Genomic DNA, 56,158 nt, shown 5'->3' with positions numbered 1-56,158 from the left:
GCGGTCGGGGCGGTGCTGTTCCTGCCGCTGGGCATCGCCGAGTCGGGCGCCGAGCTGATCGACCCGGTGACGCTGGCGCTGGGCGCCGGAGTGGCGCTGCTCTCGTCCGTACTGCCCTACACGCTCGAACTCCTCGCCCTGCGCCGCCTGCCCGCGCCGACCTTCGCCATCCTCATGAGCCTGGAGCCCGCCATCGCCGCGGCGGCCGGTTTCCTCATCCTCGACCAGGCCCTGACCGCCACCCAGTCCGCCGCCATCGCCCTCGTCATCGCGGCCAGCATGGGCGCGGTGCGCACGCAGATGGGGCGGCGGCGGGTGAAGGCGGTCCCGGACCTGCCGTAGGGCCTGTCTGACAATTCGCGTCGTCGCCCGGAGGGCGGCCTCGCGGCGTCAGGTGCGTGCTCTCGGCGTGCCGGGCGTAGAGCCTCGTACTGGATGTACTCGGCTCTGCGCCCGGTGCGGCGAGAGTGCGTGCATGGCGTCGCGAGGCAGGCGGGAATTGTCAGACAGGCCCTAGGGCCCCGGCCCGGCCGTCACCCGCGGCGCATAGGCTGCGACCTTGGTCATCTCATCGGGATCATGGGGAGGGAACCGGTGAACCACACGGCCGAGGTCTTCCAGCCTCTGCAGGACGACGACCCGCGCGCGGTGGGCGGTTACCGTCTCGCCGCCCGGCTCGGGGCCGGCGGCATGGGGCGGGTCTACCTGTCGCACACCCAAGGCGGCCGGCCGGTCGCCCTCAAGGTCGTACGTCCGGAACTGGCCGACGACCCCGTCTTCCGGCGGCGGCTCGGGCGGGAGGTCGAGGCGGCCCGGCGGGTGAAGGGCGCCTACACCGCCGAACTGATCGACGCCGGACCGGACGGCGTACCGCCCTGGCTGGCCACGCTCTACGTGCCCGGCCCCTCCCTGTCCGACGCCGTCGCCCGCGGTGGCCCGCTGCCCGTGCCGGCCGTGCTGTGGCTGATGGCGGGGGTCGCCGAGGCGCTCCAGGCCATCCACGGCGCGGGGATCGTGCACCGGGACCTCAAGCCGTCCAACGTGCTGCTGGCCTCCGACGGGCCCCGCGTCATCGACTTCGGCATCGCGGTCGCCGCCGACAGCACCGCGCACACCGCCACGGGCACCGCCATCGGCACGCCCCAGTACATGGCGCCCGAGCAGGCGTCCGCCGGGGACGTCACGGCGGCGACCGACGTCTTCTCGCTGGGGCAGACGGCCGCGTTCGCGGCGCTGGGCAGGCCGCTCTACGGGGACGGCCCGGCGGTCGGCGTGCTGTACCGGATCGTCCACTCCGAGCCCGACCTCTCCGGGCTGCCCGAGCGGCTGCGCGAGCTGATCGCCCGGTGCCTGGCCGCCGAGCCGGGGGACCGGATCACCCCGGCGGAGGTCGTCGAGTGGTGCCGGCGGGAGCTGGGACGGGACGCGGAGGCGGGCGCGGGCCCGGCCGTCTGGCGGGAGATCGCGGGGCCGGAGGTGACGGTGCCGCCACCGGTTCCGGTGCCGTCGCAGGGCTCTGCCGCGGTGCACACCCGCCAGTGGACCGCCCCGCGGCCGGTGGCCCACCCCGGGCGGCCCGCCACCGCCCAGTGGCCGGGACCGGCGCAGTGGCCGGGCACCGCTCCGTGGCCCGCCGGTCCGTACGGCACGACGGCGCCGCAGCGGCCGGACGGCCCCGAGGAGCGCAAGCGCCGCCGAAGACGCGCCGCCCTGATCACGGTGGCCGCCGTGGCAGCGGGCGGGCTGGTCCTCACGGCGGCGTGGACGGTCCTGGACGCTGCGTGGGACGGCGTCCGGGACCGCACCCGGGACACGGCGGCGTCCGCGTCCGGGACGCCCGGTACGGGGACGGGGTCCGGCACGGAGGCGGGGCGGTCGTCGGCGGCCGGGGAGACGGGGTCCGGATCGGCGGGTGCGGGGGCGACCGCTCCGGAAACCGCCGCGTCCGCCGGGCGGGGGGCGGCGGACGACGGTCCCGCCACCGGCCCCACGGCGCCGGTGGCCCATGCCTACGGCCCTCAGATGCTGGACGGCAAGAACTCGCTCAGCATCAGCACCGGGACGACGAGGGGGGATCGCAAGGGCGACATCCGCTTCGCCTGCGCGCAGGCCAGTTGCGCGCTGGAGAGCGACACCAGCGTCTTCAGCGTCCTGCTGGGCGAGCCGGGCGCCACGTACGAGGACTGCCGTCTGCGGTTCGCCGACGCGTCCGGCACCGACGGCCACCGCCTCCCGCTGGCCATCGCGTCGGCCGGAACCGAGATCTGCGTCAAGCGTCGCGACGGGGACATCGTGCTCCTCGTCCTCCAGGTCAAGTCGACCGCCATGCCGGACATCGGCTTCGTCACCGCGGACATGACGGTCTGGCGCGCGGACTGAGGTCGGCGAGCTGCCGGAAGGCTCCGAGATCCGCACCCTCCGGCCGCACGGCGGAAAATCATGCAAGCACGCTTGATTGTTATCCCCGCCCCTGCCATGCTCCTCCCCACCGCGCCGCACGCCGCCGTGCCCGAGGGGAGCGCCCGTGTCCGACCCGACGCCCGTGATCGACGACCTGCGTGAGGAGAGCGAGGAACTCGACGCGCTGGTCGCCCCGCTGAGCCCCGAGCGGTGGCGCCTCGCCACCCCGGCGCCCGGCTGGACGGTCGCCCACCAGATCGCGCACCTGGCCTGGACCGACCGGGCCGCCCTGGTCGCCGTCACCGACGAGGACGGCTTCGGCACCCTGATCGAGCAGGCCCTGGCCGCACCCGACCGGTACGTCGACGACGGCGCCGAGGAGGGCGCCCGGCAGGAGCCCGCCGGGCTGCTGGCGGCCTGGCGGGACGGACGCACCGCCCTGGACAAGGCCCTGCGGGCGTCGGCTCCCGGCGCACGCTTCCCCTGGTACGGCCCTCCCATGGCCGCCGCCTCCATGGCCACCGCCCGCCTGATGGAGACCTGGGCCCACGGCCTCGACATCGCCGACACCCTCGGCGTCACCCGCCCGCCCACCGACCGCCTGCGGCACATCGCCCGCATCGGCGTCCGCGCCCGGGACTTCGCCTACGCCACCCACGGACTCACCCCGCCCACCGACCCGTTCCGCGTCGAACTCACCGGGCCCGGCGGCGACATGTGGACATACGGCCCCGAGGAGGCGCGGCAGCGCGTCACCGGACCCGCCCTCGACTTCTGCCTCCTCGCCACCCAGCGCGCCCACCGCGCCGACCTCGCCCTCACCGCCGAGGGCCCGGACGCCGACCGCTGGCTGGACATCGCCCAGGCCTTCGCCGGACCGCCGGGAGCCGGACGCCCGCCCGGAACCGGACGCCCGCCTGGAGCCGGGCGCCCGCCGAAGGGGGCCGGGCGGTGACCGGGCCGCTGCGCGTAGGCAACGCCTCCGGCTTCTACGGCGACCGCTTCGACGCCATGCGCGAAATGCTCACCGGCGGCCCCCTGGACGTCCTCACCGGCGACTACCTCGCCGAGCTGACCATGCTGATCCTCGCCCGCGACCGGCTGAAGGACCCGGCCGCCGGGTACGCCCGCACCTTCCTGCGCCAGTTGGAGGAGTGCCTCGGCCTCGCCCACGAGCGGGGCGTCAAGGTCGTCGCGAACGCCGGCGGGCTCAACCCGGCCGGACTCGCCGACGCCGTACGGGCGTTGGCCGGGCGGCTCGGCATCCCGGTCCGGGTCGCCCACGTCGAGGGCGACGACCTCACCGCCGCCCACCCCGGGGCGCTGGCCGCCCACGCCTACCTCGGCGGTTTCGGCATCGCCGCGTGCCTGCGCGCGGGCGCCGACGTGGTGGTCACCGGGCGGGTCACCGACGCCGCCCTGGTCACCGGTCCCGCCGCCGCGCACTTCGGCTGGGCACCGACGGACCACGACCGGCTGGCGGGCGCGGTCGTCGCCGGGCACGTGCTGGAGTGCGGGGCGCAGGCGACCGGCGGCAACTACGCGTTCTTCGGCGAGGGCGACGTGCGGCACCCCGGCTTCCCGGTCGCCGAACTGCACGCCGACGGCAGCGCGGTGATCACCAAGCACGACGGGACCGGCGGTTTCGTCGACGTCGGCACGGTGACCGCCCAGCTGCTGTACGAGACGGCCGGCGCCCGGTACGCCGGACCCGACGTCACCGCCCGGCTGGACACCGTACGGCTCACCCCGGACGGGCCGGACCGCGTACGGATCGACGGCGTGCGCGGCGAGGCCCCGCCGCCCGGCCTCAAGGTCGGCGTGAACCGCCTCGGCGGCTTCCGCGGCGAGGTCGCCTTCGTGCTCACCGGCCTGGACGTCGAGGCCAAGGCCGCGCTGGTGCGGGCGCAGATGGAACCCGCCCTCGCCGAGGTCACCGACGTCCGCTGGGACCTCGTGCGCACCGACCGGCCCGACGCCGCCACCGAGGAGACGGCGAGCGCCCTGCTGCGGCTCGTCGTCCGGGACGCCGACCAGCAGGCCGTCGGACGGGCGCTGAGCGGGGCCGCCGTCGAACTGGCCCTCGCCAGTTACCCCGGCTTCCACCTGTCGGCGCCACCCGGGAAGGGCGCCCCCTACGGAGTCTTCGAGGACGCGTACGTCCCCCAGGGCGCCGTCGGTCATGTGGCCGTGCTCCACGACGGGCGCCGCGTCCCGGTGGCACCCGCCCAGGACACCGCCGTACTCGAAGGCGTACCGGAACCGCCCCCGCCAAAGCCGCTCCCGCCGGGCCCCGCCCGCCGCGCCCCCCTCGGGCTCGTCGCCGGCGCCCGCAGCGGCGACAAGGGCGGCGACGCCAACGTCGGCGTGTGGGCGCGCGGCGACGACGCCTGGCGGTGGCTCGCGCACGAGCTGACCGTCGACCGGTTCCGGGACCTGATCCCCGAGGCCCGCGACCTGACCGTCACCCGGCACGTGCTGCCGAACCTGCGCGCCCTCGACTTCGTCGTCGAGGGCGTCCTCGGCGAGGGCGTCGCCGCGCAGGCCCGTTTCGACCCGCAGGCCAAGGCGCTCGGCGAGTGGCTGCGCGCCCGCCACCTGGACATCCCGGAGGTACTCCTGTGACGGTCCTGCCCTCGGTCCTGGACCCGGCCGCCCCGGACCACCGGGCCAACCGCGAGGTCATGCTCGCCAAGCTCGCCGACCTGGAGGCCGAGCACGCCAAGGCGCTGGCGGGCGGCGGCGAGAAGTACGTCGCCCGGCACCGGAAACGCGGCAAGCTCCTGGCCCGCGAGCGGATCGAGCTGCTCCTCGACCCCGACACGCCGTTCCTGGAGCTGTCGCCGCTCGCCGCCTGGGGGAGCGAGTACGCGGTCGGCGCCTCCCTCGTCACCGGCATCGGCGTCGTCGAGGGCGTCGAGTGCCTGATCACCGCCAACGACCCGACCGTGCGCGGCGGCGCCAGCAACCCCTGGTCGCTGAAGAAGGCCCTGCGCGCCAACGACATCGCCCTCGCCAACCGGCTGCCCTGCATCAGCCTGGTCGAGTCCGGCGGCGCCGACCTGCCGTCCCAGAAGGAGATCTTCATCCCGGGCGGCGCGATCTTCCGGGACCTGACCCGGCTGTCGGCGGCCGGCATCCCGACCATCGCCGTCGTCTTCGGCAACTCGACCGCCGGGGGCGCCTACATCCCCGGCATGTCCGACCACGTGATCATGGTCAAGGAACGCGCCAAGGTGTTCCTCGGCGGGCCGCCGCTGGTCAGGATGGCCACCGGCGAGGAGAGCGACGACGAGTCGCTGGGCGGCGCGGAGATGCACGCCCGCACCTCGGGCCTCGCCGACCACTTCGCCGTGGACGAGCCGGACGCCCTCCGCCAGGCCCGGCGTGTCGTCGCCCGCCTCAACCACCGCAAGGCGTACCCGGATCCGCCGCTCGCCGAGCCGCCGAAGTACGACCCGGAGGACCTGCTCGGCATCGTCCCCGGCGACCTCAAGGCGCCCTTCGACCCGCGCGAGGTGATCGCCCGGATCGTCGACGCCTCCGACTTCGACGAGTTCAAGCCGCTGTACGGGACGAGCCTGACCACCGGCTGGGCGGCCCTGCACGGCTACCCGGTCGGCATCCTCGCCAACGCCCAAGGGGTGCTGTTCAGCGAGGAGTCGCAGAAGGCGGCCCAGTTCATCCAGCTCGCCAACCAGCGTGACGTCCCGCTCCTCTTCCTGCACAACACCACCGGCTACATGGTCGGCAAGGAGTACGAGCAGGGCGGCATCATCAAGCACGGCGCGATGATGATCAACGCGGTCTCCAACTCCCGCGTCCCCCACCTCTCCGTCCTCCTGGGCGCCTCCTACGGCGCCGGCCACTACGGCATGTGCGGCCGCGCCTACGACCCCCGCTTCCTCTTCGCCTGGCCCAGCGCCAAGTCCGCCGTCATGGGCCCGCAGCAGCTCGCCGGCGTGCTCTCCATCGTGGCCCGCCAGTCCGCCGCCGCGAAGGGACAGCCGTACGACGACGAGGGCGACGCGGCGCTGCGCGCCATGGTGGAGCAGCAGATCGAGGCCGAGTCGCTGCCGATGTTCCTGTCCGGGCGGCTCTACGACGACGGCGTCATCGACCCGCGCGACACCCGCACCGTCCTCGGCCTGTGCCTGTCCGCCGTCCACACCGCGCCCTACGAGGGCGCGCGCGGTGGCTTCGGCGTCTTCCGGATGTGAGGGGGACCACCGTGACCAGCGAGGGGAACACCGTGATCAGCACCGTCCTCGTCGCCAACCGGGGCGAGATCGCCTGCCGGATCTTCCGCACCTGCCGTGAGTTGGGAATCCGGACCGTCGCCGTGCACTCGGATGCCGACGAGAACGCCCTCCACGCGCGCGTGGCCGACGCGGCGGTCCGGCTGCCGGGCGCCGCCCCCGCCGACACCTACCTGCGCGGCGACCTGATCGTGAAGGCCGCGATCGCCGCCGGCGCCGACGCCGTGCACCCCGGCTACGGCTTCCTCTCCGAGAACGCCGGCTTCGCACGGGCCGTCACCGACGCGGGCCTGATCTGGATCGGGCCGCCGCCCGAGGCCATCGAGGCGATGGCGTCCAAGACCCGCGCCAAGGAACTCATGGGCATCGCGCCCCTCACCGAGGTCACCGAGGCCGACCTGCCGGTCCTGGTGAAGGCGGCGGCCGGCGGCGGCGGACGCGGCATGCGCGTCGTACGGGACCTCGCCGGCCTCGACGCCGCCCTGACCGCCGCCCGCGCGGAGGCGGCGAGCGCCTTCGGTGACGGTGAGGTCTTCGTCGAGCCCTACGTGGAGGGCGGCCGCCACATCGAGGTGCAGGTCCTCGCCGACACCCACGGCACGGTGTGGGCGCTCGGCACCCGCGACTGCTCCCTCCAGCGCCGCCACCAGAAGGTGATCGAGGAGGCCCCGGCCCCCGGCCTGAGCCCCCGCCTCGACGCCGAACTGCGTGCGACGGCCGTCCGCGCCGCCCGCGCCGTCTCCTACGTCGGCGCGGGCACCGTCGAGTTCCTCGTCGCCGCCGACGGACGGGCCCACTTCCTGGAGATGAACACCCGCCTCCAGGTCGAACACCCCGTCACGGAAGCCGTGTTCGGCGTCGACCTGGTGGCCCTCCAGATCAGCGTCGCCGAGGGCCACGCCCTGGGCACCGACCCGCCCCACCCGAGCGGTCACGCCGTCGAGGCCCGCCTGTACGCCGAGGACCCGGCGCACGGCTGGGCCCCGCAGACCGGCCGCCTGCACCGCCTCGCCGTCCCCGGCGACGTCCGCCTGGACACCGGCTGCGCCGACGGCGACGACATCGGCGTCCACTACGACCCGATGCTCGCCAAGGCCGTCGCCCACGCCCCCACCCGCGCCCAGGCCGTCCGCAAGCTCGCCGGCGCCCTGGAACGGGCGGCGGTGCACGGCCCGGTCACCAACCGCGACCTGCTCGTCCGCTCCCTGCGGCACGAGGAGTTCACCTCCGCCCGCATGGACACCGGCTTCTACGACCGCCACCTGACCGACCTGACGTCACCGGCCCCGGACCCCCTCGCACCCCTGGCCGCCGCCCTCGCCGACGCTCACGGCCGCTCCCGCTTCGGCGGCGGCTGGCGGAACGTCCCCTCGCAGCCGCAGGTCAAGCGGTACGCCGTGGCGGGTGAGGAGCACGAGGTCCGCTACCGGCACACCCGTACCGGCCTGACCGCCGACGGCGTCCACGTCGTCCACGCCGACGCCCGGCTCGTCGTCCTCGAATCCGACGGCGTACGGCGCCGCTACGAGGTCGCCCGCTACGGCGACCAGATCCACGTCGGCACCACCCGCCTCACCGCCCTGCCCCGCTTCCCCGACCCCACCGCCCAGCACGTCCCGGGATCCCTCCTCGCCCCCATGCCGGGCACGGTCGTCCGCGTAGCGGAGGGCCTCACGGAGGGGGCGGCCGTGGCGGCGGGCCAGCCCCTCCTGTGGCTGGAGGCCATGAAGATGGAACACCGGATTACCGCCCCGGCCACCGGAACACTCGTCGCGCTGAACGCCGTACCGGGTCGGCAAGTGACGGTCGGCTCCGTCCTGGCGGTGGTGCGAGCACCCTAGGGGCGCGGGGAACTGCGCGACCGGCCACAACGCACCCGCAGACGAAGGAGCCGCATGACCCCCGTGATCGAATCCGACGAGCACAAGGCCCTGCGCGAGGCGGTAGCCGCCTTCGCCAGGAACCACCCCCGCACCCCGGACACCGACAACCGTCACTTCTGGCAGGCCGCCGCCAAGCTCGGCTACATAGGCGTCAACCTCCCCGAGGCATACGGAGGAGGCGGCGGCGGCATCACCGAACTCTCCCTCGTCCTCGAAGAGATGGGCGCCGCCGGCAACCCCCTGCTCATGATGATCGTCTCCCCGGCGATCTGCGGCACCGTCATCGCCCGCTTCGGCACCGAGGAGCAGAAACGGGACTGGCTCCCGTCCCTCGCCGACGGCACCCGCCTGATGGCCTTCGGCATCACCGAACCCGACGCCGGCTCCAACAGCCACCGCATCACCACCACCGCCCGCCGCGACGGCGCCACCGGGGACTGGCTCCTGACCGGCCGCAAGGTCTTCGTCAGCGGCGTCGACATCGCCGACGCCACCCTCATCGTCGGCCGGACGGAGGACGCCCGCACCGGCAAGCTCAAACCCTGCCTGTTCATCGTCCCCCGCGACACCCCCGGCTTCCGGCGCCGGCGGATCGACATGGAACTGAACGCCGCCGAGAAGCAGTTCGAGCTGACCCTCGACGACGTGCGGCTGCCCGCCGACGCCCTCGTCGGCGACGAGGACGCCGGGCTCCTCCAGCTCTTCGCCGGCCTCAACCCCGAGCGCGTCATGACGGCCGCGTTCGGCATCGGCATGGGCCGCTACGCGCTCTCCCGCGCCCTGGAGTACGCCCGTGAACGCACCGTCTGGAAGACCCCCATCGGCGCCCACCAGGCCATCGCCCACCCCCTCGCCCAGGCCCACATCGACCTCGAACTGGCCCGCCTGATGACGCAGAAGGCCGCCCACCTCTACGACGCCGGCGACGACACCGGCGCGGGCGAGGCCGCCAACATGGCCAAGTACGCCGCCGGAGAGGCCTGCGTCAGGGCCGTCGACCAGGCCGTGCACACCCTCGGCGGCAACGGGCTCACCCGCGAGTTCGGACTCGCCCAGCTGATCACGGCCTCGCGCGTGGCCCGCATCGCCCCCGTGAGCCGGGAGATGATCCTCAACTACGTCTCCCACCAGACCCTCGGCCTGCCCAAGTCGTACTAGCCTCTCCCGGCCGCCTTGGAGGAACCGTGTTCCGCAGCGCGTACGCAGACGTCCCGCCCGTCGACCTGCCCATCCACGACGCGGTCCTCGGCGGGGCCGCCGCCTTCGGCGACGCCCCGGCGCTGATCGACGGCACCGACGGCACCACCCTCACCTACGAGCAGGTGGACCGGTTCCACCGGCGCGTCGCCGCCGCCCTCGCCGAGGCCGGCGTCCGCAAGGGCGACGTCCTCGCCCTGCACAGCCCCAACACGGTCGCCTTCCCGCTCGTCTTCTACGCCGCCACCCGCGCGGGCGCCTCGGTCACCACCGTGCACCCGCTCGCCACGGCGGAGGAGTTCGCCAGGCAGCTGAAGGACTGCGCGGCCCGCTGGATCGTCACCGTCTCCCCCCTGCTGGACACCGCCCGCCGGGCCGCCGGACTGGCGGGCGGCGTCCAGGAGATCCTGGTCTGCGACAGCGCGCCCGGCCACCGCTCCCTCGTCGACATGCTGGCGTCGACCGCACCCGAACCGGCCGTCGCCGTCGACCCCGCCGAGGACGTCGCCGCCCTGCCGTACTCCTCGGGCACCACCGGCACCCCCAAGGGCGTCATGCTCACCCACCGGCAGATCGCCACCAACCTCGCCCAGCTCGCACCGCTGATGCCCGCCGCCCCCGGCGACCGCGTCCTCGCCGTGCTCCCGTTCTTCCACATCTACGGCCTCACCGCCCTCATGAACGCCCCCCTGCGGCAGGGCGCGACCGTCGTCGTGCTGCCCCGCTTCGACCTGGAGCAGTTCCTCGCGGCCATCCAGAACCACCGCATCACCGCCCTGTACGTCGCCCCGCCGATCGTCCTCGCCCTCGCCAAGCACCCCCTGGTCGGCGACTACGACCTCTCGTCCCTGAAGTACCTCGTCAGCGCCGCCGCCCCCCTCGACGCCCGGCTCGCCGCCGCCTGCTCCCGGCGGCTCGGCCTGCCGCCCGTCGGCCAGGCGTACGGCATGACCGAGCTGTCCCCGGGCACCCACGTCGTCCCCCTGGACGCCATGACCGACGCGCCGCCCGGCACCGTCGGCAAGCTCGTCGCCGGCACCGAGATGCGCATCGTCTCCCTCGACGACCCCGCCCGGGACCTCGGACCCGGCGCGTCCGGCGAGATCCTCATCCGCGGCCCCCAGGTCATGAAGGGCTACCTCGGCCGCCCCGACGCCACCGCCGCCCTCATCGACCGGGACGGCTGGCTGCACACCGGCGACGTCGGACACGTCGACGAGGACGGCTGGCTGTTCGTCGTCGACCGCGTCAAGGAACTGATCAAGTACAAGGGCTTCCAGGTCGCCCCCGCCGAACTGGAGGCCCTCCTGCTCACCCACCCCGGCATCGCCGACGCCGCCGTCATCGGTGCCCACGACGACGACGGCAACGAGATACCCCACGCGTACGTGGTGCGCCGGCCGGCCGCGACCGGACCCACCGAGGGCGAGATCATGATGTACGTCGCCGAACGCGTCGCCCCCTACAAACGCGTCCGCCGGGTCACCTTCATCGACGGCGTGCCGAGGGCCGCGTCCGGCAAGATCCTGCGCCGGGAACTGCGGGAGCGCCCGTGAGCACCGTCGCCCGCGCCCGCGAACGCGGCGTCGAGACCCTCACCCTCGACTCCCCGCACAACCGCAACGCCCTCTCCGCCGGCCTCGTCACCGCCCTCGCCGACGCCCTCGCCGACGCGGGCGCCGACCCCGGCGTCCGCGCCGTCGTCCTCACCCACACCGGCACCACCTTCAGCGCCGGCGCCGACCTGCGCGACCCGCCCGACCCGGACGCCCTCGTCGCCCTGCTCCGGCAGATCGTCGAGCTGCCCCGACCGGTCGTCGCCCGCGTCACCGGCCACGTCCGCGCGGGCGGCCTCGGCCTGCTCGCCGCCTGCGACATCGCCGCCGCGTCCACCACGTCGACGTACGCCTTCACCGAGGTCCGCGTCGGCGTGGCCCCCGCCGTCATCTCCCTGCCCCTGCTGACCCGCACCGACCCCCGCGCCCTCGCCCGTTACTACCTCACCGGGGAACGCCTCGACGCCGCCGAGGCCGCCCGGATCGGCCTGATCACGGCGGCCGGCGACGACGTGGACGCCGTACTGGAACCCGTCCTGGACGGGGTGCGCCGTGCCTCGCCGCACGCCCTGGCCGCGACCAAACGGCTGCTCACGGCTAGGGTGCTGGAGGCCTTCGACCGGGACGCGGCCGACCTGACCGCGCTCTCGGCCCGGCTGTTCGCCTCCCCGCAGGCCCGCGAGGGGATGACGGCCTTCCTCGAACGACGGGATCCGGAATGGGTGGTGTGAGCGGCACCGTGAACACGGCGGAACGCGTCCCCAAGCAGGACCGCAGCCGGGCCACCCGGCAGCGGCTCCTCGAAGCCGCCGTCTCCTGCCTCGCCGAACACGGCTGGGCGGGCTCCACGGTCTCCGTCGTCGCCGAACGCGCCGGCGTCTCCCGCGGCGCCGCCCAGCACCACTTCCCGACCCGCGAGGACCTCTTCACGGCGGCCGTGGAGTACGTCGCCGAAGAGAGGTCCCTCGCCCTGCGCGCCCTCTTCCCCGAGGGCGCGGCGGCCGCCGGACGCCGGGCCGTGGTCCTGGCCCTGGTCGACCTCTACACCGGCCCGCTCTTCCGCGCCGCCCTCCACCTGTGGGTGGCCGCCTGTGACGAGGAGCAGCTGCGCGGCCGGGTGACCGAGCTGGAGGCCCGCGTCGGCCGCGAGACCCACCGCATCGCCGTCGAGCTGCTCGGCGCCGACGAGAGCCGCCCCGGCGCCCGCGAAACCGTCCAGGGCCTCCTCGACATGGCCCGCGGCCTGGGCCTCGCCAACCTCCTCACCGACGACGCGGCCCGCCGCGAACGGGTCGTCGAGCAGTGGGCGCGGCTCCTGGACGGGGCCCTGGACCCGACGTCCGGCTGAACGGGCCCGAGCCGCCCGTCACGGAGCGAGCCGCCCGTCACGGAGCGAGCCGCTCCACCCGCCACCCGCCCCCGCCCGTACCCGCCTCCGCCACGTACCGCAGCCGGTCGTGCAGCCGGTTCTCCCGCCCCTGCCAGAACTCCACCGTCCGCGGCACCACCCGGAACCCGCCCCAGTGCGGCGGCACCGGCACCTGCTCGCCCTCCGGATAACGCGCCGCCAGCCCGGCGTACGCGGCGTCCAGGGCGTCCCGGCCCCCCACCACCGACGACTGCGCGCTGGCCCACGCGCCCAGCTGGGAGCCGTGCGGCCGGGTCCGGAAGTACGCGGCGGTCTCGTCCCGCCCGGTCCGCCGCGCCTCGCCCGTCACGATGACCTGCCGGGCCATCGGATGCCACGGGAACAGCAGCGACACGTGCGGGTTCTCGCCCAGCTCACGGCCCTTGCGGGAGTCGTAGTTGGTGTAGAAGACGAAGCCCCGCTCGTCGAAGTGCTTCAGCAGCACCGTGCGGGAACTGGGCCGGCCCTCCGCGTCCGCCGTGGAGACGACCATGGCGTTCGGCTCGAACAGCCCGCCGTCCGTCGCGGCCTGCTTGAACCAGCGTGCGAACTGCTCCACGGGCGTCGCGGCCAGCTCGGACTCGGCGAGCCCCTCGGCCCGGTACTGCTTGCGCATCGAGGCGAGATCGAAGGGGACGGCGGCGTCGGCATCGCGGTCGGTCACACCGTCATCCTGCCGCATCCGGACCGCTGCCTCCGTGTCCTTCGTCACGCGGTGGCACTGAGTGCCGCGACCCCTCCCCAAAGGTGGCACTCGGAGATATCGTGCTGGTCCCGTCCCGGTTGGATGAGCGCCGGCCGGACGGGGCATCACAGGGGGGACCGCCAGGACCGCGAGTCGCCGAGGCGACCGTGGATCCGACGGGCCCGGCGGGGGTGCACGGGGACGACCGCACCGCCGCCGCACCGGTCGCCACACACCACGATCACGAGGAGCCGCCTGATGTCCGACTTCGTACCCGGGCTCGAGGGAGTCGTCGCGTTCGAAACGGAGATCGCCGAACCCGACAAGGAGGGCGGCGCCCTGCGCTACCGCGGCGTCGACATCGAGGACCTCGTCGGCCACGTCTCCTTCGGCAACGTATGGGGCCTGCTCGTCGACGGCGCCTTCAACCCCGGCCTGCCCGCCGCCGAGCCCTTCCCGATCCCCGTCCACTCCGGCGACATCCGCGTCGACGTCCAGTCCGCGCTCGCCATGCTCGCCCCCGTCTGGGGCCTCAAACCGCTCCTCGACATCGACGCCGAGCAGGCCCGCGCCGACCTCGCCCGCGCCGCCGTCATGGCCCTGTCCTACGTCGCCCAGTCCGCCCGCGGCCAGGGCCTGCCCATGGTCCCGCAGCGCGAGATCGACAAGGCGCAGTCGGTGGTCGAACGCTTCATGATCCGCTGGCGCGGCGAACCCGACCCCAAGCACGTCGCCGCCGTCGACGCCTACTGGACCTCGGCCGCCGAGCACGGCATGAACGCCTCCACGTTCACCGCCCGCGTCATCGCCTCCACCGGCGCCGACGTGGCCGCCGCCCTCTCCGGAGCCGTCGGCGCCATGTCCGGCCCTCTGCACGGCGGCGCCCCCTCCCGCGTCCTGCACATGATCGAGGAGATCGAGCGCACCGGCGACGCCGAGGCGTACGTCAAGAAGACCCTCGACGCGGGCGAACGCCTCATGGGCTTCGGCCACCGCGTCTACCGCGCCGAGGACCCCCGCGCCCGCGTCCTGCGCCGCACCGCCCGCGAACTGGGCGCGCCGCGCTTCGAGGTCGCCGAGGCCCTGGAGAAGGCCGCCCTGGCCGAGCTGCACGCCCGCCGCCCCGACCGGGTCCTGGCCACCAACGTCGAGTTCTGGGCCGCCATCATGCTGGACTTCGCCGAGGTCCCGGCCCACATGTTCACCTCGATGTTCACCTGCGCTCGCACGGCCGGCTGGTCCGCCCACATCCTCGAGCAGAAGCGCACCGGACGCCTGGTCCGCCCCTCCGCCCGCTACGTCGGCCCGGGCCCCCGCGACCCCCGCGCGATCGAGGGCTACGCCGGCATCAACGACTGACCCGGAACGCAGACGACCCGCGAGTCGGGTTCCTCCAGAGGAGGAGCCGGCCGGACGTACCGGCGACTCGCGGGTCGGGTGACTGCTGGGATTGGGCCGGCTGCGCGCTTCTCTCACGCGCTGGTCCGGCACCGCACAGAGTGTGGCGGCGGGCCGCTAGCCCGCAGTCACCTCACGCGTCCGGTATGCATACATCTGCCGAACCACCTCCCTTCTCGTGTACGGCACAGCCTAGGAACCGGCCGGCGCTCGATCAATCGCTTTTTCGCGACTCGATTCCCCGCCGCCTCCCGTGGACGTGTCCGCGCTGGTCACCTACCGTTCCGCCCAGGGCGAAGAACGATTTCCGGCAATCTTGCGGGAACTCGGTGTGTGCTGCATCACGTTCGAGTTGAATGAAGGCCAGTGAGTGAACCGACGTACCGTACGGCGGACGCAGCCTGCAGGGGGTCCAGGTGAGTGCTTCGCGGCGTAGTGGGGCCACCGACGAGCTGGGCCCGGAGGAGCCGGGGCAGCCCGAGCGGGACGGCGCGGACCTGTTGGCCGCGCTCCTCGACGGCATGGACGCGGCCCTGTGCGCCTTCGACGTCGACGGGGTCGTGACCCACTGGAACCGTGAGGCGGAGCGGATCCTCGGCTGGAGCGCGGCCGAGGCGGTGGGCCGGCAGGGCTTCGCCGGGTGGGCGGTGCGCAGCGCCGACGCGGGCGAGGTCGAGGAGCGGCTGCTGTCCGCGATGCGGGCGCCCGGACGGCAGGTGCACGAGTTCGCGCTGCTGACCAAGGACGGCGGGCGCGTCCTGGTGCGGACCCAGTCCGCGGCCGTACGCGGGCCCGACGGCCGGCCGGCGGGGGTGTACTGCGCGTTCAGCGAGGTGCACGCGCAGATCGACCTGGAGCGGTCCATCGCGCTCAGCGAGGCCCTGCTGGAGGACGCGAGCTGGGGTGTCGTCCTGGTGGACGTGGATCTGCGGCCCGCCGTGGTGAACGCCCACGCGGCGCGCGCGCTCGGCGCCGGGCGTACGTCCGTACTGGGCAGGCCGCTCGGTGACCTGCTCGCCCAGGGCGTCGAGGAGCTGGAGAACGCGCTGACGCACGTGCTGGCGGAGGGCGCGCCGCCCGGGCCCGCCGAGGTGTGGGTGAGCGTGCGCACGCCGGAGGGCGAGCGGCGCCGGTGCTGGCGCAGCGGGTTCGTGCGGCTGGCCTCGCCGCTGGCGGAGGAACCGGTGCCGTTGGGCGTCGGCTGGCTGTTCCAGGACATCACGGAGGGCAAGCAGGCCGAGCAGGAGGCGGCCCTGCTGCGCTTCCGCTCCAACCAGCTGCACCGCGCGGCGCGGGCCGCGGCCGAGTGCGAGGACCCGGCGGAGGCGGCGGTCGTCCACCTGGACTTCGCGCTCGCCGGGTTCGCCGACCACGCCCTGATCGACCGGGTCGTGGGCGGGGCGGCGGTGGACACCGAGGCGTCGGGGCCGGTCCGGCTGGTCCGGGTCGCCGCCACGCCGTCCGGCGCGCCGGGGCCGAGCCTGCCGGCCGGGACGTCGGGGATGCCGGTGCGCTACGGCGAGGGGCATCCGGCGGTGCAGTGCGTGGAGCGGGCGGGTTCGGTGCGGGCCAGTGCCGGTGTCCGGGCGGTGCCGGCCGAGCGGGTGCGGGCGTGGGCCGAGGCCCGGCAGTGGCCGGCGGACACGGTGCACGGCCTGTGCGCGGTCCTGCGCAGCCGGGGCCGGACGCTGGGCGTGGTGACGTTCCTGCGGGGCTCGGGGCGGAGCGCCTTCGAGCGGTCCGACGCGGTGTACGCCGAGGACGTGGCGGTCCGTATCGCGGCGACGCTGGACCTGGCCGACGCGTCGGCCCCCGGCCCTCGGTAGGCGCACGCGCGCCCACCGCGGCCGGGTCAGCGGCGGTAGAAGATCCGGTCCCGGTACCGGTCCAGCACGCGCCCGTTCCAGTCGTGGCCGCCGTCGACGTTGCCCGAGCGCAGCAGGGGCGGTTCGACGCCGCGGTCGGCGAGGGCGGCGGCGGCCGTGGCCATGACGGCCTGCATGAGGGCGCTGGTGACGACCGTGGAGGCGGGCGCGAACGGCGCGGGGACGGTGTCGAGCGTCAGCTCCGCGTCCCCGACGGCGATCTTGGAGTCCAGCACGATGTCGCAGTGGTCCTTGAGGAAGGTGCCGGAGGCGTGCCGCGACGTGGTCTCGGAGGCGTACGCCACCGAGGTCACGCCGATCACCCGGACCCCGAGCGCGCGGGCGTTGACGGCCATCTCCACGGGGAGGGCGTTGCGCCCGGAGAGGGAGACGATCACCAGGGCGTCGCCCTCACGCAGCGGCGAGGAGTCGAGTACGGCGCTCGCGAGGCCGTCGACGCGTTCCAGCGCGGAGCCGAGCGTCGCCGGCATGACGTCCACGCCGACGACGCCGGGCACGGCGAGCAGGTTCATCAGGGCGAGTCCGCCGGCGCGGTAGACGACGTCCTGGGCGGCGAGGGAGGAGTGGCCGGCGCCGAAGGCGAAGAGCCGGCCGCCGTTCTCCACGGTGTCCGCGAGCAGCGTGCCGGCCGCCTCGATCGCGTCGGCCTCCTCGTCGCGGACGCGCCGCAGGAGGTCGATGGCGGCGTCGATGAACTGGCCGGCCGGCCTGCGGTCGCTCATGCGGGGCCCCTTCGTGTGGCTGTGTCGCGGATCACCGTGCGGTCTGGACCAGTGCGGTGTCAATACGGCGTCGGCGGGGCGGGGAGGGCCGCGCGCGGCCCGGCTTCGGACGGCGCGGCACGCTTGTCGGTGGTATGCGTCAGAATTGGGTTCAGGGCCAGCGCACGCGCCGGTGGGCCGTAGCCTCCGGCAATCTCATCGAGGGGCACGTATGTCCGGACTGATCGACACCACGGAGATGTATCTCCGCACCATCCTCGAGCTGGAGGAGGAAGGTGTGGTCCCGATGCGCGCCCGGATCGCCGAGCGGCTCGACCAGAGCGGCCCGACGGTCAGCCAGACGGTGGCGCGCATGGAGCGCGACGGTCTGGTGTCCGTGGCGGCCGACCGGCATCTGGAGCTGACCGACGAGGGCCGTCGGCTGGCCACGCGGGTGATGCGCAAGCACCGGCTCGCGGAGTGCCTGCTCGTCGACGTGATCGGCCTGGAGTGGGAGCAGGTGCACGCCGAGGCGTGCCGCTGGGAGCACGTGATGAGCGAGGCGGTGGAGCGCCGCGTGCTGGAGCTGCTGCGCCACCCGACCGAGTCGCCGTACGGGAACCCGATCCCGGGCCTGGAGGAGCTGGGCGAGACGGACGGCGCCGACCCGTTCCTGGACGAGGGGATGGTGTCGCTCGCCGACCTCGACCCGGGCCTGGAGGGCAAGACGGTCGTCGTGCGCCGGATCGGCGAGCCGATCCAGACGGACGCGCAGCTGATGTACACGCTGCGCCGGGCGGGCGTGCAGCCCGGCTCGGTGGTGAGCGTGACCGAGGCCGCGGGCGGCGTGCTGGTGGGCAGCGGCGGCGAGGCGGCCGAGCTGGCGGCGGACGTCGCCTCCCACGTGTTCGTCGCCAAGCGCTGAGCGGTGCCGGGCGCCGGCCGGCCGTGGGCGCGGGGTCTCGGGTCGCGGCGTCGATCGCGTAGATCACGCCGTTTCCGGGAACCGGTGCGCGGAATCGCAGCGCGAGCAGGCCGCGCGTGCGAGGCTGTGGGCGTGAGGCATATGACGTAGGGGGCTCTTGGCCGTGGCGTGACAGCGATGTCGCCCGGCCGGAGAGGGGGTGGGGCGTGCCGGAGGGACGGATGCCGTGGGCACGGCTGCCGTACGGACGGAGAGGGCCCCGGCGCCGTGTGGCGCCGGGGCCTGTCCTCCCCTGTGCTGACCCGGAGCCCCGAGCTCTCAGGGTCAATCCCCTCGGACCGTTTTCCCCGAGCGGTCCGCCTCCCGTTGAAGATCTCCCCTCGGCGGCGGCGATCAATCACTGAGAGGTGTCACTCGAATGAGGGGTGTTGTGGGCCGGAACGGCGCTTTCGAATAAGCATTCGATACGCTGCGAGCGTCGGACAGCCGCGGACACGACGGCGGGGACGGCACGGCAAGGCACGGCAGGCAGGACACGGTTCACAGGGCCGGCCGACCCGGACGGACGGGCGGGCGGTTCGAGCGGAGCTTGGGGGTGCCAGGACCTATGGCGCGGCGCATCGACGTGACCGGCGCGGGCGGCGTACGCCTCGCGGCCTGGGAGTTCGGCGACCCTCCCAAGACCGGGAGCGCGCCCCCGGCGTCCGGGCCCGGCGGCGACCTGCCGGGCGTGCTGTTACTGCACGGCCTGATGGGCCGCGCCTCCCACTGGGCCCCCACCGCCCGCTGGCTCTCCGCCCGCCACCGGGCCGTCGCCCTCGACCAGCGCGGCCACGGCCGCAGCGACAAGCCCCCGGAGGGCTCCTACACGCGGGACGCCTACGTCGACGACGTCGAGGCCGCCCTGGAACAGCTCGGTCTCGGACCCGCCGTCCTGATCGGCCACGCCATGGGCGCGCTGACCGCCTGGCAGCTCGCCGCGAAGCGCCCCGACCTGGTCCGTGGCCTGATCATCTGCGACATGCGGGCCTCCGCCCTCGGCAGTGCCTCGCAGCACACCTGGACCGAGTGGTTCCGCGCCTGGCCGGTCCCGTTCGCCACCCTCGCGGACGTGCGCAAGTGGTTCGGCGAGGACGACCCGTGGGTGGAGCGCCCGAACCCGGCCCGGGGCGAGTTCTACGCCGAGGTGATGGCCGAGTCCCCGGACGGCTGGCGGCCGGTCTTCGAACCGGAGCAGATGCTCAGGTCCCGCGAGACCTGGGTCTACGACGCCCACTGGGAGGAGCTGGCCCAGGTCCGCTGCCCGACCCTGGTCGTCCGCGGCCTGGACGGGGAGCTGGGCCGCGCGGAGGCGCAGGAAATGGTCCGCGTGCTGCCGCGCGGGCAGTACGCGGAGGTCGCCGACGCCGGCCACCTCGTCCACTACGACCAGCCGGAGGCGTGGCGGGCGGCCATCGAACCGTTCCTGGACTCCCTCCGGGACGCCTGAGGCGACGCCCCGGCGGACTTCCCGGCGGGCGGTCCCTAACGGTCCCTGCCGCACGCGTACGCCAGGGGTGAGATCAGTTCCTCCACGTCCGGCAGCCACCGGTTCGCCGGCGTCGGCCGGCACGCCCACTGCACGGCCCCCCGCGTCCCGTACCGCGTGGGCGGCGCCGCCACGTACGTCCCTTCCCCGAGCGCCGTCAGGTCGAGGGACGACGGCGACCACCCCAGCCGCCGTACCAGGTCCGGTACCTTCACCGCGGCGCCCGGGAGGACGAAGAACCGCATCCGCCGGTCCGGTGCCAGCGTCACCGGACCGAGTGTCAGCTCCATCCGCTCCATCCGGGCCAGGGCCAGGAACCCCGCGGTCTCCGGCACGTCGATCGCGTCGAACGTCCGCCCCGTGGGCAGCAGGACCGACGCCGTCGGCTGCTTCTGCCACAGGCGCCGGGCGACGGTCGCGCTGCCGGTCGCCTGGGTCGCCCAGTCCTCGCGCGCCGGGTGCGCGCCGGGGGCGGCGCACGCCGGGTCCCCACAGGAACAGCGCTGCACCCCGTCGGCTGCCTCCAGCCAGGTCCCGGGGAACACGTCCCAGTGGCGTTCCTCGGCGTAACGTACGGCGGTCTCCAGCAGCGATGTTCCACGCTGCTGCGGGATCTGGGCGGCGTCGGTGCCGGGGATGGTCTCTGTCACGTGGAACTCAACTCCCGTGCTCACCGGGGGTTACGGCGGTTGCGCGCGCGGGGGAGGAGCATCGATTCGGCATCCGGGGCGCATGGGTGCACGGGTGGGGGCGCGCGGGAGGATTCGCCGGGGGAGCTGGGTAGCCACGTCTGGGGCCGGCGCGGGCCGTTGCTCCGGCAATCCTCGCAAGCACTGCAAGCTTCGCAAGTCTCGCATTGTCGGCACATCGACGGGGCATTGATCTTCACGGCCGGATCTTTTCCGTCCGCCGGGACAGCATCGGGACCGCATGAGACCGCATGGGGGTTACGCCATGGCCGCAAGGCCTCTCGTCGCGCGGCAGCCGAACGAACGACTGCAGGCGCTCATTCAGGAAGCGGGCTGCTCCAACGCGGGCCTCGCCCGCCGGGTCAACGTGTGCGGGGTCGAGCACGGTCTCGACCTGCGGTACGACAAGACGTCCGTGGCCCGCTGGCTGCGCGGACAGCAACCGCGCGGCCGGGCACCGGCGATCATCGCCGAGGCGCTCGGCCGCAAGCTCGGCCGCACGGTCACGATCGACGAGATCGGCATGGCCAACGGCAAGAACCTCGCGTCGGGCGTCGGTCTCCAGTTCTCGCCGACGGTACTGGGGGCCATCGAGCAGGTCTGCGAGCTGTGGCGCAGCGACGTGGGGCGCCGGGACTTCCTGTCCGGCTCCTCCGTCGCCGCCTCCGCCCTCGTCGAACCCAGCCGGGACTGGCTGATCTCCGCCCCCGACTCGCAGGTGTCGCGTTCGGCCGGGCCGCGGGTGGGGCCCTCCGACGTGGCGGCGGTGCGGGCGATGACACAGGCGCTGGTGGACCTCGACCACCAGTACGGCAGCGGACACGTGCGCCCGGTCGTCGTGCACTACCTGAACAGCGTGGTCTCCGGACTGCTCGCCGGGTCCTACCGGGAGGCGGTGGGGCGGGAGTTGTTCGCCACGGTCGCCCGACTGACCGAGCTGGCCGGGTACATGGCCGTGGACACCGGGCAACCGGGCCTGGCCCAGCGGTACTACATCCAGTCGCTGCGGCTGGCGCAGGCGGCCGGCGACCGCGGGTACGGCGGATACGTCCTGGCCGCGTCCATGAGCCACCTGGCCGCACAGCTCGGAAACCCGCGTGAGATCGCGCAGTTGGCGCGCGCGGCGCAGGAGGGCGCGCGCGGCCGGGTGACCCCGCGCGCGGAGGCGATGTTCCACGCCGCCGAGGCCCGCGGCCACGCGCTCCTCGGCGACGTGCGGTCGGCCCATGCCGCGGCCGGGCGGGCGGTCGGCGCGATGGAGGCGGCCGACCCGGCCTCCGGGGACGACCCGGTGTGGATCGCGCACTTCGACGAGGCCTATCTCGCCGACGAGTTGGCGCACTGCCACCGGGACCTCGGCCAGGCCGACGCGGCGGCGCGGTACGCGCGGCAGTCGCTCGACGGGCACCCCGAGTCGCGGGCCCGCAGGCGGGCCATCGGGCATGTGCTGCTCGCCACGGCGCAGGTGCAGCAGCGCGAGGTCGAACAGGCCTGCACCACCGCGACCAAGGCCGTCGAGCTTCTCGAGACGCTGCGCTCGAACCGGGGCGCCGAGTACCTGGAGGACTTCCAGGCGCGGCTGGAACCGTACCGGGAGGAGGCGGTGGTCAGGGAGTTCGGGGCGCGGCTCAACCTCCAGGCGGCCGCGTGAACGAGCGGGTCGCGACGGTGTGAACGGGCGGGAAACGCGGGCGCGATGAGCGCGATGCGCCATGAACAGCGTGCCGCGGCCCGGTTTTGTTACTGCGATCACAGGGAAGGAGTCCACGCCCCATGCGGCGTGGCAGGGGGCTCCGGGGACCCGGTAGCGTGAGCCGACGATTCCGAAGGTCCCCCATTCGTAGGAGTCCCGGTGACGCAGAGTGGACAGGGCGAGGAGCCCTCGGCGCGCAGAGCGCACGAAGGCATCGTGCTGCCCTCGGACGGCGGCGAGCCCTTGCTGCCGGGCCCGGCAGGCGGCCTCGCGGCCCCGCAGGCCGGCCGGCCCGCGCCCGCCTCGGCGCCGCCCGGCGGCCAGGCATGGGACCAGCCGTGGGGTCCCGGGCAGCAGCAGGGCCCGGCCGCCCAGGGCGAGGGCTGGGCCACGCCGCCCGGCGCCCAGCCCTGGGGATCCCCGGAGAGCGACCGGCAGGCCGCCCCGCCCGCCTGGTCCGCGCAGAGCGGCCCGGCCGAGGCGCCCGGCGCCCTGCCGCCCCAGGCCCCTCCCGGCCCGCTCCCCCCGGAGGGCGCGCAGGCCCCGGCGTACGGCGGCCCGGCGTACGGCGCCCAGCCGTCGTACGGCCGGCAGTACGGAGAGCAGGGGCAGCAGCAGTTCGGCCAGCCGGGGCAGGAGTTCGGTCGGCAGGGGCAGGAGTACGGCCAGCCGGGCCAGGAGTACGGCCGGCAGGGGCAGCACTGGCAGCAGCCACAGCCGCAGCAGGGGCCGGACGGGCAGCACGGGCAGCACGGGCAGGCGCCCGTGCCCCATACGCCCCAGCCCCAGCCCCAGTCCCAGACGCCCCAGCACCGGGCGGCGGCGCCGCTGCCGCCCGCCGACGAGGGCGCCACCCAGTACCTGCCGCCGGTCGGCATGCCCGCGGACGAGGGCGCGACGCAGTACATACCCCCGGTCTCTCCGGGCGCGCTGCCCCCGGAGAGACCCGCCGAGACGCCCTCCGAGTCGACGCGGTTCCTCGGCCGGGCCCCGCAGTACTCCGCACAGCCCGCGGCCGGGCACCAGCCGGCCCCCGCCGCGCCGGCCCCGCACCCCGACGCCGAGGCCACCCAGTACATCGCGCCCGTGCCCGGCGGCCCCGGCCCCGCCCCGGCGCCGTACGGTGCCGCGCCCGGCGGTGAGGAGGGGCGGCAGCCGCCCGCCGAGTTCGACAACCTGTTCCGCAGCGCCCCGGGCGCCGACGGCCCGGCCTCGGCCACCCAGCAGATGCCCCGCGTCGACGAGCCCCGGCCGCCGCGTCCCGGTGATCCGGCCGGGTACGCCCCGCAGGGACCCGGCGGCGGTGGCGGTGGCCGGCGGCGCGGCCACGAGGGCGGTGGCGGCCGGGGCGGCCGGACCGGTTCCCGCCTGCCGCTGCTCGCGGCCGTGGGCGTCGGCATCGCCGTCGTCGGCGTCGGCGCCGGCGCGATGATGGCGGGCGGGGGCGGCGACGAGGACGAGGGCGGCAACCAGACCGTGTCCGCCACGGCACCGGCGTCCGAGTCCGCGTCCGCGTCCGCGTCGGCCTCCGCCTCGCCGTCCGTCGACCCGGTCCGGCAGCAGGCCGTCGAGCTGGACAAGCTGCTGGCCCACAGCGGCAACAGCCGGACCACGGTGATCAACGCGGTGGCCGACGTGCGGTCCTGCGACAACCTGGCCCAGGCGGCCAAGGACCTGCGCGACGCCGCCGGGCAGCGCACCGGGCTGGTCACCAGCCTCAGCCGGCTGTCCGTGGACAAGCTGCCCCGGCACACCGAGCTGACCACCGCCCTCACCAAGGCGTGGCAGGCCTCGGCGTCGGCCGACAACCACTACGCGTCCTGGGCCGACCGGACGGCCGGCAAGAAGGGCTGCAAGAAGGGCAAGGCCGCCACCCAGCCGCAGGAGGCCAACCGGGCCAGCGGCACGGCCACCCAGGAGAAGGCCAAGGCCGCCAAGCTCTGGAACGCCATCGCCAAGCAGTACGGCCTGACGGAGCGCCAGCCGACCCAGCTGTGAGGGCCCGGGGCGGGCCCGGGCTCGGGCCCGGGCTCAGGCCACGTCCGCGTTCTGGAGGATGCGGGTGGTGTTCACGGCGCCCGCGCGGGCCGAGACCAGGCGGCCCTGGCGCACGACCTGCAAGGTGACCTCGGCGTTGACCAGGCGCGGGAAACCGACCGAGGCCAGCTTGTCGGCGAACGTCCACCGCAGGGGCGGGGTGAGCCCGCCCGTGCCGACCTTCAGCCCGCCGTCCAGTGCCCGCCTGATGGCCGAGGCGCTCACCTCGCCGCCGTCCAGCGACTCGACGATCTCCTTGAACACGGTGTACGCGATCCAGGTGGTCTGCACCCCGGCGTCCGCCGCGTCGATGTCGTTGTCGCCGAACGCCTCCTCCTTGACGACCTTCTTCATCCCGTCCCAGGCCGGGTCGGTCACCGCCGGGTACCAGCCGGTGACGTACGCCCCCTCGTAGGGACCGGAGGCCCCGCCGCTCGCGTTGATCGTGGACTGGTCGGTGCTGCCGAGGACGGTCGCGGTGCCCACCTCGGGGTAGTCCTCGCGGGCCCGCCGGAAGGAGTCCATGAAGGTGCCGGTGCGGTCGCCGAGGACGGGCACCACGCAGCCCGGTTCCGCCGGGTCGGCGGCCGCCCGCTCCAGCGCCTGTCCGGACTGGCCGTCGTAGGCGGTGGCGTCCTCGGGCGCCCGCTGGTCGTGGGCCCGCTCGTGCCCGCCCGAGGTCAGTCCGGAGTCGAGCAGCACGGGCAGCTGGTCGCCCGCGATGGTGTCGGGGCGGACGAGCGTGACGGGCCCGCAGGATTCGGCGAGCGCGCTGCCGAGGCCGGCGAGCAGCGCGGGCTGGCCGCCGTTGACCGGGTAGGACAGCGGGCTGGTGAACTCCGCGTTGGTGATGCCGTAGCCGCCGATGTACGGGATGCCGGAGCCCTCCAGCACCGGGAAGAAGGAGTCGGCGTGCTGGCTGTAGGAGCCGACCACGGCGACCGCGTTCTCGTTGACCGCGCGCCGGGCGCACTTGGCCGCGGTGACGCTGTCGTTGTGGTCGTTGCAGGTCAGCACGTTCAGCTCGCGGCCGCCGAGCCCGCCCTGGGCGTTGATCCAGCGGGCGTAGGCCTGCGCGAGGGCGGGCATGCCGGGCTTGTTGGTCGCACCGGTGTCCTGCGGCGCCCAGGTCATCACGGTGATCGGGTCGTCCCCGGAGCCCCCCGTGGCACCGGGGACGATGCCGCACCCCGCGGCGAGCGACGCGCACGCCACCAGCGCGCCCGCGGACAGCGCGCCGGTGCGGGTGGCCCGGGAACGGCGGCTCGGGCCGCGGAGGAAGGTGCTGCGGGTGGGTCGCCTGCCGGTCATGCATCCGCACGATTCCGCCACACGGCTAACCTGGAAGTGACCTGCGGTCAACGCGTGGTGACACCGGGGTGAATTGCGGGGGTCGATGGGGCGCGGGCGGAGGGGAACGTACGATCGATGACCGTGCAAGGTTCGGAGAACTCTTCCCGTCGTGGCCGTCGCTCCTCCACCATGGGCGGCATGCCACTCAACGACATGCCGTGGTGGCGCTGGCGCAGCAATGTGCGCTCCGCGCTGCACATGCTCTCCGCCCCCGCCTTCCAGCGGGACGTCTGGCTGGCCGGTGTGGACGGCTTCGGCGACGTCACCGACGCGGTGTACCGGCTGGTGGAGGACACCTGGCTGGACCACTGGTCCGCCGAGAAGTACGTGGGCACGGTCTTCCGCGACTCGCAGGAGGCGGCGCTCGTCGACAGCGCCGTGCTGCGCGTCCTGCGGATCATGCACCAGGTGGGGCCGGACGCGCCCGTGCACGCCTACCTCGACCACCCGGACTGGCCGGAGGCGGTGCGGGCGGCGCGCGACGCGCACGTGCGGCTGGCCACCAGTGACGGCGAGGACCCGGAGACGGAGCCGCGCTCGCTGGAGGTACTGCAGATCCTGACCCGGTCCGCCTGACCCGGTCCGCCTGACGGGACGGCGCTCGGGCGGCGGGCCCGGATATGGGACCCTGTCCTGCATGAATGAGCAGTCCTCCGCCGCCGTCCCGCAGGCCGTCGCCGCCCCGGCCGACCAGTACGTCCTCACCCTGTCCTGCCCGGACAAGCAGGGCATCGTGCACGCCGTGTCGAGCTACCTGTTCATGACCGGCTGCAACATCGAGGACAGCCAGCAGTTCGGCGACCACGACACGGGACTGTTCTTCATGCGGGTCCACTTCTCGGCCGACGAGCCGGTGACCGTGGACAAGCTGCGGGCCAGCTTCACGGCGATCGGTGACGCCTTCCACATGGACTGGCAGATCAACCGGGCCGACGAGAAGATGCGCATCGTGCTCATGGTCAGCAAGTTCGGGCACTGCCTGAACGACCTGCTCTTCCGGGCCCGCATCGGCGCGCTGCCGGTGGAGATCGCGGCCGTGGTGTCCAACCACACGGACTTCGCGGAGCTGGTGGGGTCGTACGGCATCCCCTTCCACCACATCCCCGTGACGAGGGACACCAAGGCCGAGGCCGAGGCGCGGCTGCTGGAGATCGTGCGCGAGGAGCGCGTCGAGCTGGTCGTCCTGGCCCGCTACATGCAGGTCCTCTCGGACGACCTGTGCAAGCGGCTCAGCGGCCGGATCATCAACATCCACCACTCCTTCCTGCCGAGCTTCAAGGGCGCGAAGCCCTATCACCAGGCGCACGCGCGGGGCGTGAAGCTGATCGGCGCGACCGCGCACTACGTGACGGCCGACCTCGACGAGGGGCCGATCATCGAGCAGGAGGTCGAGCGGGTGGGCCACGACGTCACGCCGGACCAGCTGGTCGCCGTCGGACGGGACGTGGAGTGCCAGGCGCTGGCGCGGGCCGTGAAGTGGCACGCCGAGCGGCGGATTCTGCTGAACGGTCGCCGTACGGTCGTTTTCGCCTAGTAGCCCGGGGGGTTCTGCCTGGCGGGCGGCTGCGGGCGCGTCGTGGCTGGTCGCGCAGTTCCCCGCGCCCCTGAGGGGGCGTTCACCGCACGCCCTCAAAGGGCGCGGGGCAGTACTGAATGTGCGGCTCCGCCGCGTGGGCGCGACCAGCCACGACGCACCCGCGGCCGCAGACGGATCCGCGACCCCCCTACATCCGGCTCAGGCTCGCCGCCGCGAACAGGACGTCCCTGATCGCCTCGCGGTCGCCCAGCTGCCCCGCCGCCGCGTCCGCCGGAGGCACGTGGCCCGCGGCCAGGCGGCAGAACTCCACGCCGTCCAGTGCGACGTGCGCCACCTCGTGGTCGGCGGAGCCCACCGCGCCGGGGGAGTCGAGCGGGATGAGCCACTCGCCGCCGCCCGAGCCCTCGATCTCCAGCCGCAGGCTGCGCCCCGGCTCACCCGCGGTGACCAGGTGCGGACGGGCGCCGGGCGCGGCCAGCCCGGCCCGGCGGCGGGCCGCGAGCACGCCCGGCAGCAATCGCGCGGCCAGGTCGATCATGCGGTTGAGATGGCGGGCGGAGGGCGGCTCGTACGGATAGTCCACCGCGTCGGCGATGTCCTCCGCGTGCACCCAGCACTCGAAGGCCCGGTCCAGCATGGCGTCGTGCAGCGGCAGCTCGAAGTCGCCGTACGACACCGGCATGCGGCCCGCGTCGCCGGTGAAGGACACGGTCCGGACGATGTCGTGGCTCTGCGCGCGCCAGGGTGCCCGCACCGCCCGGGTGGGCGGGTAGTGCGAGGCGCGCCAGTACGCCTCGGTGCGGTTGGCCGGCGCGGAGGTGGACGCGGTGATGTCGCCCAGCGGGTCGGCGAGGCCCAGGGTGACCGCGACCAGCCCGTCGACCGTCAGCAGGTGCGAGATGACCCCGGCGACGGTGGTACGGCGGCTCGCGGCGCCGTCGGCCTCGAACCAGCGCAGGCGGACCGGCGCGTGCCATTCGGCGTCGCCGATGTCCTGGAGCAGCGCGTCCAGCCGCGCGGTCTCGGCGTCGTACGGCGTCGCCCACGCGGGCACCGGGATGCGCGGCGGGCGCCGCTCCAGGCAGCCGTCGAGGACCCGGGTGCGCAGGGCGGGGTCGAGGTCGAGGCTCTCCGGCCGCTGGAGCAGCGCGACGGCCTCGCGCAGCCGCAGGGCCTCGTCGGCGCAGGCCTCGCACTCCCCGAGGTGCTCCTCGACGGCGGCGGCCTCCTGGGCCGAGCAGGCGGCCAGCGCCCACGCCCCGAGCAGCGACGTCAGCACGTGGTGCTCCAGCGTGACCGTCCCGTCCGGCCCGTCGAGTGGCCCTCCGGCGGCGTCGGAGGGGTCCGCGGGACGGGGGGAGTGCCGGTGCCCGTTCTCCTCGTGCGGGTCGGTCACGCCGCACCCCCGAACCCCGGGGGCGCCCCGGGTGCCCGCGGCGAGGCGGCGTCGCGGGCGGTGGCCAGGAGCTGGAGGCCCAGGCGGAGGCGGCGCCGGGCCTCGTCCTCCGTGACACCGAGGTCGGCGGCGGTCTGGCGGTAGTCGCGCCGCTGGAAGTAGGCCAGCTCCAGGGCGGCGCGCAGCGGCGCCGGCATGGACTGGACGATGTAGTCGGCGCGGGCGGCGACCGAGGCGTGGCGCACCCTGCTCTCCAGCTCCTCGGCGGTGCCCGGCCCGCCGCGGGCGAGCGCGGCCGTCCCGGTGTGGCGCAGCCGCTGCACGGCGAGGTGGTGGGTCAGCGTGGCCACCCACGTACGCAGCGGGCCCTGCCTCGGGTCGTAGGAGTCCGGATGCTCCCAGACGTGGGCGAAGACGTCGCGCGTGACGCGGTCGGCGGCCCGCTCGTCGTCCAGGACCCGGTGCGCGAGACCGTGCACGAGCGAGGCGAACCGGTCGTAGAGCTCGCCCAGGGCGGCGGCCTCCCCGCGCGCCAGGCGCTGCTGCATCTTGCGGTCCCAGCGCAGGGGTACGTCCCTCTTCGCCATGCCGCCCCTTCACCCCCTGTGCGTGTCCCTGCTCGGTCCGTGCGCGTTCCGTACGTGTCCCGCTCCAGCCTGCGGCCACCGTCCTCCCGAATGTAGTCGGCACGTCCGACAGCGCACGCCCCTTTGTGTCAATGCGCGCCCCCGGCGGTGCGCAGGTGATAGAGCCTCCTGACGTCTCTCTCAGCCTCTGCCGGGTGACCGGATACGATCGAACAGGATCGAAACCGTGCGAATCAAGCCTCTTTCGATCGGGCCCCGTTTCCGCCCCGGCGTTTGCGGGCACTGCCGGTGGGCAGGCGCGCGGCCAAGAAGCGTAAGCATGGCTTCCGTTTCGGTTGATTCCGGACGTACCGACGGATGAAGGGCATGGTGGTGACGTTCAATGTGACCGGCGGCGAGCGTGGCGATTGGGCCGTGCTCCAGGTGTCGGGCGAACTGGACCTGGTGACGTCACCGGTGCTGCGGCAGCGCGTGCACGACGAGGTCGCCGAGGGGCGGCACAGTCTCGTCCTGGATCTCTCCGAGGTCCTGTTCTGCGATTCCAGCGGGGTCGGCGTACTGATCGCCTCCCGGCGGCTCATCCGCTCCTGCCAGGGCCGGCTGCGCCTGATACTGCCGGCCCAGGGAGCCGTCGACGGCTCCCACGTCAACCGCGTCCTCGGCGCCCTCGGGGTGCGCCGGCTCTTCGACGTCCACCCCGACCTCGCCTCGGCGACCGGCGACGAACCGCGCCCGCTCTCCGCGTAGACGGCACCCGGCGCCGCTCCCGGCGTCGTACGCTCCGAGCGACACGCAGACCGACGACGTGAGGCGGCCGGAGAAGAACATGGTCAACAGCGAGTACGAACGCAGGATCGCCGCGCGGTTCGACATCTTCGACCAGGACGGCAACGGGCACATCGACCGCGCGGACTTCAGCGGTGCGGCCAAGGCCGTGCTCGCCGAGTTCGGCACCGCCGCCCGCTCCGAGCGGGGGCAGGCCCTGTACGGCGGCGCGGAGGCGCTGTGGCAGGGCATGGCCGGCATCGCCGACCGGGACGGCGACCAGCGCATCACCCGCGCGGAGTTCGTCTCCGGAGCGGTCAAGCGGCTGCGGGACAACCCGGACCGGTTCGCCGAGATCGCCCGCCCCTTCCTGCACGCGGCCCTGGACGTCGCGGACGCCGACGGCGACGGAGCCGCCACCGTCGAGGACGCGGCGCGGGTGCTCGCCGCGCTGGGCGTGCCCGAGGAGGCCGCCCGGTCGGTCGCCGCCGCGCTCGACGCGGACGGGGACGGCAAGGTGGGGGAGGATGAGATCGTCCCGGCCTTCGCCCGCTACTTCACCGTGCCCGAGTAGCACCCGCCGAACAACGGGTCCGACGGGTCCGACGGGTCCGACGGGTCCGACGGGTCCGACGCGCGGACGCACGGGTGGGCGGACGCACGGGTGCGCGGGCGCGCAGGTGTGCGGATGTCGCGGATCGTGGCGCCGTGCCGTCACGGAGCGTTGATGCCGGGCCGTTTCCGCCGGGTGACCCGTCACGGCCCGGAGTCGGTGCCACACTCCGGTACCTTGTGGGGGATGCGAGTGGTCCCGAGCGCCTGCCGCGCCGGAGCCGCCCCTGGGGCGGCTCCGGAACCGGCGGTGTGCGCCCTGCCCCGCAGGGTGGAAAGGCCGCCGGCCACCGCCTGTTCGACTTCCCGGAACGGGCGTCGCACAGTATGCCGCACGGGTACTCCTTCGCGCTGGAATATGCCCGAAGCGCTTGTTGACGTGACTGTACGTCAACCATGCTGTCCCACACGGGATTCACGTTCCGTGATCCCTGGCCCGGCCGTTGTTCTGGCCATGCAGAGAATGGCTACGATCGTGGCCCTCATGAGGCGCGAGCCTTTGTGTCCGCCGGTTCGGATGGTGTGAGCGGTGCAGGTGCTTCAAGTACAGCTGGAGGTACGGCCCGACCCCTCGGAAGTGGGGCGCGCCCGGCGGTGGGCGCGTTCACGGCTGGCGGGGGCCGGAATACAGGCCGACGAGCCACTCGCCGAGACGCTGGTGCTGCTCGTCTCGGAACTGGTCACCAACGCCGTGGTGCACACCGGCCGTTCGGCCGTGCTGCGGCTGGTGCTGCCGGGGAAGGCGACGGGGGAGGCCGGGGATCCGGCCGGGGAGGCGACCGTCCGCGTCGAGGTGGACGACGCCAGCGACCGGGCACCGGTGCCCCGTTGTGTGGACGGCGAGGAGACGGGCGGCCGGGGACTCGCGCTCGTCGACGGCCTCGCCGACCGCTGGGGCTGGAGCCGCGAGGGCGCCGGCAAGCGCATCTGGTGCGAACTGGACCGCTGCGCCGAGCGCGAGGACACCGCGCCGGCCTGCGGGAAGGGCGGCGGCGCGGTGGCGTACGAGGGGTTCGCGTTCGAAGTGGTGTAGTGACCGTGGCGCGAGAGGACGCCCGGGGCACGGCGGCCCGGCCTGTCCCGGACCGTGCGGCTGTGCGCCGGGGCGTGCTTCCGTGCGCGTGCCGGGCGAACGGGGCGTAAGGGATGAACCACCCCGCGCCGGTTGACGGATCGTGACCGATTCCTCACGCTTGTAGGCAACGATTCGCCGCGAGGGGACGACGAGGGTCCGGTGACGGGATCCTCGACGAGTGTGGGTCGTGATTCGGCGGCGGTTTCCTCGGGGGCTACGGGAGCCGGGCGGGAGCGCCGGAGTCGGGTGGCGGCGCGCGATGCCATGCTCGGGGCGGACAGCGCCGCGCCGCCGGCCGACGACCGATCTGCGTGGCGGGGGTCGTTCATTGTCCACAGGCTGTGGACGCGTCCGTCCGGAAGGTCCGTCGGTACGCGGTGGGGGTGACCCCGAGCGCCGCCTGGAGGTGCTGCCGCATCGACTGCGCCGTGCCGAAGCCCGCGTCGCGCGCCACCTGGTCGACGGAGAGCGCGGTGGACTCCAGCAGGTGCCGGGCCCGTTCGACCCGCTGCTGGGTGAGCCACTGACCGGGGCTGACGCCCACCTCCTCGCGGAAGCGGCGCGTGAAGGTCCGTACGGACATCGACTCCTGCTCCGCCATGTCCCGCAGCTGGATCGGCTCCTGGAGGCGGCCGAGGGCCCAGGCGCGGGCGCCGGTCGTGGAGGACTGCTGCGGATCGGGCACCGGCCGCTCGATGAACTGCGCCTGCCCGCCGTCGCGGTGGGGCGGTACGACGGTGCGGCGGGCCACGTCGTTGGCGACGGCCGTGCCGTGGTCCCGGCGCACGATGTGGACGCACAGGTCGATCCCGGCCGCGACCCCCGCCGAGGTGAGCACGTCGCCGTCGTCGACGAACAGCACGTCGGCGTCGACCCGCACCTTCGGGAACAGTCCCTGGAAGTGCTCGGCGGAGGCCCAGTGCGTGGTCGCCGGGCGGCCGTCGAGGAGTCCGGCGGCGGCCAGGACGTACCCGCCGGTGCAGATCCCCACCAGGCGGGTGCCGGGCCGGACGCGGGCGAGCGCGGCGGCCAGTTCCTCGGTCAGGACGCCCTTCTCGTGCACCGGGCCCAGCTCGTAGGAGGCCGGGACGACGATCGTGTCGGCCTCCTCCAGGGCCTCGGGGCCGTTCTCGACCAGGATCGCGAAGTCCGCGTCGGTCTCGACGGGCCCCGGCGGACGGACCGAGCAGGTGACGACCTCGTAGAGCCGGCGTCCGTGCTCGTCCCGGGCGCGCCCGAAGATGCGCTGCGGGATGCCCAGTTCGAAGGGGAGCAGGCCGTCGAGGGCGAGGACGACGACGCGGTGCCGCCGGGGGGCTGGGGGCGTACGGTCCGGCGTCATGGCCCGATCCTAGCGAACCCTGACTTCCGGGCCACTCGATCGGGCGGAACCCGTGCCCGAAGCTCATGACGTGACCCAGACAACCGACGCCGCCGCCGATGCCGTACACCAGCCGGAGCCCGGCCGCCCGCGCCGCCGCGCCCGGGTGCACCGCGCCTGGTGGGTCGCCGCCGTCACCTTCGTGACGATCATCGGCGCGGCCGCCTTCCGTTCCCTGCCCGGCATCCTCATCGATCCGCTCCACCAGGACTTCGGCTGGTCGCGCGGCACCATCGGCGCCGCCGTCTCCGTCAACCTCGCGCTCTACGGGCTCACCGCGCCCTTCGCCGCCGCGCTCATGGACCGCTTCGGCATCCGGCGCGTGGTCGCCGTCGCCCTGGTCGTGATCGCGGTGGGCTCGGGCCTGACCGTGTGGATGGAATCCGCCTGGCAGCTCATCCTCTGCTGGGGCCTGCTGGTCGGCCTCGGCTCCGGCTCGATGGCCCTGGCCTTCGCGGCCACCGTCACCAACCGCTGGTTCACCGAGCGGCGCGGACTGGTCACCGGCGTCCTCACCGCCGCCTCCGCCTCCGGACAGCTGATCTTCCTGCCGCTGCTGTCCTGGATCGTCGAGACGTACGACTGGCGGCCCGCGGCCGTCACGGTCGCGCTGGCCGCCCTCGCCGTCGTCCCCTTCGTGTGGCTCCTCCTGCACGACCACCCGGCGGACGTGGGCCTCGAGCCGTACGGCGCCACGGAGTTCGTGGCCAAGCCCGCACCCGTGCCGGGCGCCGCCCGCCGCGCCCTGCGGGTCCTCTTCTCCGCCGCCCGCACCGGTCCGTTCTGGCTGCTGGCCGGCACCTTCGCGATCTGCGGCGCCTCGACCAACGGCCTGATCCAGACCCACTTCATCCCCGCCGCCCACGACCACCACATGCCGCTGACGACCGCCGCGTCGCTGCTCGCCGTGATCGGCGTCTTCGACGTGGTCGGCACGATCGCCTCCGGCTGGTTCACCGACCGCTTCGAACCGCGCCGCCTGCTCGCCGTCTACTACGCCCTGCGCGGCGTCTCCCTGCTCTTCCTCCCCCTCCTGCTCGCGCCGAGCGTCCACCCGCCGATGATCTTCTTCATCGTCTTCTACGGCCTCGACTGGGTCGCCACCGTCCCGCCCACCCTCGCTCTGTGCCGCGAGCAGTACGGCGACGACAGCGCGATCGTCTTCGGCTGGGTCCTCGCCTCCCACCAGGTCGGTGCCGCCCTCGTCGCCTTCCTCGGCGGCGTCGCCCGCGACCGGTTCGGCTCCTACGACGTGGTCTGGGTCGCCTCCGGCGCCCTGTGCGCGGCGGCGGCCCTGATGGCCCTGGTGATCCGGCGCCGACCGGAACCGGTGAGCGTGCTGTCGTAGCCGGGCTGTCGTGGCCGCGCTGTCGTGGCTCGGGCCGCTCAGCCCGGCAGCCGGGAGACGTGGTTCGCGTGGCGCTTCTCCACCGCCCGGGCGATGCGGACCGCGTCGATGGCCAGTTCGCGGAGCATGCCGCTGATCGGGTTGGTGAAGCCGGTGAAGTAGAGGCCCGGGGCGTGGTGCGGGGCGTGGGGGCCGCGCGTGACCGGTCTGCCGCGGGCGTCGAGGACGTCCAGGTGGCCGACCAGCGGCTCCAGGCCCCGCAGGTAACCGGTGGCCGCGATCACCGCGTCCGGTGCGAGGCGGGTGCCGTCGGCCAGGAGTACCTTGCCGTCCTCGAAGCCGGCCACGGCGGCCACCACCTCCACCCGGCCCCGGCGCACCGCGTCGATCAGGCCGACGTCCTGCACGGGGATCGCGCCCTCGGACGCCCGGGTGAGCAGGCCGGTGTCCGGGCGGGGCAGGCCGTGGGCCGACAGGTCGGGCGTGCTGATCCGGGCCAGCGGCCGGGCCAGCCGGTCGACGAGACGGGCCGGCAGCCGCCGGGCCAGGACGCCGTTGTGCTGGGCGGGCCAGCCGGCCGTGGAGCGGCGGACGATGTGCGGCGCGGTGCGCACGGACAGCCGTACCCGGGCCGCCCCGCCCTCCACCAGGTCCACGGCGATCTCGGCGCCGGTGTTGCCGGCGCCGACGACCAGGACGTCCCGGCCGGCGTAGGGGGACGCGTTCCGGTACTCGGCGGCGTGCCGCAACTCGCCGGTGTACGCGTCCCGGCCGGGCCACCGCGGAACGCGCGGGGTGTGGTTGTGGCCGGTGGCGACCACGACGGCGGCGCCGGTCAGTTCGCGGCCGCCGGAGGCGTGCAGCAGCCAGCCGGTGCCGTCGGGCGCGGGCTCGACGCGGAAGACCTCGACGCCGGTGACGATCTCCAGCTGGTGGTGCTCGGCGTACTTCTCCAGGTACCGGATCACGTCGTCCCGGGCCACCCACCGGCCGAAGCGGCGCGGCATCGGCAGGCCGGGCAGCGCCGACAGGCGGCGGGTGGTGTGCAGGCGCAGCCGGTCGTAGTGGCGCCGCCAGGAGTCGCCGACGTGGTCCGCGCGCTCCAGGACGACCGCCCGTATGCCGCGCGCCCGCAGGGCCTGGGCGGCGGCGAGGCCACCGGGACCGGCGCCGATGACGTACACGGGGCGCTCCGCGGGGTGGGCGGGACGCGGGTCGGTGGACGCTGGGGAGTCGGGCATGCGGCGAGCGTAATCAAGCCCTCGCTTGATGGGTCTCGGTCAAGACCGGAATCGGTTGCGGATCGGTCACGACCGCCGGGACACCGCCTCGACACCGCCGGGAAACCGACGGGCCCCGCCCCGAGGGCGTCGGCTTGAATGGCCCGATGCCCCACACATCCCTGCACACCCTCGCCCCGACCCTCACCGAGCCGCGCGGACACGGCCTCCACCTCCGGTCCTGGGACGCCGGCTCCGACGCGGACGCGCAGACGTGGCTGCGCGGCATCCTGGACCCCGACTTCCAGCGCTGGAACACGCCGCTGAAGCTGTGGAGCGACCTCGCCGGCGCCCGCGAGTCGCTGCGCGCCCGGGCCAGGGAGGCCAGGGAGGGCCGGTCCGCGTCGTTCCGGATCACCGACGGGGACAGCGGTACGACGCTGGGGCACCTCGGCGTCAACGAGATCAGCCTGCCGCTGAAGCTGGCCCGGGTCGGCTACTGGGTGCTCCCCGAGGCCCGCGGCCGGGGCGTCGCCACCCGCGCCCTGCTCCTCGCCTCGCGCTGGGCGTTCACGGAACTCGGCCTGCACCGCCTGGAACTGGGCCACGCCGACGGCCACACCGCCTCCTGCCGGATCGCCGAACGCTGCGGATACGCCTACGAGGGCACGCTGCGCGGAGCGATGTTCGAGGCCGGCCGGCACGACGGGTTCCGCGACGCCCACCTGCACGCCCGGCTCGCGACGGACCCGGAGCCGCCGGCGCCCGACGTGCGCTGACCGCCGCTCACGACCGCCCGCTCACGGCCACAGCAGCCGCGTGCCCCAGCCTCCGTCCCCGGCCCGCCGGTAGGCCAGCCGTACGTGGCGGCGGCGGGCGTCGCCCTGGAAGAACTCCACCTCGTCGGGGAGCAGCCGGTACAGCGTCCAGGTCGGCACGGGCACGTCCGGCTCCCGCCCGGCCCGCTCCCAGGCCGCCCGCGAGGCGCGGTCCAGCGCGTCCGGGGACTCCAGGTCCTCGCTCTGCCGTCCGGTGAGGGCGGCGGCCACCGCACCGGTCGACCGCGCGTGCAGGTCGGCGTGCGCCTCGGCCGCCGGGGCGACGGAGACGGGGCCGCGGACGCGCACCTGCCGGCCCAGCACCGGCCAGTAGAAGACGAGCGCGGCGTACGGGCGGGCGGCGAGGTGGCGGCCCTTGCGGCTGCCGGCGTGCGTGGCGAAGGACCAGCCGTCCGCGTCCGCGCCGTGCAGCATCACGATGCGGGAGTCCGGCAGGCCCTGGGCGTCCGAGGTCGCCAGCGACATGGTGTGCGGCTCGGTCTGCCCGGCCGCCACCGCCTCGGCGAACCACCGGGTGAACAGCTCCAGCGGGTCGCCGGGCGCGGTGGCCGGGTCGAAGGGCGGCAGTTCGGTGGCCTCGGGCGCCCACACCCGCAGTGACCTCAGCAGTTCGTGCAGCTCGGTTCCCATGGGCCGATTGTGCGGGGTCTCTCGTCAGCTCTCACACCGAGCCGAGGTCGGAGGAGACCCACCGCTCGGGCCGCATGCGCACGATGACCTGCTCGCCGTGGTCGGCGGCGGCGAAGGCGACGTATCCGTCGACCTTGTCGGCCGGGAGGTAGCGGGCGGAGATCTCCCGCAGGTCCCGCTCCGTGGCGGGGACCGTCTCGACGACCGGCCCCTCCACCGACACGTAGCGGATCGTCGGTTCCAGCCGGTCCACCATCAGGGAGAACCGTCCCGCCGCCTTGATCAGCCGGTTCTTGCGGCTGTCGAGGCCGGTCATGATCCACACGTCGCCGCCGGGCTCGTACTGGTACCAGATCGGCACGGTCAGCGGGGCGCGGCCCGCCTCCGCGTCGACCGCCAGCGCGGCGATGCGGGGTTCGGCCAGGAACGTCTCGCGCTCTTCGCGGGTCAGGGCCATCGCGGTCTCCTCCAGCGGGTACGGGCGTCGGTGCTTTGCTCAACAGCGGCCGGACGCGGGGCTGTTCCCCTCACGGGGTACGGCGGTGGTCCGGGGAGCCGGACGGAGCCGGACGCCGGCTGCGCGGGGCGCGGGGTGCGGGGGCCGCGGAACGCGGTGGGCGCGGGGATCACGGGGCGCGAGGCACGCGCGGGGATGCGGGGCGGGGCGCGAGGGTCAGGACGCGGGACGCGGGACGCGGGACGCGGGACGACGCGGACGGCGCGGACGACGCGGGGCGCGGCGGGGATGACAGGCTGTGCGGGGCGTACCGCCCGGCGTACTGTCCGGCGGTGCTACTTGGCGGGCTTCTTGCCGGTGACGCCCAGGTACGTCAACAGGGCCAGGCTGGGCCTGAGTTCCGCCTGCTTGACGCCCCAGGCGGAGAACCCCTTCTGGTGCGAGGCCGCGGCGGCCAGCATGACGACCAGGGAACCGGCGATGGCCGCCGGGTTCACGTCCTTGTCGACCCGGCCCTTGGCCTGCAGCTCGGCGACGGAGTCGGCGAGGGAGGCGTTCACCGAGTTCAGGATCTTCATCCGGAGCTTGGAGAACCGCTTGTCGCCCTCGGCCGCGCCCAGGTCGACGACGCGGAGGATGGCGTCGTTCTTCCGCCAGAACTCCAGGAATCCGTCGACGAGTTCCTGCGCCGTCTGCCAGCCCGCCTTGCCGGTCCACGCGCGGCCGGCCGTCAGCTCGGCCAACCCGGCGCTCTCGGCGGCGGTTTCCTCGGCGATCTCCAGGACGGCGCCCTCGACGTCCGGGAAGTACTGGTAGAAGGTCGCGGGCGAGGTGCCGGCCTTGCGGGCGACATCGATGACTTTGACATCGCGGTAGGGGGAGGAGCTGAGCATGTCGCTGAGGCAGTCGAGCAGTTTCTGCCGGGTCGCCTGCCCACGTCGACCGGCCACGCGGCCGTCGACGGTACGCACTTGTCCTGTCATGCCGTCAGCTTACCGACGGGGGATCCGAGCGCGATTCGGCCGACTGCAAATGGGGTGCGCGGGCGGAGAGAGGCTGGTGTGCCTGGTCTGCGCGGTGCGGGCGGCGCGGTTACGTTGACGGCATGGCCGAAAACGGTGCGTCCGCGAAACGGACATCCAGCGACCCGTCCGCCACCTCCCCCGCGCCCTCCCGGAAGTCCCCCGCCGCCCCCGCGGAAGGCGTCCCCTGCTGGGTGGACGCCCAGCTCGCCGATGTCGAGGCGGGCAAGCGCTTCTACGGCGGTCTCTTCGGGTGGACCTTCGAGGAGGGGGAGGAAGGGGAGGAGGAGACGGCGGGGGAGACCGTATGGGCGCGGCTGGACGGGGAGCCCGTCGCCGCGCTCGTACGCAAGACGGACGGCCGGATGCCCACCGTGTGGTCGGTGTACTTCCACACCCCGGACGCGGCGGCGCTGGCCGGGCGGATCCGGGCGGGCGGCGGCCAGATCGTCACCCCGCCCCACCCGGTCGGCGGCCTGGGCACCACCGCGCTCGTCGCCGACCCCGAGGGCGCCGTCTTCGGCCTCTGGCAGCCGGGCACCCACCCGGGCTTCGGGCGCCGGCACGCACCGGGCACCTTCGCCTGGGCCGAGCTGTACACCCGGGACACCGAGGCCGCCAACGCCTTCTACGGCGACCTGTTCCACGACGCCCTCTTCGGCCCGGACGCGGCCCCCGACTTCGGCCGCGCCCCGGTCCTGGGCGTCTTCCCCGCCGAGATGCCGCCGCACTTCCTCGTCCACTTCCTGGTCCGGGACGCCGAGGCAGCGCTCGGCACGGTGGCCCGGCTCGGCGGACGGGTACGGGTACCGCCGTTCGAGACGTCGTACGGCGGGGTGGCCGTGGTCTCCGACGACCAGGGGGCGTCGTTCGCGCTGCTGCAACGCTGAGACCGCCCGAGATGACGCTGAGACCGCCCGAGATGGGGCGAGACACCCCGATTGTCCCCAGGTTCGCCACCAGCGGCTCGGACAGGAAGAATCAGGGTGCGTGCCGCCACGGAGCTGCGGTGGTGAGACGCTGCACTTCGGTCGCGTGCATATGTGGGTGGCGCGGCTCGTACGGGGAGGTGGCAGGCAAGTGGTGGATCAGCTGACGCAGCACGATCCGCGGCGGATCGGGCCGTTCGAGGTGCTGGGCCGGCTCGGGGCCGGCGGCATGGGGCTGGTCTATCTCGCGCGCTCGGCGTCCGGCCGGCGCGTGGCGATCAAGACGGTCCGCACGGAGCTGGCGGAGGACCAGCTGTTCCGCGTCCGCTTCACGCGCGAGGTGGAGGCGGCCCGCGCGGTCTCCGGCTTCTACACGGCGGCGGTCGTCGACGCCGACCCGCGCGCGGCGGTCCCGTGGCTGGCCACGGCGTACGTCCCCGCACCCTCCCTCGAGGAGATAGTGAACGAGTGCGGGCCGCTGCCGGCCCAGGCGGTGCGCTGGCTGGCGGCGGGCGTCGCGGAGGCGCTCCAGTCGATCCACGGCGCCGGGCTCGTCCACCGCGACCTGAAGCCCTCCAACGTCCTCGTCGTCGAGGACGGCCCCCGCGTGATCGACTTCGGCATCGCGTCCGGCGTCTCGAACACCCGCCTGACGATGACGAACGTCGCCGTCGGCACCCCCGCCTACATGTCCCCGGAGCAGGCGAAGGACTCCCGCAGCGTCACCGGCGCCAGCGACGTGTTCTCGCTCGGCTCGATGCTGGTCTTCGCCGCCACCGGGCACCCGCCCTTCCACGGTGCCAACCCGGTCGAGACCGTCTTCATGCTGCTGCGCGAGGGCCCCGACCTCGAAGGCCTCCCCGACGAGCTGCGCCCGCTCATCGAGTCCTGCATGCAGATGGAGGCCACGGCCCGGCCGGGCCCGGCCGACCTCCAGGCGCAGCTCGCGCCCCACCTGTTCGGCTCCGGCTCGGACGACAGCGGTACGGCGTCGGCGTGGCTGCCCGAGCGGGCGGTGGGCCTGATCGAGACGCGCCGGGGAGGCCGCGCCGTGGCCAAGCTCGCCACGACGGCCGGCGGCCGCGGCGGCGGTGCGGCCGGTGGCGGCGCCGGTGCCGGTGCCGGTGGCCCGGCCGGCGCCCGGCCCGCCGTCCCCGCGCCTCCGCTCCCGCCGCCGCCCTCGCACGACCCCGTCGTACCGGCGCCGCCCGTGCACGCCCCGCCGGTGCCCGCGCCCACCGGCGCCCCCGACAACGGCCCGGTCCGGCTGGCCGGGGCCCCCGTGCCCATCGGGCCGGGACCGCGCGTCGCCGACATGCGCGCCGCGGCCGTCGCGGCGCCCCCGCCGGAGTCCGCGCTCGCCGCGTCCTGGTCCCGCCCCCGCCCCGGTGTCAACGGCGCCGACGCCGCCGTACCGGCGCCATCGGCCGCTCCCGCCGCACCGCCCGAGGCGTCCCCGGCGGGCTGGCGCCCCTGGCGCTTCCGCATGTCCAACGACGTCTGGGGCACGCCCTCCGTCGCCGGGGACCTGGTCTACGTCACCTCCTTCGAGGTGCACGCCCTGGACGTGGCCACCGGACGCCGCCGCTTCAAGACCCGGGACGTCGCCTGGTCGATGGCGGTCGCGGACGGCCGGGTCCACGCCTCCGACGGCCCGACCCTCTTCGCCCTGGACGCCCGCGAGGGCGCCGACCTGTGGCGGGTGCGGACCGACGCCTGGGTGTACTCCCTCCAGGCCGGCCGGGGCACCGTCGTCACCGCCACCCGCGGCGGCGGCGTCCAGGCGTACGAGGCGTCGGGCGGCCAGAAGCTGTGGGAGATCACCGGCTGCCAGACCGACTTCGAGTCCCCGGAGGCGGGCGCGACGCTCCACGACGGCACGGTGTACGTCTGGCAGGACGCCCGGCTGCGCGCCCTGGACGCCCGGACCGGCGACGAGCGCTGGTCGTACCCGATCGGTGACGCCGCCTCCTGCGGCGGCGTCCCGGTCCGGGTCGCCCCCGCCCCCGACGGTTACGTCTATGTCTGCGCGGGCACCCGCGTGCTGGCCCTGGAGATCGCGTCCGGCCACGTCCGCTGGCACTTCGAGGCCCCGGCGGTCTTCCTCGCCCCGCCCGTCTTCGTGCCGGGCCCCGCGGTGACCGGCGGCGGCGTCTACCTCGCCGACTACCTCGGCACGGTCTACGCCCTCGACGCCACCGACGGCCGCGACCGCTGGCGGATCGCGACCGAGGCCCGTTCCTCCACCGACCCGGTCCTGGTCGCCGCCGGCCACGTCCACGTGGGCAGCGGCAAGGGCCTCTACACCCTGGACGCGGTGACCGGCACCCCCAAGTGGCGTTTCCAGGCGGGCGGCGACATCGTGGGCGCTCCCGCGGTCGCCGAGGGACGCATCCACTTCGGCTCCACGGACCACCTGCTCTACACCCTCAAGGCCGACGACGGCCGCCTCCGCTGGAAGCTGGCCACGGGCGGCGAGATCACCGGCTCCCCGGTGGTGCGGGACGGCATCGTGTACGCGTGCAGCAAGGACCGCTGCGTCTACGCCCTGGACGCGGAGAAGGGCACGGGGACGGCCCGCACGACGTGAGCCGGGGGGAGCCGGGCCGGGCGGGAGCGGGCCGGGCAGGAGCGGGCCACCGGAGCCGTCCGCTCCTGTGACCCGCTCGCGTCGGCCCGCTGCCCTCGGACACACGTCGGCCGCGGCGGCTCCCCCTCCGCGCCGCCGCGGCCGATCCCCCGTGGGGCGGGACGGTCTACTTGCCGTCGCCGTCCAGGTCCAGCGCGGGCGGCGCCGGCATGGCGTTGTCCATCGTCGTGACGGCGTCCTTCGCAGGCGGCGTCGGCATGGCGTTGTCGAGCGTGGTGACGGCCGTGTCCTTCGCCGGCGGCGTGGGCATGGCGTTGTCCTGCGTGGTGGCCTGCGCGTCCTTGGTCTGGTCGCTCATGTCTTCAGTCCTTCGCTGCGAAGTCGGCGGGTGAGCAACGCCCGCCCGGTAGCTCCCCCGCGGGCCGCCGGACGGGCGTTCGGAGCCGCACGATACTTCCCGGGCTCCCGGTCACCGCCTGCCCCCCGACGCGACGGTGACGGGAACCACACTGCCCGAGGCCGATAAACGAACGCTGAACGCCCGTATCCGCCCCGCGAGCCGGGTCGCTCAGGCGGCCGTCAGCGGGGTCAGCAGGGCCCGCACCTCGGCCGCCTGGGGCGCGCCGCACTGCTGGTACAGGTTGAGGGCCTCCTGCCAGCAGGCCCGGGCACGGTCCGCCTGCCCGAGCGCGGACAGCGAACGCCCCAGCAGCGTCAGGACGTTGCCCCGCATGCGGTCACCGCCGATGCAGCCGAGCGCGAGGGCCTGTTCGGCGTGCCGGGCGGCCTGCGCGGGACGGCGGGCCGCCAGATGCACCTCGGCGACCCGGAAGTGGGTCGTGCCCTGCCACAGCCGCTGCCGGTGCTCCTCGAAGATGCGCAGGGCGTCGGTGAACTGGCTGAGGGCGTCGCCGTGCCGGCCGGCCGCGGTCAGCGCGACGCCCAGGGTGAAGTGGCCGTTGGCCAGGCGCATCGTCCGGCCGATGTCGAGCTGCGCGGTCAGTCCGCGGTGCGCGATGGCCACCGCCTTCGCGGTGTTGTCCATGCCCAGGTGGGCGCGGGAGAGGTTGCACAGGCTGAGCGCCTCGCCGGCCCGGTTGCCGGCCGCCCGGTAGCCCTCGATGGCCTGCTCCAGGAACGCCCGCCCGTCCGCGTACCGGCCCTGGTGCAGGCAGATGAGCCCGCGGTCGTTGGCGACCCAGCTGACGGCGGTCGAGTCCCGCGCGGACTGGGCCAGCGCCATGGCCTTCTCCGCCTGCTCGCCCGCCTGCTGGATCCGCCCGGAGACGAGCAGCACGTTGGTGAGGGTGGTCCGCGCCCTGCCCTGCGCACGCGGGTCCCCGGCGGCGGCGGTGGCGTCGCACATCGCCCTGGCCGTCGCCTCGTACTGGCGGGAGTCGGCCCCGGACTCCGTCAGGTCCTTGGCCGCCCACAGCAGGTCCACCGCGCGCCGCAGCCGGTCCGTCCCCACCGACTGCCGTACGCAGGCCAGCAGCGGCGCCGCCTCGCTGTACAGCCAGTCCAGCGCCGCCGACCCCTCGGTGAACGTCAGCCCCGGGTACTCCGTCGGCTCCAGGCCGTCCACCAGCCGGTCCCCGGGCCGCTCGATGGCGTAGACGCCCGCCGCCGTGGCCAGGTAGAAGTCCAGCAACCGCGACAGCGCGGCCCCCCGCTCGCTCGGCGGGTGCTCGTCGCGTTCCGCGCAGGCACGCGCGTAGAGCCGGACCAGGTCGTGGAAGCGGTAGCGGCCGGGCGCCGCCGACTCGAGCAGCGAGGTGTCCACCAGGGACTCCAGGAGGTCCTCGGTGTCCTCCGGGGGGAGGTCCAGCACCGCCGCCGCGGCCGGCAGGGAGAGGTCCGGGCCGTCGGCCAGCCCGAGGAGCCGGAAGGCCCGGGCCTGGGCCGGTTCCAGCTGGCCGTAGCCCAGTTCGAAGGTGGCCTCGACGGCCAGGTCGCCGGCCTGCAGCTCGTCCAGGCGGCGCCGCTCGTCCGCCAGTTTCGCGGCGAGGACCGCGACCGTCCACGTGCGGCGGGCGGCGAGGCGGGAGGCCGCGATGCGGATCGCCAGGGGCAGGAAGCCGCAGGCCCCGACCACGTCCAGGGCCGCCGTCCGTTCGGAGGCGACCCGCTCCTCGCCCACGATCCGGGTGAAGAGCGTCAGCGCCTCCTCCGGGGACATCACGTCCAGGTCGACCAGGTGCGCCCCGGCGAGGCCCACCATCCGCACCCGCGAGGTCACCAGCGCCGCGCAGCCCTCCGTGCCGGGCAGCAGCGGGCGCACCTGGGCGGCGTCCCGGGCGTTGTCGAGGAGGACGAGGACGCGGCGGCCGTCCAGGACCGAGCGGTAGAGGGCGGCCCGCTCCTCCAGCGAGTCGGGGATGGCGGAGTCGGCCGTGCCCAGGGCGCGCAGGAAGGCGCCCAGCACCGTCTCCGGTTCCGCCGCCCGCGCGCCCGCGCCCTGGAGGTCGACGTAGAGCTGTCCGTCGGGGAAGGCGGCCCGCGCCTGGTGGGCGACGTGCACCGCGAGGGTGGTCTTGCCGACGCCGCCGATGCCGGCCAGGGCGGAGACCGCCATCACGCGGCCCGCGCCGGCGTCCCCGGACGCCGAGGACAGGACGTCGCTCAGCTCCCGCACGAAGGACACGCGTCCGGTGAAGTCCGCGACGGTGGCGGGGAGCTGGGCCGGGCGGACCGGCGGCGGTGCCGTCCGGGCGGCGGCCGGTGCCGGCGGTTCGGCCAGCGCCGGGTCGGCCTGGAGGATGCGCTGCTGGAGTTCCTGGAGGCCGGGGCGCGGGTCGACGCCGAGTTCGTCGGCGAGCAGGCGCCGCGTGTCCGCGTAGACGGCGAGCGCCTCGGCCTGGCGGCCGCTGCGGTAGAGGGCCAGCATGAGCAGTTCCCGCAGGCGTTCCCGCAGGGGGTGCGCCGCCGTGAGGGCCGTCAGTTCCGAGACGGCCTCCGCGTGGCAGCCCTGCTCCAGGTCCATGTCGAGGCGGGTCTCCAGGAGTTGCAGCCGCCACTCCTCCAGGCGGACGCGTTGCGCCTGCGCGTAGGGGCCGGGGACGCCTGCCAGCACCTCGCCGTCCCACAGCGCCAGCGCGCGGCGCAGCACGTCGCGGGCGTGGCACAGGTCACCGGCGCCGCGCGCCTTCTCCGCCTCGGCGGCCAGGTCCTGGGCCGCGGCCAGGTCCAGCGCCCCGTCGGCCAGACCCCGCACGGCGTACCCGCCCGACTCGCTCACCAGGACGCCGGGGTCGAGGACCTTCCGCAGCCGGGACGCGTACGTGCGGACCGCCGCCAGCGCCTGCGACGGCGATTCCTCGCCCCACAGGGCGTCGATCAGCTCGGCGGCCGTGGCCGTACGGCCCTCACGGAGCAGCAGCGCGGCCAGCAGGGCGCGCTGCTGGGGGGAGCCGGTGGCCAGCGGCTCGGTGCCGCGCCAGGCGCGCACGGGGCCGAGCACACCGAAGCGCAGCGCCGCCGATTCCTCCGGTTCCGCGGCGGATCGGAGACGCCGCTGCTCCGGAATCCGCGGTACACCGTCCATGCAGTCCCCCTAGACATCCTGAGCAACCAGGTCAGTTTGCCTTGTTCATGCCGACCGCGTCAGCCGTGGGAGACGCCACTCACAGGTCCCTCACCTGCTCCCGCCCCTCCAGGTCCACCCGCACCGTCAGCAGCCCGGTGCCGCTCCCCATGGCCCGTACCGCGAGGCTGTTGAAGCGGGGGAGGCGCCGCAGGCGCGCGATCGGGTCGTCGTCGGGCAGCAGGCGGGCCGTCCCCGGGTACCAGCGGCCCCGGACGCGGACCCGCACCCGCGGATCGGCCCGGATGTTGCGGACGTACTGGGACCGCTCTCCGAACTCCGACACCAGCCAGAAGGAGTCGCCGACCCGGCGTCCGCCGACCGGCGTGCGGCGGGGCAGGCCGGAGACGCGGCCGGTGGTCTCCAGCAGGGTCTGGGCGGGCAGGCGCCGCAGGACGGCGTTGAGGCGGCGCTGCACGGCCGTGACGGCCCGGTACTTCCTCTCGGCTCCGCTCGGCTTCGACACCGTTCGTTCACTCTCCCGTCTCGTGTGTCTCCATGTTCTCCGGAGAATCTCAGAGGTAAGGCCAGGGCGGGGCGAGGAGACGGGTGGTGCGGTCGTGCGGGTCGTGACCTGGAATCTGTGGTGGCGGTTCGGGCCGTGGGCCGACCGGCAGAAGGCGATCCTCGCCGTGCTCCGGGAGTTGCGGCCCGACGTCGTCGGACTCCAGGAGGTGTGGGCCGCCGACGACGGCGCGAACCTCGCCGAGTGGCTGGCCGGCGAACTCGGCCTGCACTGCGCCTTCGCCGCCTCCGAGGCGCCCGAGCGGTGGCAGCGGCGGATCGGGGACGACACGGTCGGCATCGGCACCGCCGTGCTCAGCCGCTGGCCCGTGGTGGAGCGGGCGGCGCTGCGGCTGCCCGCGCCCGCGGAACTCGACGACGGACGCCTCGCGTTCCACACCCTCCTGGACGCGCCCGGCCACCCGGTGCCGTTCTTCACCGCCCACCTGAACTCGGGCGGGCAGGCCTCGGCGGTGCGCCGCGAACAGGCCGCCGCGCTCGCCGGCTTCGTCGCCGGGCACGGCCGCGGCACCCCCTTCCCGCCCGTCGTGACCGGGGACTTCAACGCCGTCGCGGACTCCGCCGAGATCCGGCTCCTCACCGGCGGGCGGGCCGCCCTGCGCGACGCCTGGGACCACGCCGACCCGTCGGCCCCGTCCGGCACCTGGGGCGGCGGCAACCCGTACGTCGCGAACGGGCCGGTGCCGGGCGCGCGGATCGACTACGTCTGCGTGGGCCCGCCCGGACCGGACGGACTCGGCCGGGTCCGTGCCGTACGGCGGGCGGGCGACGGTCCCTTGGACGGCGTATGGCCCTCCGACCACGCGGCGGTCGTCGCGGACCTGGCCGGGAGCTGACGGACCGCGCGCGAGGACGCCGTGCCCCGTCCGCGAGGGCGCCTTCTCCCGGCCGGCCCGCCGTGGACCTACCGCGACCCCAGGAACACGGGATTCGTGAACGCCGCGAGCGCCCCCGGCACCGGGCCCGCCGCCGCCTCGTGCCGCACTTCGGCCCGGACGTACGCCGCGTACGAGGCGGTCGTCCGCCACTCGACGACGCCCGCACCGGACACCGGCAGCGGCGCGCTCGTGAACAGCACCCCCTGGTCCGTGACGAACCGGACCGTGCAGCGCGGGGCGCCCGTCACCTCCAGGCGCACGGTGACCGGGGTGTCGCCGTCCACGCGCAGCCGCTCGCCGATCCCGGCGTGCTCGCCCCGGCCGCCGGACGCGGTGAACGCCAGCGACACCTTCGCCGACTCGGCGACGTACGACCGCCCCGCCCGGATGCCCTCCAGGATCGCCTCCCGGGTCAGGTCGTCGGCGAGGACGACGGTCTGCGGGCGCCCGATCACGTCCGGCGCGCGGTGGGAGTCGCTGCTGCCCATCGCCGGGATCCAGCCACCCTCGCCGCGCCCGTCCCGCACCGAGGCGGCCAGCATGCCGTCCCAGTCGGCCAGCGCCACCTCGTCGTCGGGCGTGTAGGCGCCGTTCCACACCTCGACCGCGTCCGCCTCCCCGAACCCGAACTTCCAGTTGCAGCCGATGCAGGTGGCGTGCGGGTGGGCCGGGACGACCAGGCCGCCGGCGCGGCGGATCTGCCGGGCGAACCGGCCGAAGCGGTTGTCACGGGCCCGGTAGCGCCAGTCGACGAAGGTGCCCGGGTCGGTGCCGAGCGCGACGACGTGCCCGTTGCGGGTCGTCACCTCCTCGCCCAGCAGGACCAGCAGGTCGTCGCCCGCCACCTCGGCCCAGTGCGCGTGCGCGGAGTGCGTGTTGTGCTCCGAGGAGTTGATGAAGTCCAGGCCCGCCCGGCGGGCGAGGGACGCGATCTCGGCGAGCGTGTAGCGGCCGTCGGAGTACACGGAGTGCAGGTGGCAGTCGCCCCGGTACCAGGCCCGGCCCCGCCCCTTGGCCCGCGCGGGCGGGTACACCGGCGGCACGGTCCGCGCCTGCTCGCCGTACGTCAGCGTGATCGTGATCTCGTACGCCAGCCCCTGCGGAGCCACCGTGTACGGGCCGAGCGCCACGTGCCAGGTGCCCGGCCGCACCGGGCCGGGAAGGTAGCCGGGCGTCGCGTCGTCCGCGCGGACGAAGAACTCCGTGCGCGCGCCGCCCGACCAGCCGCGGAAGCCCCGGCCGCCCAGGCCGGTGCCGCGCTCGTCGAACAGGCCGATGTCGAGGGCGTTGCCCGCCGTGCCGGCCGGGACGGCGGGACGGTCGTAGGCGTAGGCGACGTGGATCTCCCGGACCCCGGCCGGGACTTCGACGGGGACGTACACGAAGTCGGGCGAACCGGTGGGCAGGGTGCCGCGCACCGTCCTGGTCCGCCGCTCCCGGGGTGCCGCCGAGGCGAAGGTCACGGTTCCCAACGTGAGCGCGGCGGCGGCTCCCGTCACGAACACCGCGCGTCTGCCGATCCCGGCGTGGTCGTCCTCGCACATGCTGCTGCTCCCAAGGTGTCGTGGGTGACGGACATGGGTGGTGCAGGGTGGTGCGTGCAACCCTCGTATTGAGCCGTGAACTCCCGTGCAAGGAAAGGGGTTCGGAGGATAGCGAGAGGATAGAGAGAGGATTGAGAGCGGGCGGCCGTCCGGTGGGGCGGCCGGACGGGCGCCGCGTCCCGATCACCCCGCTCGTATGCTCGAAGGATGACGACTTCCGCGACCTCCGGAACCGGACCCGCCGACCCCACCGGCCCCACCGAGAACTCCCTGCGTCGCGCCCTCAAACGCGCCCGGGACGGCGTCGCCCTCGACGCGTCCGAGGCCGCGGTGCTCCTCCAGGCGCGCGGCGAGCACCTCGACGACCTCGCCGCGTCCGCCGCCCGGGTCCGGGACGCGGGCCTGGAGGCCGCCGGCCGGCCGGGCGTCATCACGTACTCGAAGAGCGTCTTCATCCCGCTGACCCGGCTGTGCCGGGACAAGTGCCACTACTGCACCTTCGTCACCGTCCCCGGCAAGCTGCGCCGGGACGGCCACGGGATGTTCATGTCGCCGGACGAGGTCCTCGACATCGCCCGCAAGGGCGCGGCCCTCGGCTGCAAGGAAGCCCTGATCACCCTCGGCGACAAGCCCGAGGACCGCTGGCCGGAGGCCAGGGAGTGGCTGGACGCGCACGGCTACGACGACACGATCGCCTACGTCCGCGCGATCTCGATCCGCGTCCTGGAGGAGACGGGGCTGCTCCCGCACCTCAACCCGGGCGTCCTGACCTGGACGGACTTCCAGCGGCTCAAGCCCGTCGCGCCGTCCATGGGCATGATGCTGGAGACCACCGCGACCCGCCTGTGGTCCGAGCCCGGCGGCCCCCACCACGGCTCCCCGGACAAGGAACCGGCCGTCCGGCTGCGCGTCCTGGAGGACGCCGGCCGCTCCTCCGTCCCCTTCACCTCCGGCCTCCTCATCGGCATCGGCGAGACGTACGAGGAGCGGGCCGAGTCCCTCTTCGCGCTCCGCCGCGTCTCCCGGGCCTACCACGGCATCCAGGAACTGATCATCCAGAACTTCCGCGCCAAGCCGGACACGGCGATGCGCGGCATGCCCGACGCGGAACTGGACGAACTCGTCGCCACGGTGGCGGTCGCCCGGCACATCATGGGCCCGTCCGCCTGCCTCCAGGCGCCCCCGAACCTGGTGGACTCCGAGTACGAACGGCTGATCGGCGCCGGTATCGACGACTGGGGCGGCGTCTCCCCGCTCACCATCGACCACGTCAACCCCGAACGCCCCTGGCCGCGCATCGACGAACTCGCCGAGAAGTCCCGGGCGGCCGGCTTCACTCTGCGCGAGCGCCTCTGCGTCTACCCGGAGTTCGTCCGGCGCGGCGAACCCTGGCTGGACCCGCGCCTGCGCCCGCACGTGGCCGCGCTCGCCGACCCGGCGACGGGCCTGGCGCGCGCGGACGCCGTGGTCGAGGGGCACCCCTGGCAGGAACCGGACGAGGTGTTCACCGCCACCGGCCGCACCGACCTGCACGCCTCCATCGACACCGAGGGCCGCACCTCGGACCGCCGCGACGACTTCGACGAGGTGTACGGCGACTGGGGCGCCCTGCGCGAGGCCGCCGCCCCCGGCATGGCCCCCGAGCGCATCGACACCGACGTACGCGCCGCGCTGGCGACGGCCGCCGACGACCCGACCAGGCTGACCGACGACGAGGCGCTGGCCCTGCTGCACGCCGACGGCCCGGCGCTGGACGCCCTGTGCCGGATCGCGGACGACGTCCGCCGCACGGCGGTCGGCGACGACGTCACGTACATCGTGACCCGCAACATCAACTTCACCAACGTCTGCTACACCGGCTGCCGCTTCTGCGCCTTCGCCCAGCGCCGCACCGACGCCGACGCCTACACGCTCTCCCTGGAGCAGGTCGCCGACCGCGCGCAGCAGGCGTGGGAGGTCGGCGCGGTCGAGGTCTGCATGCAGGGCGGCATCCACCCGGACCTGCCGGGCACCGCGTACTTCGACATCGCGAGGGCGGTCAAGGAGCGCGTCCCGGGCATGCACGTGCACGCCTTCTCGCCCATGGAGGTCGTCAACGGCGCGACGCGCACCGGCCTGTCGATCCGCGAGTGGCTGAGCGCGGCCAAGGAGGCGGGGCTGGACTCCGTCCCGGGCACGGCCGCCGAGATCCTCGACGACGAGGTCCGCTGGATCCTCACCAAGGGCAAGCTGCCCACGGCGACGTGGATCGAGGTCATCGAGACGGCCCACGAACTGGGCATCCGCTCCTCCTCCACGATGATGTACGGCCACGTCGACCAGCCCCGCCACTGGCTCGGCCACCTGCGCACCCTCGCCGGCGTCCAGCAGCGCACGGGCGGCTTCACGGAGTTCGTGACGCTCCCCTTCATCCACACCAACGCGCCCGTCTACCTGGCGGGCATCGCACGGCCCGGCCCGTCCCCGCGCGACAACCGCGCGGTCACGGCGATGGCCCGCCTCCTCCTCCACCCGCACATCCCCAACATCCAGACAAGCTGGGTGAAACTGGGCACCGAGGGGGCGGCGGAGATGCTCCGCTCCGGCGCCAACGACCTCGGCGGCACGCTGATGGAGGAGACGATCTCCCGCATGGCGGGCTCCTCCTACGGCTCGTACAAGTCGGTCAAGGACCTGATCGCGGTCGCGGACGCGGCGGGCCGCCCGGCGAAGCCCCGGACCACGCTGTACGGCCCGGTCCCCGAGGAGCGGCAGCGGGCGGCGGCGGCGTCGGACGGTCACCTGCCGGAGCTGCTGCCGGTGCTGGACTGACGTCCGGGCCGGGGCACGGGCCGCCCGCAGTACGATGATCGGGCCCCCGGTGTGTCGGGGTTCTCGTAGCTGAGGAGATGCGTGCCCGTGCCAGCCCGACTTCCCTCATGGGCCTGGGTCTCCGGTCTGACCGTGGGGGCGATAGCGGCGGTGAGCGTCCTGGCCGTACAGGCGGACCAGGGCCCCCACCCCACGGCGGCGGCCGTCAGGCCCGGCCCCTCGGTGTCGGCGGACGCGAAGCCGACGCCGGAGGAGACCGCCCCGGCCCGGGTGCCGGACGGCTCCGGGACCGGCCGGCGCATCGTCTACTCGCTCGACCAGAAGCGGGTCTGGCTGGTCGACGCCAGCGACGCCGCGCGCCGGACGTTCACGGTGTGGCCGGGCACGGTCGACCCCGAGCCCGGCACCTACACGGTCGGCACCCGCACCGAGGGCGCGACGACCGGCTCGGACGGTGTCCGGATCGAGCAGATCGTCTACTTCGCCCTGGAGGACGGCGTCTCGGTGGCCTTCTCCAACGCCGTCGACGGCTCCTCGCCCCCTCCGCCCGCCTCCGGTGCGAAGACGGGCGGCATACGGCTGAGCAAGGCCGACGGCACGGCGGTCTGGGAGTTCGCGACCGCCGGCACGAAGGTCACGGTCGTCGGCTAGCCTCCGCCTGCCGGTGCTCGCCGGGCAGGTGGGCGACGATCAGCACGACCCCGCTGATCAGGAACACCCGGGTCGCGGCCTCCAGGCCGTTCCAGTCCGCCGACTGCCACATCGAGAACCACTCGCCGCCGATCCCGATGAACCCGGCCCCGAACAGCAGCATCAGCATCAGCGAACCGTACGTGGTCATGCGCCGCGCGGCCGGGTGGTCCCGGCGTATCCACAGCCAGGTCGCGTAGATCAGCACGAGCGCGGCGACCGTCTCCCACACGATGATCGCGACGTACGCGGCGTCCTGGACGCCCTTGTTCGTGATCGCCCGCCACATCAGGTCGTCGTCCTTGAACGTCGTGTCCATCGCGAGGACGTGCCGCACGAACTGCTGGTTGGTCCCGAAGTCCGTGATGTTCCCGAAGGCGACGAGGGCGATGTAGAGGGCGAGCACGCCGGTGAGGACGGTCGCGGCGAGGGAAAGGGGGTGTCTGGTGGTGGTCATGACCTCTCCCTTCCCCATGCTGCTCCCGGTCAGCCCACCAGAAGATCCGCCTTGAGCCGGCGCAGCTCCCGCCCGTCCAGGCCCAGCGCCTTCTTCTCGTACGCGGCGAACGAGCCGTAAGCGTCCTCGACTTCGTCGAAACCGGAGTTCAGGTACGCGGCGCGCACGTCGAGCATCGGCTTGTAGACCGCGGCCTGCTGCGCGGGCATGGAGGCGAGGGCGGCGGCGTTGGCCTCGGCACGGTACTCGTTGGACGCCAGGTAGTCCGCCATGACCGTCTCGCGCGGCACACCGAGCGCGGTGAGCAGGGCGGCACTGGCCCAGCCGGTACGGTCCTTGCCCGCGGTGCAGTGGTACAGGGTGCCGTCGGCGTCGCGGGCGAGGCCGGAGAACACGGTGGAGTAGGCGGCCTTCGCGTTCGCGCCGCTGACCATGGTCCTCTCGCCGTCGATCATCATCTGCTCGGCCTCGGCGGCCGTCGTCGGCATGGTGAAGACGGGGGAGTCGTCGCCGAGGACGTCCGCGACGACGTACCGCACCCCGGCGGGGATGCGGTCCGGGGCCGACGCGCGCTCGGACGCGGAGCGCAGGTCGTAGTCGACGGAGATGCCGAGCCGCTTCAGCTTGGCCAGGTCGGCGTCGGTGAGCTTGTCCAGGGAGTCGGTGCGGTACACGGCGCCCATGCGCACCCACTGTCCGTCCTTGGTGCGGTAGCCGCCCGCGTCCCGGAAGTTGACCGCGCCGTCCAGCTCGATCAGCCGGTCGGCGAGCCGCAGCCGCTGCCCCCGGTCGGGGACCAGGTCGAACCACTGCCGGTCGGCCGCGGGCAGCCCGGACACGGTGACCTTCCCGGCCGACTTGCCCGTCGCGACGGTACGCCCGCCCGCCCGCACGGCGACCTCGCGGACGCCGGGGGCGTTCCACGTGATCGTGTACGTGCCGTCGTCCCGCGCGGTCACCTCGGCGGCGGTGAACGGTATCTGCCGCGCGGAGTGACCGGGGTGCGCGTGGCCGTGAGCGGCGGGGGCGGCCGAGGCGGCCGGGGCCACGACACCGGTGAGCAGCGCGGCGGCCGACAGGGCGCAGGCCAGGGTGACACGTGTCTTGTTCGTCATGGCCGAGATCGTTCATCGACCGAACGGGCACGCCGCTAACGGATCATGTACACGGCGTGCACGAACGCGGACCAGGAGGCGTCGGCGAACGTCAGACGGGCGGTGCCGGGGGCCTTGGAGTCGCGGACGTGGACAGTGGTGTCGACGGAGGTCACGGCGACCTCGACGCAATCGGGCTCGTCGCTGCCGCTGTGACTGCTCTTGAACCACTTCAGCGCGTGGGTCATGACTTGTCTCCGACGGCTCCGACGAACGCGGTCCAGGACACGCCGGTGAAGGAGAGCGGCGGGCGGGTCGTGTCCTTGGAGTCGCGGACGTGGACGGCGGGGGTGAGGGAGGCTATGGCGACCTCCACGCAATCAGGGCCGTCGTTGCTGCTGTAGCTGCTCTTGAACCACTTCAGCGTGGGGGTCATGTCTTGTCTCCGACGGCTCCGACGAAGGCGGTCCAGGAGGCGTCGGTGAAGGAGAGGTGCGCGGCTTCGGGGTTCTTGGAGTCGCGGACGTGGACGGTGGTGTCGGCGGGGGGTATGGCGACCTCGACGCAGTCGGGGCCGTCGTTGCCGCTGTAGCTGCTCTTGAACCACTCCAGTGAGGTCATGCCTCTTCTCCCAGCACTTTCTCGATGAAGGCCAGCGACTCCCGGGGGGTGAGAGCCTGCGCCCGGATCATGCCATAGCGCAGTTCGAGGATCTGGACCTCCCGAGGATCGTGGATCACCCGGCTGTACAGCTGACCCTCCGAGTGCCCGAGCGTCTTGCCGTCCCGGAGCTTCAGCAGTCGGAACGAACCCATCACACCCGCGTGTTCCTGCCGGTCCGTAGGCATCACCTGGAGTTCGACATGTCGCAACGCGGCAATCTCAAGCAGGTGCTCGAGCTGACGGCGCAGCACCATTGTTCCCCCGTAAGGCCGTCGCAATGTCACCTCCTCCAGCACAAAGGTGATCGTCCTCCGGGGCTGGGGCTCGAAGACGACCTTCCGCGCCATGCGCCCGGCGACGTGACGTTCGATCTCGTCATCGGTGTAAGCGGGCCGCCGCATGGAGTACAGCGCCTCCGCGTACTCCGGTGTCTGGAGCAGGCCGTGTACGTGGTGGCTGGCGTAGGCGCCCATCTCGACGGACTCGGCCTCCAGCTTGGTCAGGTCCCGGACCAGCTTCGGATACCGCGCCTTCTCCACGTCCTCCTTCATCGCCGCGAGCTTCCCGCCCGCCCGCAACACCTCGTCGGCCTTGTCCAGGAAGTCCGCCTTGGGAATCCTCCGCGCGCGCTCCACCGAAGAGACCATCTCCTCGCTGTACCCGATGGCGGCGCCCAACTCGGCCTGTCGCATGTCCGCAGCCTCGCGCCATACCTTGATCTGCCGCCCGACCGCCTTCAGTACGGCCGCGGCCTCCTCGTCCTCCATGTCTTCCCCTTCCGGCGTACGACCCGTACGACCACGGCGGGCACCCGGACAGTCACGCTCGGTACCGAGGTCGTTGCTGTTCAGGGTAGGGACGGGCGGCCACGCTGGGTGACGTGATGCAGAAAATGGACTCCTCTCTCGCCCCGAACCCACCGCACTTCGTGGTCCAGTTGTCCGCCACGCGCAGGGGCGCCCGGCTCGCGCGCCTGCTCGCGGAGCGCCAACTCGACGACTGGGGAGTGCCGCCGGGGGAGGCCGTGCAGATCGTCGCCGAGCTGGCGGCGAACGCCGTGCTGCACGGCCGGGTGCCGGGGCGGGACTTCCGGCTGGCCCTGCGGATGCTCCCCGGCGGCACCCTCCGCATTGAGGTCACGGACGCCCGGGGTGACCGGGTCCCGCGTCTCCCCGACCCGGCCCCCGAGGGCGCGGAAACCGGGCGGGGACTGTGCCTCGTGGCGGCGTACGCGGACCGCTGGGGCGTCGACGAGGGGCCGGCCCCGGCCAAGACCGTCTGGGCCGAGGTGTCACCGGGTCGCGGCCGGACGTGACCCGGTCGGACGCGACGCCAAAGACCAAAGAACCGGGGAAAGAACCGAACCAGCCCCTGCCGTCCCCGTCGATCACTCTCCGGAGTGAAAGACCTCAACTCGGCTGGCGCGGCGAGGCGTTCATGGTGCAGCGTCTGCCGCAACGTACCCAGACATGATTCGGCCCCCGCCGGGACTGGCATCCCACTGCGAGGGCCTGATCACCGAGGAAGTGGACCCTTCCTGATGACTGAGCAGAACCCTAGCGCGCAGGCGCGTCCGGCGTCCGGCCGTCACCCCGGTGGCGTCGAGCACGAGAACCACCCCCACCATGATCACTTCACCGTGGTCGGCAACCACCTCCTCCAGCACCGCGAGCTGTCGCTGACGGCGATCGGCCTGGCCGTCCACATCCAGTCGCTGCCCGCCGGGGCCCCGGTCGGGATCAAGGCGCTGGCGGGCAGGTTCCCCGAGGGCGAGATCCGCATCGCCGCCGCCCTGCGGGAGCTGGAGGAGCACGGTTACCTCGCACGCACCAAGGAGCGTCTTCCATCGGGCCGGGTCGTGACCCGGACGGTCTCCCGCAACAAGCCCCGCGCGCTCCTGGTGGCCGCACGGTCACCTGCCGTGTCG

Annotated in this window: 51 protein-coding genes (2 of these 51 only partly in view); 30 read left to right on the top strand and 21 right to left on the bottom strand. The window is 74.1% G+C overall.

All coding sequences use genetic code 11. The features are described 5' to 3' along the window. The 10 genes from ACFIF2_RS19050 to ACFIF2_RS19005 form a co-directional block, all read left to right on the top strand. Nucleotides 1–342, top strand: the 3' end of a protein-coding gene (locus ACFIF2_RS19050) for an EamA family transporter (protein ID WP_395574111.1). It extends 645 nt beyond the left edge of the window; the window shows 342 of its 987 coding nt (coding positions 646–987); its start codon lies beyond the left edge, outside the window; its stop codon occupies nt 340–342. Between the two features lie 252 nt (nt 343–594). Beyond that, entirely contained in the window at nt 595–2,379 is a 1,785-nt protein-coding gene (locus ACFIF2_RS19045; protein ID WP_395574109.1) for a protein kinase, read from the top strand. 145 nt (nt 2,380–2,524) lie between these two features. Next, complete coding sequence (locus ACFIF2_RS19040; protein WP_395574107.1) at nt 2,525–3,355, top strand: TIGR03084 family metal-binding protein; 831 nt, start codon at nt 2,525–2,527, stop codon at nt 3,353–3,355. After that, nucleotides 3,352–5,025 (top strand): acyclic terpene utilization AtuA family protein, encoded by a 1,674-nt coding sequence (locus tag ACFIF2_RS19035; protein WP_395574105.1) that lies wholly within the window; start codon nt 3,352–3,354, stop codon nt 5,023–5,025. The genes ACFIF2_RS19040 and ACFIF2_RS19035 overlap by 4 nt, the downstream gene beginning before the upstream one ends. Continuing rightward, on the top strand, nt 5,022–6,620 hold the full coding sequence (locus ACFIF2_RS19030) for an acyl-CoA carboxylase subunit beta (RefSeq protein ID WP_395574103.1): 1,599 nt from the start codon (nt 5,022–5,024) through the stop codon (nt 6,618–6,620). The genes ACFIF2_RS19035 and ACFIF2_RS19030 overlap by 4 nt, the downstream gene beginning before the upstream one ends. 32 nt (nt 6,621–6,652) lie before the next feature. Further along, nucleotides 6,653–8,500, top strand: coding sequence for a biotin carboxylase N-terminal domain-containing protein (locus ACFIF2_RS19025; RefSeq protein WP_395574315.1), 1,848 nt, complete (start codon nt 6,653–6,655; stop codon nt 8,498–8,500). Between the two features lie 54 nt (nt 8,501–8,554). Beyond that, entirely contained in the window at nt 8,555–9,700 is a 1,146-nt protein-coding gene (locus tag ACFIF2_RS19020) for an acyl-CoA dehydrogenase family protein (protein ID WP_395574101.1), read from the top strand. Between the two features lie 26 nt (nt 9,701–9,726). After that, nucleotides 9,727–11,295: a 4-coumarate--CoA ligase family protein gene (locus tag ACFIF2_RS19015; protein ID WP_395574099.1), complete on the top strand. Its 1,569-nt coding sequence runs from the start codon at nt 9,727–9,729 to the stop codon at nt 11,293–11,295. Then, nucleotides 11,292–12,026, top strand: a complete 735-nt coding sequence (locus ACFIF2_RS19010) for an enoyl-CoA hydratase family protein (RefSeq protein ID WP_395574097.1) — start codon at nt 11,292–11,294, stop codon at nt 12,024–12,026. The genes ACFIF2_RS19015 and ACFIF2_RS19010 overlap by 4 nt, the downstream gene beginning before the upstream one ends. Next, nucleotides 12,014–12,643, top strand: a complete 630-nt coding sequence (locus ACFIF2_RS19005) for a TetR/AcrR family transcriptional regulator (protein ID WP_395574095.1) — start codon at nt 12,014–12,016, stop codon at nt 12,641–12,643. Before ACFIF2_RS19010 ends, ACFIF2_RS19005 begins: the two co-directional genes overlap by 13 nt. A 37-nt stretch (nt 12,644–12,680) precedes the next feature. Here the strand turns inward: ACFIF2_RS19005 and pdxH are convergent, their stop codons facing one another. Then, nucleotides 12,681–13,385, bottom strand: a complete 705-nt coding sequence (pdxH, locus tag ACFIF2_RS19000) for a pyridoxamine 5'-phosphate oxidase (RefSeq protein WP_395574313.1) — start codon at nt 13,383–13,385, stop codon at nt 12,681–12,683. 261 nt (nt 13,386–13,646) lie between these two features. Between pdxH and ACFIF2_RS18995 the strand changes: the two genes are divergently transcribed. After that, nucleotides 13,647–14,747, top strand: coding sequence for a citrate synthase 2 (locus ACFIF2_RS18995; protein WP_395574093.1), 1,101 nt, complete (start codon nt 13,647–13,649; stop codon nt 14,745–14,747). Between the two features lie 455 nt (nt 14,748–15,202). After that, nucleotides 15,203–16,612, top strand: coding sequence for a PAS domain-containing protein (locus ACFIF2_RS18990; RefSeq protein ID WP_395574091.1), 1,410 nt, complete (start codon nt 15,203–15,205; stop codon nt 16,610–16,612). A gap of 26 nt (nt 16,613–16,638) precedes the next feature. Here ACFIF2_RS18990 and ACFIF2_RS18985 read toward each other — a convergent pair whose 3' ends face one another. Then, on the bottom strand, nt 16,639–17,394 hold the full coding sequence (locus tag ACFIF2_RS18985) for an SIS domain-containing protein (protein WP_395574089.1): 756 nt from the start codon (nt 17,392–17,394) through the stop codon (nt 16,639–16,641). 211 nt (nt 17,395–17,605) lie between these two features. Between ACFIF2_RS18985 and ACFIF2_RS18980 the strand changes: the two genes are divergently transcribed. After that, nucleotides 17,606–18,298 carry a metal-dependent transcriptional regulator gene (locus tag ACFIF2_RS18980; RefSeq protein WP_395574087.1) on the top strand — a complete coding sequence of 231 codons (693 nt, stop codon included), beginning with the start codon at nt 17,606–17,608 and terminating at the stop codon, nt 18,296–18,298. Nucleotides 18,299–18,905: 607 nt separating this feature from the next. Continuing rightward, complete coding sequence (locus tag ACFIF2_RS18975; protein WP_395574085.1) at nt 18,906–19,787, top strand: alpha/beta fold hydrolase; 882 nt, start codon at nt 18,906–18,908, stop codon at nt 19,785–19,787. A gap of 35 nt (nt 19,788–19,822) precedes the next feature. Here ACFIF2_RS18975 and ACFIF2_RS18970 read toward each other — a convergent pair whose 3' ends face one another. Further along, the gene (locus ACFIF2_RS18970; RefSeq protein WP_395574083.1) at nt 19,823–20,476 is read right to left on the bottom strand and encodes a bifunctional DNA primase/polymerase; all 654 of its coding nucleotides are present in this window, start codon (nt 20,474–20,476) and stop codon (nt 19,823–19,825) included. Between the two features lie 304 nt (nt 20,477–20,780). On the opposite strand from ACFIF2_RS18970, the gene ACFIF2_RS18965 reads away from it, so the two are divergent. Both ACFIF2_RS18965 and ACFIF2_RS18960 read left to right on the top strand, forming a co-directional pair. Continuing rightward, nucleotides 20,781–22,166, top strand: a complete 1,386-nt coding sequence (locus ACFIF2_RS18965; RefSeq protein WP_395574081.1) for a transcriptional regulator — start codon at nt 20,781–20,783, stop codon at nt 22,164–22,166. A 201-nt stretch (nt 22,167–22,367) separates the two neighbouring features. Continuing rightward, entirely contained in the window at nt 22,368–24,206 is a 1,839-nt protein-coding gene (locus tag ACFIF2_RS18960; RefSeq protein ID WP_395574079.1) for a hypothetical protein, read from the top strand. Nucleotides 24,207–24,239: 33 nt separating this feature from the next. On the opposite strand, the gene ACFIF2_RS18955 is transcribed toward ACFIF2_RS18960, so the two are convergent. Then, a complete protein-coding gene (locus ACFIF2_RS18955) occupies nt 24,240–25,556 on the bottom strand; it encodes an ABC transporter substrate-binding protein (RefSeq protein WP_395574077.1) in 1,317 nt (438 codons plus the stop codon). A gap of 117 nt (nt 25,557–25,673) precedes the next feature. On the opposite strand from ACFIF2_RS18955, the gene ACFIF2_RS18950 reads away from it, so the two are divergent. Both ACFIF2_RS18950 and purU read left to right on the top strand, forming a co-directional pair. Continuing rightward, nucleotides 25,674–26,174, top strand: a complete 501-nt coding sequence (locus ACFIF2_RS18950; RefSeq protein ID WP_395574075.1) for a hypothetical protein — start codon at nt 25,674–25,676, stop codon at nt 26,172–26,174. A gap of 61 nt (nt 26,175–26,235) precedes the next feature. Continuing rightward, nucleotides 26,236–27,132, top strand: coding sequence for a formyltetrahydrofolate deformylase (gene purU / locus ACFIF2_RS18945; protein ID WP_395574073.1), 897 nt, complete (start codon nt 26,236–26,238; stop codon nt 27,130–27,132). Nucleotides 27,133–27,322: 190 nt separating this feature from the next. On the opposite strand, the gene ACFIF2_RS18940 is transcribed toward purU, so the two are convergent. After that, nucleotides 27,323–28,531 (bottom strand): maleylpyruvate isomerase N-terminal domain-containing protein, encoded by a 1,209-nt coding sequence (locus ACFIF2_RS18940; protein WP_395574071.1) that lies wholly within the window; start codon nt 28,529–28,531, stop codon nt 27,323–27,325. Then, the gene (locus ACFIF2_RS18935; protein WP_395574069.1) at nt 28,528–29,118 is read right to left on the bottom strand and encodes a sigma-70 family RNA polymerase sigma factor; all 591 of its coding nucleotides are present in this window, start codon (nt 29,116–29,118) and stop codon (nt 28,528–28,530) included. The genes ACFIF2_RS18940 and ACFIF2_RS18935 overlap by 4 nt, the downstream gene beginning before the upstream one ends. A 366-nt stretch (nt 29,119–29,484) precedes the next feature. Between ACFIF2_RS18935 and ACFIF2_RS18930 the strand changes: the two genes are divergently transcribed. From ACFIF2_RS18930 to ACFIF2_RS18920, 3 genes are all read left to right on the top strand, one after another. After that, nucleotides 29,485–29,865, top strand: coding sequence for an STAS domain-containing protein (locus tag ACFIF2_RS18930; protein ID WP_189233881.1), 381 nt, complete (start codon nt 29,485–29,487; stop codon nt 29,863–29,865). Nucleotides 29,866–29,944: 79 nt separating this feature from the next. Beyond that, nucleotides 29,945–30,457: an EF-hand domain-containing protein gene (locus ACFIF2_RS18925; RefSeq protein ID WP_395574067.1), complete on the top strand. Its 513-nt coding sequence runs from the start codon at nt 29,945–29,947 to the stop codon at nt 30,455–30,457. Between the two features lie 567 nt (nt 30,458–31,024). Continuing rightward, nucleotides 31,025–31,528, top strand: a complete 504-nt coding sequence (locus tag ACFIF2_RS18920; RefSeq protein ID WP_395574065.1) for an ATP-binding protein — start codon at nt 31,025–31,027, stop codon at nt 31,526–31,528. 367 nt (nt 31,529–31,895) lie between these two features. On the opposite strand, the gene ACFIF2_RS18915 is transcribed toward ACFIF2_RS18920, so the two are convergent. After that, nucleotides 31,896–32,912: a GlxA family transcriptional regulator gene (locus tag ACFIF2_RS18915; protein WP_395574063.1), complete on the bottom strand. Its 1,017-nt coding sequence runs from the start codon at nt 32,910–32,912 to the stop codon at nt 31,896–31,898. Between the two features lie 70 nt (nt 32,913–32,982). Between ACFIF2_RS18915 and ACFIF2_RS18910 the strand changes: the two genes are divergently transcribed. Continuing rightward, the gene (locus ACFIF2_RS18910; protein ID WP_395574061.1) at nt 32,983–34,299 is read left to right on the top strand and encodes an MFS transporter; all 1,317 of its coding nucleotides are present in this window, start codon (nt 32,983–32,985) and stop codon (nt 34,297–34,299) included. Nucleotides 34,300–34,337: 38 nt separating this feature from the next. Here the strand turns inward: ACFIF2_RS18910 and ACFIF2_RS18905 are convergent, their stop codons facing one another. Next, complete coding sequence (locus ACFIF2_RS18905) at nt 34,338–35,540, bottom strand: flavin-containing monooxygenase (RefSeq protein ID WP_395574059.1); 1,203 nt, start codon at nt 35,538–35,540, stop codon at nt 34,338–34,340. 146 nt (nt 35,541–35,686) lie between these two features. On the opposite strand from ACFIF2_RS18905, the gene ACFIF2_RS18900 reads away from it, so the two are divergent. Further along, entirely contained in the window at nt 35,687–36,298 is a 612-nt protein-coding gene (locus ACFIF2_RS18900; protein ID WP_395574057.1) for a GNAT family N-acetyltransferase, read from the top strand. Between the two features lie 21 nt (nt 36,299–36,319). On the opposite strand, the gene ACFIF2_RS18895 is transcribed toward ACFIF2_RS18900, so the two are convergent. The 3 genes from ACFIF2_RS18895 to ACFIF2_RS18885 form a co-directional block, all read right to left on the bottom strand. Then, nucleotides 36,320–36,988 carry a pyridoxal 5'-phosphate synthase gene (locus ACFIF2_RS18895; protein WP_395574055.1) on the bottom strand — a complete coding sequence of 223 codons (669 nt, stop codon included), beginning with the start codon at nt 36,986–36,988 and terminating at the stop codon, nt 36,320–36,322. A 31-nt stretch (nt 36,989–37,019) separates the two neighbouring features. After that, nucleotides 37,020–37,445 (bottom strand): pyridoxamine 5'-phosphate oxidase family protein, encoded by a 426-nt coding sequence (locus ACFIF2_RS18890; protein WP_395574053.1) that lies wholly within the window; start codon nt 37,443–37,445, stop codon nt 37,020–37,022. Nucleotides 37,446–37,780: 335 nt separating this feature from the next. Continuing rightward, nucleotides 37,781–38,428: a TetR family transcriptional regulator gene (locus ACFIF2_RS18885; protein WP_395574051.1), complete on the bottom strand. Its 648-nt coding sequence runs from the start codon at nt 38,426–38,428 to the stop codon at nt 37,781–37,783. Nucleotides 38,429–38,550: 122 nt separating this feature from the next. On the opposite strand from ACFIF2_RS18885, the gene ACFIF2_RS18880 reads away from it, so the two are divergent. Both ACFIF2_RS18880 and ACFIF2_RS18875 read left to right on the top strand, forming a co-directional pair. Next, on the top strand, nt 38,551–39,357 hold the full coding sequence (locus ACFIF2_RS18880) for a VOC family protein (RefSeq protein ID WP_395574049.1): 807 nt from the start codon (nt 38,551–38,553) through the stop codon (nt 39,355–39,357). Nucleotides 39,358–39,547: 190 nt separating this feature from the next. Beyond that, complete coding sequence (locus tag ACFIF2_RS18875) at nt 39,548–41,986, top strand: PQQ-binding-like beta-propeller repeat protein (protein WP_395574047.1); 2,439 nt, start codon at nt 39,548–39,550, stop codon at nt 41,984–41,986. A gap of 166 nt (nt 41,987–42,152) precedes the next feature. Here ACFIF2_RS18875 and ACFIF2_RS18870 read toward each other — a convergent pair whose 3' ends face one another. From ACFIF2_RS18870 to ACFIF2_RS18860, 3 genes are all read right to left on the bottom strand, one after another. Continuing rightward, on the bottom strand, nt 42,153–42,344 hold the full coding sequence (locus ACFIF2_RS18870) for a hypothetical protein (protein ID WP_395574045.1): 192 nt from the start codon (nt 42,342–42,344) through the stop codon (nt 42,153–42,155). A gap of 210 nt (nt 42,345–42,554) precedes the next feature. Further along, on the bottom strand, nt 42,555–45,530 hold the full coding sequence (locus ACFIF2_RS18865; protein WP_395574043.1) for an AfsR/SARP family transcriptional regulator: 2,976 nt from the start codon (nt 45,528–45,530) through the stop codon (nt 42,555–42,557). Between the two features lie 79 nt (nt 45,531–45,609). After that, entirely contained in the window at nt 45,610–46,035 is a 426-nt protein-coding gene (locus ACFIF2_RS18860) for a nitroreductase/quinone reductase family protein (protein WP_395574041.1), read from the bottom strand. 94 nt (nt 46,036–46,129) lie between these two features. Here ACFIF2_RS18860 and ACFIF2_RS18855 point away from each other — a divergent pair, with 94 nt between their 5' ends. After that, the gene (locus ACFIF2_RS18855) at nt 46,130–46,930 is read left to right on the top strand and encodes an endonuclease/exonuclease/phosphatase family protein (protein ID WP_395574039.1); all 801 of its coding nucleotides are present in this window, start codon (nt 46,130–46,132) and stop codon (nt 46,928–46,930) included. Between the two features lie 68 nt (nt 46,931–46,998). Here ACFIF2_RS18855 and ACFIF2_RS18850 read toward each other — a convergent pair whose 3' ends face one another. After that, on the bottom strand, nt 46,999–48,516 hold the full coding sequence (locus tag ACFIF2_RS18850; RefSeq protein ID WP_395574037.1) for a CehA/McbA family metallohydrolase: 1,518 nt from the start codon (nt 48,514–48,516) through the stop codon (nt 46,999–47,001). A gap of 207 nt (nt 48,517–48,723) precedes the next feature. Between ACFIF2_RS18850 and ACFIF2_RS18845 the strand changes: the two genes are divergently transcribed. Beyond that, nucleotides 48,724–51,327 carry a bifunctional FO biosynthesis protein CofGH gene (locus ACFIF2_RS18845; RefSeq protein WP_395574035.1) on the top strand — a complete coding sequence of 868 codons (2,604 nt, stop codon included), beginning with the start codon at nt 48,724–48,726 and terminating at the stop codon, nt 51,325–51,327. Between the two features lie 87 nt (nt 51,328–51,414). Then, nucleotides 51,415–51,978 carry a hypothetical protein gene (locus ACFIF2_RS18840; RefSeq protein ID WP_395574033.1) on the top strand — a complete coding sequence of 188 codons (564 nt, stop codon included), beginning with the start codon at nt 51,415–51,417 and terminating at the stop codon, nt 51,976–51,978. Here the strand turns inward: ACFIF2_RS18840 and ACFIF2_RS18835 are convergent. From ACFIF2_RS18835 to ACFIF2_RS18810, 6 genes are read right to left on the bottom strand one after another with little or no spacing between them, the layout of a single operon-like run. Beyond that, the gene (locus tag ACFIF2_RS18835; protein WP_395574031.1) at nt 51,962–52,474 is read right to left on the bottom strand and encodes a DUF2165 domain-containing protein; all 513 of its coding nucleotides are present in this window, start codon (nt 52,472–52,474) and stop codon (nt 51,962–51,964) included. The two genes, ACFIF2_RS18840 and ACFIF2_RS18835, sit on opposite strands and share 17 nt — an antisense overlap. A gap of 29 nt (nt 52,475–52,503) precedes the next feature. Further along, nucleotides 52,504–53,589, bottom strand: coding sequence for a tyrosine-protein phosphatase (locus ACFIF2_RS18830; protein ID WP_395574029.1), 1,086 nt, complete (start codon nt 53,587–53,589; stop codon nt 52,504–52,506). 35 nt (nt 53,590–53,624) lie between these two features. Continuing rightward, complete coding sequence (locus tag ACFIF2_RS18825) at nt 53,625–53,816, bottom strand: DUF397 domain-containing protein (protein WP_395574027.1); 192 nt, start codon at nt 53,814–53,816, stop codon at nt 53,625–53,627. Next, on the bottom strand, nt 53,813–54,004 hold the full coding sequence (locus ACFIF2_RS18820) for a DUF397 domain-containing protein (protein WP_395574025.1): 192 nt from the start codon (nt 54,002–54,004) through the stop codon (nt 53,813–53,815). The genes ACFIF2_RS18825 and ACFIF2_RS18820 overlap by 4 nt, the downstream gene beginning before the upstream one ends. Continuing rightward, nucleotides 54,001–54,189: a DUF397 domain-containing protein gene (locus tag ACFIF2_RS18815; protein WP_395574023.1), complete on the bottom strand. Its 189-nt coding sequence runs from the start codon at nt 54,187–54,189 to the stop codon at nt 54,001–54,003. Before ACFIF2_RS18815 ends, ACFIF2_RS18820 begins: the two co-directional genes overlap by 4 nt. Beyond that, nucleotides 54,186–54,998, bottom strand: coding sequence for a helix-turn-helix transcriptional regulator (locus ACFIF2_RS18810; RefSeq protein ID WP_395574021.1), 813 nt, complete (start codon nt 54,996–54,998; stop codon nt 54,186–54,188). Before ACFIF2_RS18810 ends, ACFIF2_RS18815 begins: the two co-directional genes overlap by 4 nt. A 116-nt stretch (nt 54,999–55,114) precedes the next feature. On the opposite strand from ACFIF2_RS18810, the gene ACFIF2_RS18805 reads away from it, so the two are divergent. Together ACFIF2_RS18805 and ACFIF2_RS18800 are read left to right on the top strand one after the other, a co-directional pair. Continuing rightward, entirely contained in the window at nt 55,115–55,546 is a 432-nt protein-coding gene (locus ACFIF2_RS18805; RefSeq protein WP_395574311.1) for an ATP-binding protein, read from the top strand. Nucleotides 55,547–55,771: 225 nt separating this feature from the next. Continuing rightward, nucleotides 55,772–56,158, top strand: partial view of a helix-turn-helix domain-containing protein gene (locus ACFIF2_RS18800; protein WP_395574019.1) — the start only. 480 nt of this gene lie beyond the right edge of the window; only the first 387 of its 867 coding nucleotides appear in the window; the start codon lies at nt 55,772–55,774; the stop codon falls past the right edge of the window.

Origin of the sequence: Streptomyces sp. BK79 (genome assembly GCF_044142145.1) — a bacterium.
In the GTDB taxonomy this organism is placed as follows: domain Bacteria; phylum Actinomycetota; class Actinomycetes; order Streptomycetales; family Streptomycetaceae; genus Streptomyces.
The sequence above is the reverse complement of the archived record's forward strand: the minus strand, read 5'-3'. Positions and strand labels throughout refer to the sequence as shown.

Coding starts and splice junctions, on each gene's coding strand:
- ACFIF2_RS18815 (WP_395574023.1), bottom strand. CDS start 54,189: ATGACCTCACTGGAGTGGTTCAAGAGCAGCTACAGCGGCAACGACGGC.
- ACFIF2_RS18810 (WP_395574021.1), bottom strand. CDS start 54,998: ATGGAGGACGAGGAGGCCGCGGCCGTACTGAAGGCGGTCGGGCGGCAG.
- ACFIF2_RS18845 (WP_395574035.1), top strand. CDS start 48,724: ATGACGACTTCCGCGACCTCCGGAACCGGACCCGCCGACCCCACCGGC.
- ACFIF2_RS18995 (WP_395574093.1), top strand. CDS start 13,647: ATGTCCGACTTCGTACCCGGGCTCGAGGGAGTCGTCGCGTTCGAAACG.
- pdxH (WP_395574313.1), bottom strand. CDS start 13,385: ATGCGGCAGGATGACGGTGTGACCGACCGCGATGCCGACGCCGCCGTC.
- ACFIF2_RS18835 (WP_395574031.1), bottom strand. CDS start 52,474: ATGACCACCACCAGACACCCCCTTTCCCTCGCCGCGACCGTCCTCACC.
- ACFIF2_RS18925 (WP_395574067.1), top strand. CDS start 29,945: ATGGTCAACAGCGAGTACGAACGCAGGATCGCCGCGCGGTTCGACATC.
- ACFIF2_RS18985 (WP_395574089.1), bottom strand. CDS start 17,394: ATGAGCGACCGCAGGCCGGCCGGCCAGTTCATCGACGCCGCCATCGAC.
- ACFIF2_RS18955 (WP_395574077.1), bottom strand. CDS start 25,556: ATGACCGGCAGGCGACCCACCCGCAGCACCTTCCTCCGCGGCCCGAGC.
- ACFIF2_RS18805 (WP_395574311.1), top strand. CDS start 55,115: ATGCAGAAAATGGACTCCTCTCTCGCCCCGAACCCACCGCACTTCGTG.
- ACFIF2_RS18880 (WP_395574049.1), top strand. CDS start 38,551: ATGGCCGAAAACGGTGCGTCCGCGAAACGGACATCCAGCGACCCGTCC.
- ACFIF2_RS18950 (WP_395574075.1), top strand. CDS start 25,674: ATGACCGTGCAAGGTTCGGAGAACTCTTCCCGTCGTGGCCGTCGCTCC.
- ACFIF2_RS18830 (WP_395574029.1), bottom strand. CDS start 53,589: ATGACGAACAAGACACGTGTCACCCTGGCCTGCGCCCTGTCGGCCGCC.
- ACFIF2_RS18895 (WP_395574055.1), bottom strand. CDS start 36,988: ATGGGAACCGAGCTGCACGAACTGCTGAGGTCACTGCGGGTGTGGGCG.
- ACFIF2_RS18965 (WP_395574081.1), top strand. CDS start 20,781: ATGGCCGCAAGGCCTCTCGTCGCGCGGCAGCCGAACGAACGACTGCAG.
- ACFIF2_RS18885 (WP_395574051.1), bottom strand. CDS start 38,428: ATGACAGGACAAGTGCGTACCGTCGACGGCCGCGTGGCCGGTCGACGT.
- ACFIF2_RS18865 (WP_395574043.1), bottom strand. CDS start 45,530: ATGGACGGTGTACCGCGGATTCCGGAGCAGCGGCGTCTCCGATCCGCC.
- ACFIF2_RS18905 (WP_395574059.1), bottom strand. CDS start 35,540: ATGCCCGACTCCCCAGCGTCCACCGACCCGCGTCCCGCCCACCCCGCG.
- ACFIF2_RS18975 (WP_395574085.1), top strand. CDS start 18,906: ATGGCGCGGCGCATCGACGTGACCGGCGCGGGCGGCGTACGCCTCGCG.
- ACFIF2_RS18820 (WP_395574025.1), bottom strand. CDS start 54,004: ATGACCCCCACGCTGAAGTGGTTCAAGAGCAGCTACAGCAGCAACGAC.
- ACFIF2_RS18890 (WP_395574053.1), bottom strand. CDS start 37,445: ATGGCCCTGACCCGCGAAGAGCGCGAGACGTTCCTGGCCGAACCCCGC.
- ACFIF2_RS18870 (WP_395574045.1), bottom strand. CDS start 42,344: ATGAGCGACCAGACCAAGGACGCGCAGGCCACCACGCAGGACAACGCC.
- ACFIF2_RS18850 (WP_395574037.1), bottom strand. CDS start 48,516: ATGTGCGAGGACGACCACGCCGGGATCGGCAGACGCGCGGTGTTCGTG.
- ACFIF2_RS18825 (WP_395574027.1), bottom strand. CDS start 53,816: ATGACCCACGCGCTGAAGTGGTTCAAGAGCAGTCACAGCGGCAGCGAC.
- ACFIF2_RS18930 (WP_189233881.1), top strand. CDS start 29,485: ATGGTGGTGACGTTCAATGTGACCGGCGGCGAGCGTGGCGATTGGGCC.
- ACFIF2_RS19020 (WP_395574101.1), top strand. CDS start 8,555: ATGACCCCCGTGATCGAATCCGACGAGCACAAGGCCCTGCGCGAGGCG.
- ACFIF2_RS18980 (WP_395574087.1), top strand. CDS start 17,606: ATGTCCGGACTGATCGACACCACGGAGATGTATCTCCGCACCATCCTC.
- ACFIF2_RS19005 (WP_395574095.1), top strand. CDS start 12,014: ATGGGTGGTGTGAGCGGCACCGTGAACACGGCGGAACGCGTCCCCAAG.
- ACFIF2_RS18915 (WP_395574063.1), bottom strand. CDS start 32,912: ATGACGCCGGACCGTACGCCCCCAGCCCCCCGGCGGCACCGCGTCGTC.
- ACFIF2_RS18935 (WP_395574069.1), bottom strand. CDS start 29,118: ATGGCGAAGAGGGACGTACCCCTGCGCTGGGACCGCAAGATGCAGCAG.
- ACFIF2_RS18900 (WP_395574057.1), top strand. CDS start 35,687: ATGCCCCACACATCCCTGCACACCCTCGCCCCGACCCTCACCGAGCCG.
- purU (WP_395574073.1), top strand. CDS start 26,236: ATGAATGAGCAGTCCTCCGCCGCCGTCCCGCAGGCCGTCGCCGCCCCG.